A 57671-nucleotide genomic window follows, 5' to 3' on the forward strand; every position below is an offset into this window, starting at 1 on the left:
ACTTTGGCTTTGACTTCGACGCCTTCTTTGGCTCCGACTTTGACTGTCCCTTTATTAACGTCTTCGGATTTGAAGGTAACGTTAATGTAGTTGTCGGGGATGGTCTTTCCGTCGCTGCCTTTGGTCGGTTCGTCTTCTGTCGGCAGGTAGGGAACAACGTCGTCCGTCGTATACGCTTTTACATTGATAACTGCTGTTGCATTGTCTTTTGTACCATCACTATAAGTTACAACTACCGGTACATTTACCGGTTTTCCAGCATCTCCATCAACTGGTGTGTAAGTTACACTACCGTCAGCGTTTACTACTGCACCTGTTGGAGCTCCTTCACCCAAAGCAAATGTCATGCCTGTCGGTTGCGGATTTGCTTCCGGCTTCGGTTCTGTTGTGCTCTTTTGGTCTAGGAATTTTGGTGCTGCTACTGTTGCTTTTGTTCCAACTGTTCCATTGACTGCTGTATATTCCGGTTCGTATTTAGCGGAGTCTCCGTCATTAACTGATAGAGGAACTTTGTCGACGTGTCCTTTTTTAATTAGGATTTCTTCATCTTTATCGTTTTTACGATAAACGTCGTAAGTTACTTCTACGTTTGGTTCATCTTCGGTCGCATCAACTTTTGCTGTTGGCGTACCGGTAATTTGATCGCCTGTAATCGTTAAACCGTCGATGGATTTTCCATCGATAAATTTAGCTGTTACATTTTTAAATACATAGCCTTTTTGCGGTGTCGGTACAACTTTTTGATTGTATTCAGTACCTTTCGCTCCATCGGCTAATGGTGAGTCTGTAATGAGATACTTGTGGGTTCTGGAACCTTCAATCTTTCCTACAACTTGACCTTGGTCAGTGTCGTCCATTGACGCTGTTACTTTTACATCGTAGAGGCCTGCTGTTGTCGGTTTGCCGGAAATATTTCCATTTCCTGCGTCGATTGTTAAGCCTTCAGGTAGGTTAACTGCTGAATAAGCAGCACCTTTAATCGGATTATCGTTTTTGTGTTCAAAATCATCATAACGAGATCCGACATAGCTACTTAATTCGACAGTAAAGGAGTCGATAGCGATAGGATCTTGTAAATTGCCTTTTGAATCAACTCTGTGAAGTTTTGCTGTATATTCTGTCGTTTTTGTTACACCCGTTGTGTCAAATGGTGCTGAATCAATGGTGCCTGTACTTGATGGTTGTTGAGCTTGTCCTTCTTTACCATCAATTTTCTTTCCATCAGGACCATACCATACGATTTGGTATTTATTCGATGTGAAGGAATACGGAAGCCCTGTTGTAGATGTTTGTGCTACATCTCCAGGGATAGCTGTGTTTGCTTCATTGTCATAGTTGGTAATGTGGAAGTCAATTTCTCCGGGACCAAATACGAAGTCAGATCTTAAAATACATGTGGTTGATTTGGTTACTCCTACACCAAAGCCTGTTGAAGACCAGCCTGCGTTAATACCCCAATCAGAGTTCATGGATGCGTAATAGTTGTTGTTGTACGGAGTCATCACGCGAAGGTTTTCTGTTCCATCTGTAGAAACAAATAGCCAGTCGTAGTTAACGTGTTTTATTTCATTTTTCTTAGCAGTATCAAAAGCTCCGTTATCAGGCTTATCTGCCACGGTTCCAAGTCTATCGATTTGTTCTTGAGACCATTTGTTGCCTATAGCTATACCGCCTGCTGCATCTCCAACTTTATAGTTGTAAGATTTAAGACCGGCATCAGAGTTTTTATAAACTCCCCAAGTACCATTAAATTGGATAATGTAGTCACCTTCTGCATCGGTCTTTGCTGTTACGGTTTCTGCTATCCATTTTTCCGGTTCTTTTTTTACTTGTTCTTTGATCCAATCTTGCAGATCATCTTCGAGCTTTGAAGTCCATTTAGGGCCACGGATATCTTCCGGTTTTGAAATTCCACCGAGTGCCAATATCGCTTCATCGCTGTAGATTTTCTTCATAGCATAGTCAGATAGATAAGATGCTCTTACAGTTACGCCTTTTGCTCCTTCAGTGTGTTGAGTTATATCATACCAATGAATTCCACCAACACCTGATTTGTAATCCCAAGAAACTTTTCCAGTCATATAACCGCCGGATTTACTTTGTTTCGGTGTTTCTTTGGCATCAGTCCTGTGCATTTCAGCCTTAGGTTTTTGCATAAATAGAATCTTCCAATTGTCATGGGTATTCTTTGCTGTATTGGAACTTGAACCACCTTGAGTAATAGGTAGGCCAAAATCAGGAAATACTACCCCTTCTCCTGTTATATATTGAAGTTGATAACCTTTCGGAATAGTATCTTCTTCAACCCAGAACTTATACCTTCCATTACCGGCAGATACAGTTGTATCTGCATCAAATTTAATTAATTTTCCATCCGATGCTAAATAAGGGGTACAACCAATATTTAGTCTGCCGTTGGCATCGGATACTGCGGTGTAAATAGGCGATACATAGCCGCCGTCTTCAAACCATTGAAAGTAGCCTCTTACTCCCTCTAAGGGTTTAAATTGTTGACCTGTTGCATTATTTAAAGGAAGGTTTAAGTCTCCTCCGGTTTGTACACCTACAAATGCGTGAACGGCATTTCTCGCATCGTTGCCTACGCTAGATTCGATTGGCGGTGCAGCTCCTTTTACGCCTACCGGACCTTTGGCTGGTGCCATTTCAAATTTGCCTTCCCCGGCTTCCCCTCGTGCAAAAGCGCCATAGGGGATCATGGTAAATACCATGACAAAGGCCAGTACCCAAGCGATGGCTCGGGTTGCAAAGGTTTTCTTTGTGCTCTGCATAATTTCTCCTTTCTTATCTTTTCGCATATTTCTTTTATTCGTCGGCAAATTCATACAAGGCCATGCCTTGTGCCCTTTCTTTTTTGAAAGTGCATCACTCCTTTTTGTCGTGAACGCCATTTCTTCTTTTTTCTTTACATGCATACAGTCTTACAAGTTAATTCTAACACCCTTATCTTTGTTTATCTATGTGAAAGAACAGTTTTTGCCTATACCTTCCTTTTATTTCTTTCCTTTTAAAAGTAAAAAATAAAATTCTTTCGGGAGCACTTGTCTTTCACATAAAATCGGGCGGTTTTCTTCTCCCCATCCCTTAAATGGATACGACGTGGGCGGGGTTGCCGGCATCTTCGATAAGTTTAATTAAATTCTCGGCTTTGAGCCACACGGTGGCGGTGTTGTCGTTGGGATGGATGCCGATTATGCCGCCGTTTTTGGCAAATCGTTTGTCTCAATAGAAGTGCACGGCATGTTCGGCGTCGTTTAGGAGGCCGAAGGGGCTCTCGGCGCCGGCTTTCGGATCCAATTTTTCTTTCGGGGCGGCGAGCTTTGGGTATAATGAAACTGTATTTATGAGAGCAATAAAGGAGGATGTATGAATCATTTTGTTTTTTCGGTACCGACGACGATTTTTTTCGGGGAAGGTCAAGTGCGGGCTTTTGCCGAAGCGGTGAAATCTTACGGGGACAAGGCGCTGATTGTTTTCGGCGGCGGCTCCATTAAGAAGAACGGCATTTACGACGAAATCACCTCGGCTCTTCACGCCGCCGGTGTGAAGACGGTGGACCACGGCGGCATCGAGCCCAATCCCAGGATCGACAGTGTGCGGGCGGGGATCGCGCGGGTGAAGCAGGAAGGGGTGGATGTGATCGTGCCCATCGGCGGCGGCTCCTCCATCGACGCGGCGAAACTCATTGCCGCAGGCACGCTGACGCCGGGAGATCCCTGGGCCATTGTGAAGAAGGAGGTGGCGGTAAAGGATGCCCTGCCTCTGTGTGCGGTGCTGACCTTGGCGGCCACGGGCTCTGAAATGGACACGGCATCGGTGATTACCAATCCGGAAACGAAGGAAAAGCTGGGCTGGAAGAGCAGCAAGGTGCTCCCCAAGGCGAGCCTCATGAATCCGGCCTACACGGTGTCGGTGAATGGGTACCACACGGCGTCGGGCACGGCGGACATTATGAGCCACACCATGGAAAATTATTTTTCCGTAGACGACAGCGCCTTTATGCAGGATTCTATGTCGGAAGGCATTTTGCGCACCTGCCGCCACGCCGGTCCCGCGGCGGTGAAAGACGGCGGGGATTTGGAGGCGCGGGCCAATTTAATGTGGGCGTCCAGCTGGGCCATTAACGGCCTGCTTTCCACGGGCAAGGCGCAAGCCTGGAGCGTGCACCCCATGGAACACGAACTTTCGGCTTTCTACGACATTACCCACGGGGTGGGCCTCGCGATTTTAACGCCGCGCTGGCTCCGCCACGTGTTAAGTGCCAAGACGGCGCCGAAGATCGCCCGCTTCGGCCGCCGGGTTTTCGATATTCAAACGGACGACGATGTGGATGCGGCCAATGAAGCCATCGAAGCCCTGTATAATTTCTTTGTTTCCATGGGCATTCCCATGAATTTAAAGGCCGTGGGCATCGGCGAGGAACATTTGGCAGAAATGGCCAAGGCCTGTGCCGACCATGCCGGCGGTGTGATCCGCGGTTTTGTGGATCTGAAGGAAGAAGATATTTTGGCTATTTACAAGGCCTGTTTGTAGGCATAAAAAGAAAGCTGCTCGCGAGGGCAGCTTTTTTTGTAATGACAAAATCCGCCAGAGTGCGTGGCTCGGCGGATTTATATGCCTTTATTTTCTGTAGCTTTTTGCTTTTTCCAATCGTTTTAAGATTTCGTCTTTGCCTAAAAGGTAGATGATGTTGGAAAGTTCCGGGCCGTGGACGTTGCCGGTCATGGCGGCACGGGCGGGCATGTAGAGGTTTTTGCCTTTCACGCCGCTCGCCTTTTGCACTTGCTTCATGAGTTTGCCCGCATCTTCCAGGGAAATGGCGTCCATGTCCTTCAGGATTTCTTCCAGGGCGTCGATCACCGCCGGGGCGGATTCGGAGTTAATTTGTTCCAGGGCGTCTTCTTCGGTGACTTCGTAGTCGTCGTAGAGGAAGCCGCAGGCCTCAGGCACTTGTTCCAGGCGGTCCAGGCCGTCTTGAATGGTTTCCATTAAGACGCGGTAGTGCTCGGGATCTTTTTCCACGTCGGCTTTTGTAAAGAGGCCGGCTTTTTCGATGTAGGGCATGGCCATGTCCAGAAGCTCGTCGGCGGAAAGTTCTTTCATGTAGTGGCTGTTGATCCAGTCGAGCTTCTTCACGTCGAAGACGCCGCCGGTTCTCGCGATGCGCTTGGTGTCGAAGGCTTTGATGAGCTCGTCCATGGAGAAGATTTCCTGATTGTCTTCCGGAGACCAGCCAACGAGGGCCAGGTAGTTGATGAGGCCTTCGGGCAAGTAGCCGTGGCCTTTAAAGTCTTCCACGGATACGTCGCCTTGGCGTTTGGAGAGCTTTTTGTGGTCTTTGTTCAAGACGCCGGGGAGGTGAATGTAGGTGGGTACGTCCCAACCCAGGGCTTGATAGAGGTACACATGTTTCGGCGTGGAGGGCAGCCATTCTTCCCCGCGAATGATGTGGGTGATGCCCATAAGGTGGTCGTCCACCACCACGGCCATGTGGTAGGTGGGGAAGCCGTCGCTTTTCATAAGGACTTGATCGTCCATTTCGTTGGTGTTAATGGTGATTTTGCCCCGGGCTTCGTCTTCGAAGGTGATGTCTTCGTCGTGGGGAAGCTTTAGGCGCACCACGTATTCTTCGCCCTTGGCGATGCGCTCTTTGGCTTCATCCAGGGAGATGGAGCGGCAAAGGCCGTCGTAGCGGGGCACTTGGCCTTTGATTTTTTGGCCTTCGCGAAGGTTGTCCAGCCGCTCTTTGGTGCAGAAGCAGTAGTAGGCGTGGCCGGATTCCAGTAGCTGATCCACGTATTTTTTGTAGATGTCCAGCCGCTTGGATTGAATGTAGGGGCCGCAGTCCCCTTCTTCCACCACTTCTCCGTCTTTCATCATGACGCCTTCGTCGATGGCAATGCCCGCCCAGTTCAGGGAGCGGATCAGGTTTTCGATGGCGCCTTCCACGAAGCGGGTTCGGTCGGTGTCTTCGATGCGGAGCAGGAATTTTCCGCCTTTTTGTCGTGCGTAAAGGTAGTTATAAACGGCAGTTCTCAGGCCGCCGATGTGCAGGTAGCCCGTCGGTGATGGGGCAAAGCGCACCCGTACATTGTCCATGGTTCCTCCTTATTTGTCCATTAGCGTAAATGCGTTCAGTATGCGGTCGTTCTCCCAAGTGTTGACAATGAGCTCCTCGGGGTAGTCCAGTTCGTTAATCAGCACTTTGGCCAGTTCAAAATTACCTACGTCCACGTCCATGTGGGCATCGCTTCCCACAATGACTTTCATGTTTTTCTCTTTTCCCATTCCCAGAAGCACGCGCAGGTTTTCTTCCGCGCCGATGCGGGGGCCGTTTTTCTTCAGGGACGAATTATTTAATTCGCAAAAGAGATCCTCTTCCACGATAAAATCGCTTAACCGTTCGTAATCCAAGGGAAAACGGGCATCGTCGGGGTGGCCGATGATTTTTACCAAGGGATGTTTGCCGGCGTTGATGATCGCGTCGGTGTTGGTTTTGGCATCGGCGGGTTGAAAGCACTGCCTGTGCAAACTGACGATGGCGTAATCCAGTTTTTTATGGTCCAGATCGATGTCGATGGCGCCGTCTGCGGAGAGGATGTTGGCTTCCACGCCGCAAAGAATCACGACGCCGTCTAAGACGCGGGGCACGGCCTGGTAGTTATCGAAAACGGCGTTGTTTTCTACCCCTGCCATGGCCATGGCGTGATCGCTGGTTCCGAGGATTCGAATGCCGCGCGCCCGTGCTGCGGCGATATTTTCTCTGAGAGTCGAATAGGCGTGTCCGGAGGCGATGGTGTGGGTATGCAAATCGATTGATAGTTTCATAATGCCTCCCTCCTTAACATTTCTATTATAGCACAGGCTTTTCCGTGGAACAAAAAGCAAAAAAAGAAGCCCGCAGGCTTCTCTTTACTGAGGTTGGCCTGTGGCTTCTAAGATGTCGTAGTAGCTCCACGTGTTTTTGTTTACGTCTTTAAAGGGATTGTTGCCGTAGGTGTCCAAAAAGGCTTTGTCGGGCTTGCGTTGTAGGGCTTTGTTCAGGGCCGCGCAGACTTCCTGGCGGGTGATTTTTTCGCTCGGTGCAAATTTGCCCTTCCCCCGTCCGCTCATAAGGCCCGCCTGCTGAACGGCACCGATGTAGCCTTTGGCCCAGTGATTGGCTTTCACATCGCCGAAGTCGGTGGATTCCGCGGGGCTTAAGCCGGCGTAGGCGGCGAGAATGCGGGCAAATTCCGCCCGAGTAATGGATTGATGGGGCTTGAAGCTGCCGTCTTGATAGCCGGAGATGAACCCCCGCTTTTCCATAATGCCCACGGAGGCGGCAAACCACTGGCTGTCGTCTACATCTTTAAAGGAGGTGTAGGCGGCCACGGGCTTTGCGCCGTTTGCCATGCGGGCGATGACGGATGAAACTTCCGCCCGGGTCATGGCTTTTGTCGGCTTAAAGGTGCCGTCGGGGTAGCCGGTCACGTAGGCGGGCCGTGCCACTTTCATGGCTTCTGTGAGGCTGTTTTCCGCGCCGGCAATTTCAGGGGCCGTGGCGTTTTCTTTTGCGAGGATAAATTGCCCCGTGGCCACGGCGGCATTAACCTGCAGCTGCTCGACTTTGGCCCGTCCGCTCATATTGACCGATGAAAGGACGCGGAGGAAGTCGTCGATTTTTTTCCTGTCCCCTGCGTAGGGGGCGGGGGCGGCGTCGGTTCCTTTCGCGCCTTCGCCCACGGTGGCGATGATTTCTTCTTGACCGGCTTTCGTGGTGAAGACGAAGCGCAGGGCCGTGTCCTTTGGCTGGGGATTGATGACAACGTTGAAGCGGCCGTCGTTACCCGCGACGGTGCTGCCGATTAAGGTATTGCCCCGATAGACCCGCACGCCGGCGCGGGCCACGGCGGTGCCGGATAAGGTGTTGGCGCCGACGGCGATGGGATCCACGGCGGATTTTTTCGCCGCGACAGGAGTCGTCCCGGGCGTTTGTCCGGAGGGCACCGCCGGTATGGCCTGTCCCGTGTCGCTGGCGACGTCTTTTTGAATGCTGCGGTTTTTGCCGTTTTTATCCACGGTGGCCATGACGTAGGACATGGACACTTGGTTCACGTTTTTTACGCCTTTTTTAAATTTGCCGCTCATTTTCAAGGTGAAATCCCGTCGACTCAGGGCCTTGACGTCGGGGATTACCAAGGTGACGATTTCTTTTTTGCTGCTGTCTGTCTTCGTGGACATGAGGCGGTAGTCGTTGTCGGTGAGGCCGCCGACGAAGATGGCCTTGTCGATGTGAATGGTTTTATCGACCATAAACGACAGGGAAAATGTCTTTAAATTGCTTTGGTAGTCATTGGGCATGGTGATCTTTAGTTCCATGCCGTAGGGGTCCGATGCCTTTTGCTTATTGGTCATGGGAAGGTTCAGTTGGCTCTGAATATCTTCCGCGGCGAAAACCGCCGTCGACGCAAATAGGAGCAAAAGGGCCAAAAGGGTACACAAACTGCGTTTCATAAAATCCCTCCTTCCATCCATTATAATCCATGAATCGCACCGTCGCCGTTACGATTTCATAACAGTTTTTCTTTATTTCCCGAAGAAAAAGAAAAAACCCCGCGTCGCGAGGTTCGTTTCTAGTTATTTAATGCATCTGCTATGCGCAAAAGGGCCTCCTCGGCAGGCAGCTTTTCCACATCGCCGCCTCGGCGCTTTAATTCCACCACGCCCCCTTCGGCATCCTTGCCTACGGTCAGTTGCAGGGGGATTCCCAAAAGGTCGCGGTCTTTAAATTTCACGCCGGCCCGCTCGTTGCGGTCGTCGAGAAGCACGGCAATGCCTTTCTCGTCGAGGGCATCGTATACTTTTTCCGCCAATTGCATTTGCTCTTCTTTTTTCACATTGGCCACGGTGATGGCCACATTGTAAGGGCCCAGGTGGGGCGGGAAGTTCAGCCCGTCGTCGTCCCGATGGTTTTCCAACACAGCCGCCATCAATGCGCCCATGTGCCAGGTGGCGCCGCCTAAAATATAGGGAGCCTCTTTGCCTTCACTGTTTAAAAAGCCTGCGTTCATGGCTTCGGAGAAGTGTGTACTCGGCTTTCTGATCCGCACCACTTCAAAGGCTTCCCGGAAGGTGTAGGCCGCACCGGCCGGAGACAGGTCGCCTTCCGCCACATCCAGCAGGTCGTCGGCGATTTCGCCTTCGAAATCTCTGCCGTAGTTGACGTTTTTTATGTGGTAATTTTCTTTGTTTGCGCCCACCACCATGTTGTCGATTCCGGTGACGGCGCGGTCGACGATGATCCGCGCCTTCTCCCCCAGGCCTATGGGCCCGGTGAATCCGGGGAAGGTGCCCAGCTCGAGAATGGTTTCCTCATCCAACATGTCGATTTTATCGCCGCTCACGCCTAAGTAGTTTTCAAGTTTCTTTTGATTCAGCTCCCGATCCCCGGGCACGAAAACAAAGACAGGCGCACCGTCGACCCTTAGATCCACCGCCTTGGTGCAGCGGGCCGCTTCCACGCCGATCATGTCGCTCAACTCTTTAATGGTGCGGGCATCGGGGGTGTAAACCGCTTCCGCTTCTTTCGGTGCTTCGCCTTCAGGCAAGGGGTAGCGAATGGGGGCCTCATCCTTCATGTAGGCCGATTCGCCGTCAAGGGCCAGTTCTTCTTTGTAGCCCTCCGCCAAAGCGTAGTACACGAGGCTATCCGGTGTGTCCACGGCGCGGTAGTCGATTCCCAACGCATTTAAAAGGGCTTCGGCGCGCTTTTTCTCCTCGCCGAAAAATGCCTCGGCGTCTTCGGGATCGCCGTCGAAGCGCGCGCCGTCCATGACCGAATAGGCCCGGGCATCGGCAAGGCACGATGCGGGCTTCGCCACGTCTTTGTAGCGCAGGGCTTTTTCGTACAAAAAGAGGGGAAGCTGCTTGTAGCTTTTTAATTCGCCTTTGACGAGGCCTAAAAAAGCTTCCTCCGATGCCGGCGAAAGGGCGGCTTGTCGATTGGTGCGGTCCGCCACCTTAAACATTTGACTGCCGCATTTTTCCCAACGGCCGCTTTCTTCCCACAAAGCCCGCGGCTGAAGGGGGCTTAAGGAAACCGCCGTACCCTCTTGAAAAAAGTCCTTTTCAAGCCGCGCCTCGAGGGCTTCCATAAGCTCATGGCCGTAGGGCAAAAGGGTAAACAAGCCCACGCCTGCTTCTCTTGCCATGCCCGCCCGAAGCATCCACTTGTGGGCTTCGGTGCGCGCATCGGCCGGCGCTTCCCGCAAGGTGGGCAGGTAGTAGCGAGACAGTTTCATAGGGCCTCCTATTCCGCTTGACGAATGCAATTTCTCACGGCTTCCAAAAAGCCGTAGGAAGCCTCCGTGGCACCGGAGATCGTGTCTACATCCGCCGATTGTTTTCGAATCACTTTGCCTTCAAGGCGATCAAAGGCATCTTCCACGACGCCTACATTTTCACTATGTTCCACTACATGGACCCGGTCGATGAAGCCGTCGCGCACCCGCATTTCGACGGAAATATCCCCCACCATTCCGCGGCCTGCGGAAACATAACTGCCGTCTTTTAATAAATGTCTTCCCTCTTGCCTCAAATCCACCGCCTCCGATTTCTTTTCTTCGGCGACGGGCTCTTCGGCACTGTAGCTCAAGGAGGTGGCACAGCCGGTGAGCGCGAAGCAACAGGCCAAACTCACGACGAGTTTTTTCAATGGAAAAGCTCCTTATCTATATGAATACTCACTTTATCTTCTGTTTCCATTATAACCTATTTTCTACCATATGTGGTGGTTGGCGGAACATTAACCACTATTTTTTGTCATTTAAATCGACGACACTTTGCCGCTTAATGATTTCCACGGGAAGAAGAATCATCTCTTCGCCTTTGTCCGTATTCTTCTTGTCCAGCATCTTAAAGAGCTTGCGAATGGCTACGGCGCCGATGTCGTAATAGGGCTCTTTCACCGTGGTGAGTTTGGGACGGTAAATGTCCGACAAGGTGCTGCCGCCGAAGCCTGCAAAGGACATGTCCTCCGGAATGTTCATGCCGTGGTCCCGCATGACATTCATCAGGTGAATGGCCATTAAATCCTGGCTGCAGAAGAGCACGGAATACTTGCCGCTTCGAAGGGCGTCTTCGTGTTCTTCGAAAAGATCCTGAGCGTCGCCTTCCGTGAGGCCTTCGCAGTAGAGGACGGAGGGCTTCAGTCCCGCCGCACGCATGGCGTCGCGGTAGCCGCGAATCTTGTACTTTTCGTTGGTGCGATCCATGTCTTTTCGCATGGCCACATAACCGATGGCCGTGTGGCCCAGATTAATCAGGTAATCAGTCATATTGTAGGAAGCGGCCTTGTTGTTAATGGTAACGGTGGGCGCCTCGTCTACATTGTAAAAGCGATTGATGACCACGCAGGGAATGTTAAACTCGTCCAGCTTATAGAGAAGCTTTTGGTTTAAAATTTCCGAAATAATAATGATCCCTTCCACTTGCTTTTGGCTGAAGAGATTGGCGAATTTAATTTCCACTTCCGGATCGTCGTAGGACGAGGAGAGCAGAATGTCGTAATTGTGCATGCGGCCGATTTCTTCTACGCCCCGTAAGACTTGGGAAATGTATTGATTCCCTACGTCGGAGACGATGACGCCGATAATATTACTTTTTTTCGTTACCAGGCTTCTCGCCACTTCGTTGGGCTTGTAATCCAATACGCTGATGGCGTGAAGTACCCGTCGGCGGGCCTCGGGACTCACGGGTTTGGAGTCGTTAATGACGCGGGATACGGTTGAAATCGATACGTCCGCCATTTTTGCTACATCTTTGATGGTCGATGCCATACTTACCTCCTATTTGTAATCAATTGAATGCCCCCAGGCACCACTTCAATGGTTTGTGGCAGGCGAGGGCCTTTTTCTCCGTCAATATCCACGTGCATGGACTTGTCCGCACGAATGGTGATCTTTTTTCCGTGGCGATAAATGAAATGATCGTGATCGATGTGTCTGCCCAGGCCGATGGTTCGGAAAAGGTCCAGCAGTTTGGACATGGTCATCTCTTCGATGACCGCAAGCTCCAAGAGGCCGTCGGTGACGTCGGCTTCCGGGGAAATTCTCGAAAAACCGCCGACGCTATTGGAATTGGAGACCATGACCATCATGGCCTTGGTTTCGATGGACTCGCCGTCGCAGTCGATTTTGACGTCGAAGCCGCTTTTTAAAAAGTCCTTTTCACGAAACATGCGAAAGCCTTCGGCGTAGTAGGCCAATCGCCCCACAGCGGATTTGGCCTCGTCGGGCACTTTGTAGCCGATCTCCGAAAACACGCCGACGGCACAGACATTAATAAAGGCGCTGTCGCCGCAAAGGCCAATGTCGACGGCGATTGGTTTTCCCTCGGTGACCATGGTGTAAAAATCGTAGGGATCTTTCGGTATGCCCATGGACTCGGCGAAGTCGTTGACCGTGCCCGCCGGATAAATGGCCAAGGGCGTTCTTCGCCTCGCTTCATACATGCCGGAGACCACTTCGTTGACCGTGCCGTCTCCGCCGATGGAGATAATGCAATCTTCCCCGTCATCGGTGGCGGCAAAGGCGCGGGCATCGCCGCCTTTTTGCGTAAAATTAAGTAACACGGCTGTTCCCCTCGAGGCAAAGGGCGCGATTAGTTTTTTTATGATTTCAATAGCCCCTTCCCTTCCGCTGGAAGGGTTAGCGATAATTTTTACCTTTTTCATTTATACCTCCGCCTTTATTATACGCTATGGGGAACGATCTCACAAAGAGGAATTCAACTTTTTCCCCGAAATAAATCGGAAAATTTTCCCGAAAATCATGAAAAATGACCGGCTGTTACAAATCTGAACCCTTTTTATGGCGAATATGCCCTGTTTTTTCCCCCGACCTCTCCTTCTGCAGGAAAAGAATTTATTTTTTCCCGTGCCCATGGCGGCGTCTGCGGCAAGCGTTTTTTCTTTCTTAGTCGGCGCCCTTATTTTTTACATAACCATTATTTTCCCGTAATCTTTTTCCCGTATGCTACTTTAGAAAAGGCGGGCATTAAAAAAGAAGCGGCGGGGCCGCTTCTTCCTTTTGCTGTTACCGCGTGCGCAACACATCTCTTAAGGCTTCCAATACTTCTCGCATAATATAGAAGTAATCCACCACATTGTTGGCGTTGAAGGAGATGGTCTTTGCCGTGTCCGAAATGGAATCGGTGAGCACATCGGCGGTGTTTTTTATTTTTACAGACGTTTGATCCACGGTGCGGGCCACGTTGTCGACGGTGCCCGTCACATCGCCGACGGTGGCGGCGATCTTTTCCACTTCCGGCTTCACGACTTCAACCATTTCCGTGGCGTCGGTGGTGAGGCGAGAGGCGTTGGTGGAGATAATGGTGACATTATCTGTAATGGTCGGGAGCTTTTGCATGGTGTCGTCGATGACGGCTTCGTGGGCCTCCAATTTGGTTTTGACAACCTTTAAAATGCCGGCGACGTTTTTCAGGGTAATCATCAAAAAGACCAGAGCCCCGATACCTGCAAGATAGAGTAAAAAGCGCAAGAGGTCGTGCAAATTAATCATGGTGTCCATTGTGACCTCCGTGTTCTACTTATCTTCTTCTTCTTTTACGACCTTTTCGGATTTCTTTTCTGCGTCTTTTGCCGCTTTGGCAATTTTATCGGCGCTTTCTTTCACTTGGTCTTTGGCTTCTTTCGCTTGATCTTTGGCTTCTTCGCCGACTTCTTTCGCGGCATCGCCGACAGCTTTGGCGGATTCTTTTAATTCCACCTTCACATTGGCGCCTTCTTCGCGAACGATTCTGCCGATGGCTCTTGCTTTGGCTTTGGCGATTTCGGCATCGTCGCGTACTTCGTCGGCCTTAATGGCGGCGCGAAGTTTCAAATCGTCGTAGGTGTCTTGAACAGCTTGTTGTGCTTCATAAGCCCGTGCGGATAATTCATCGGCGGTGTCTAAAGCCATGTCCTTGGCGTTTTCTGCCAATTCTCTGGAGCGGTCGACGATGTCTTCGCGGGTCTTTTTACCGCTTTGGGGCGCGAATAAAAGGCCGGCTGCAGCGCCGACGACGGCACCTAATGCAAATTTCTTTGCTCGTTCTTCTCGTAAATAGCGTTCACGTTCTCTTCTCATAAAATCAAATATCATGGTCAACCTCCAGTTTTTAAGTTACTATTATTATAGTACCCAAGGGAGATTAAAAGTATGCATTTTTACGGAAAATTCTTACACGATCTCGGAAAGGAGACGCTTTTGCTCATCGATTCTCACAGTCACTCACGCTTTTCTTTCGACTCCGAGGCGGATTGCGAAGAAAACATTCTCGCCGCCATGGCCCTGGGCCTCGACGGCCTGGCCTTTACCGATCACATCGACCGGGTCGACGGGCCCTTGGATTATTGTTTCGATTTCGACGACTACACCCGCACCCTCATTCCCTTAAAGGCCCGCTACGAGGACCGAATTTTGGTGCTTATCGGCGCGGAAATGGGCTTGAATCTCGAGAAAAATCATTGGATCGAGGCAGCCATGAAGGATGATCGCTTCGATTACTTTATCGGCTCCCTCCACACCGTGGACAATCAGGACGTGGCCTCCACCCTCTATACGTACAAAGGGGATCTGAAACCTTTTTACAGAAACTATTACGACGCCATGGTCCATGCCGCCACGGGAACCACGGGCTATCACGTTCTGGGTCACATGGATTATTTGGACCGCTACGTGCGGGACAAGGCGGCCATTCCCCCCTTCGCCTTTTACAAGGAGCAGGTGGCGGCGGTGCTTGAGCATTTGATTCAAAAGGATTTGGTGTTGGAGTACAACACGGCGGGCAAGTACAAGGGTCTGAATTACGGCAATCCCAAGGAGGAAATCCTCGCCCTCTACCGAGATCTCGGCGGCAAGCGGATCTGTCTTTCCTCCGACGCCCACAAGTCGGAGCACATCGGCCGGGATTTTCATTCGGCGAAGGATTATCTCATCCGCTTGGGCTTCACCCACGCCACCTATTTCGAAAAGAAGTGCCCCGTGGAAGTTCCCCTGGCGGATTAAACTTGATCTCTTTTTTACAGAAAGAACAGGTTGCGGAAACATTTCGCTACTATACTTACCATAGAATTCGACGGAGCCATCGGTTCCGCATTGAGTTTTCATTTCTTACTCCCTTATTGAGGCGGCGTTTTGCGCCGTCTTTTTATTTGCTCTTTAAGGCAATAAAGTATACAATCTACTTTGAAAACGCTCTACCATTTTAAAATAGAAAAAGGTATACTGGTAATTGACGATCATATGAATCGAAAAACGGCATTGTCGTTTCCTAGACCGCAATCAAGGAGGTTGTATGACTAGTATCGCGTACCAATTATTGGAAAGCCACTTGCTGGAAGGAACCCTTTCTCCCGGCGAAGAGATTAAATTGAAAATCGATCAAACCCTGACCCAAGATTCTACGGGGACCATGGTTTATTTGCAATTAGAAGCGATGGGCATTGAAGACATTCAAACGGAGCTTTCCGTAGCCTACATCGACCACAACATGTTGCAAACGGGCTTTGAAAATCCCGACGATCACGAATTTATTCAATCGGCGGCGGCAAAATACGGCCTCGTCTTTTCAAAACCCGGCGGCGGCATTTGCCACCAAGTGCAACTTGAGCAGTTTGCCGCACCGGGCAAGACCTTGGTGGGAAGCGACTCCCACACGCCGACAGCAGGCGGCCTCGGCGCCCTCGCCATCGGTGCCGGCGGCTTGGATGTGGCCGTGGCCATGGCCAGCGGCTTTTATTTCCTGAAGGTGCCCAAGGTGTTAAACCTGCGCCTCAGCGGAAAATTAAAGCCCGGCACCAACGGCAAGGATGTCATTCTCGCCATCCTGGGCAAAAAAACCGTCAAGGGCGGCACGGGCTACATTGTGGAATATTCCGGCGACGGCGTGAAGAATCTTTCCGTCACCGATCGGGCCACCATTTGTAATATGGGGGCGGAACTGGGCGCCACCACCTCCGTCTTCCCCTCCGACGACGTGACCCGGGCCTTTTTGAAGCGCCATGGCCGGGTAGAGGCCTTCGTGCCCCTCGCCGCCACGGAGGATGCCGTCTACGACGACGTGCTGGACATTGATCTTTCCGCCATCGAGCCCGCCGTGGCCAAGCCCCACTTGCCCGATCAATACGAAAAGGTGAAGGATCTGGGCAAGGTGAAGGTGGATCAAGTGGCCATCGGCAGCTGCACTAATTCCTCTTACACGGACATGATGAAGGTGGCACAAATCTTAAAGGGCAAAAAAGTCCACGAAGATGTAAGCCTGGTCATCTCTCCGGGGAGCGCCACCATCTTAAATGCTTTGTCCAAAAACGGCGCACTGGCCATTATGATCGAAGCCGGCGCCCGCATTTTGGAAAGCGCCTGCGGTCCCTGCATCGGCATGGGCCAGGCACCGAAGTCCGGCGCCGTGAGCCTCAGGTCCTTTAACCGCAACTTCAAGGGCCGCAGCGGCACGAAAGATGCGAAGATCTATCTCGCCGGCCCGGAAACCTGCGCCGCCTCCGCCATTGCCGGCTACATTACCACGCCGGATGCGGTAGAACCTGTAGACGAGCCGGATCACTACGATCACGCCACCAATTACTTAATCTATCCCAAGGAAAAAGCTTTGCGGCCGAAGGAAGTGAAGATGGGTCCGAATATTAAGCCCTTCCCCTTGGCACATCCCTTGGAAGATGGTTTTGAAAAGACCATTCTCCTCAAGGCATCGGACAATGTCACCACCGACGACATTTGCCCCTCCACGGCAAAACTTCTCCCCTACCGGAGCAATATTCCCGAGCTTTCCAAACACGCCTTCTCCACTTTGGTGGACGACTTTAAAGCCCGGGCGGAAAAACACGGCGGCGGCATCGTCGTCGGCGGCGACAATTACGGCCAAGGCTCCAGCCGGGAACACGCGGCCCTCTTGCCCCTTTATTTAGGCGTGGAAGCCATCGTGGCGAAAAGCTTCGCCCGCATCCACCGCTCCAATTTAATCAATATGGGCATTCTTCCCTTGGTCTTTAAAGACCCCGCCGATTACGACAAATTAAACGAAGGCGACACCATCGCCATGAAAGACTTAAAGGCCTCCGTTGAAAAAGGCGAATTTATCTTAACATCAGGCGAAGGTGCCATCGAGCTTGTAGGCGACTTCAGCGAACGGGAAAAAGCCATGCTCTTAGAAGGCGGCTATTTAAACTACACGAAAAACAGGAGGGCATAATGAAGAAAGTGACCTTGATCCCCGGCGACGGCATCGGCCCGGAAATCGCCGCAGCGGTAAAAAAAGTGTTTGAGGCCATGAAGGTGCCCGTGGTTTTCGAAGAAGTGAACGCGGGCAAAGCGGTCTTTGAAAAAGAAGGCACCTACTTGCCCGATGCCCTCTTCCAATCCCTGGAGCGAAATAAAATCGCCTTAAAAGGCCCCATTACCACCCCCATCGGCCACGGTTTCAGAAGCCTCAATGTGGAGCTTCGGAAAAAATACGATCTCTACCAAAACATTCGGCCCATTAAGCCCGCCGCCGATCTTCCCATGAAGTTCGACGACGTGGACATGGTGCTCTTTCGGGAAAACACGGAAGATCTCTACACCGGCGTGGAGGAAGTGATCTCAGAAAATGAAGCCCACTCCATTAAAATCATTACACGGGACAAATCGGAGCGGATCATTCGCGCGGCTTTCGACTACGCCGCGGCCAACAAGCGCCGCTCCGTCGCCGTGGTCACCAAGGCCAACATTATGAAAGCCACCGACGGTTTGTTTTTAGACGTAGCGCGAGACGTGGCGAAGGACTACGATGTGCCCATGAAGGAAATCCTCGTGGACAACATGGCCATGCAAATGGTGATGAATCCCGGTCAGTTTGACGTTATCGTCACGGAAAACCTTTACGGCGATATTCTTTCCGACTTAGGCGCCGGACTCATCGGCGGTTTGGGCATGATTCCCGGCATGAACAAGGGCAAGGACATGGCCATTTACGAATCCGTTCACGGCTCGGCCCCGGACATTCAAGGCAAGGGCATCGCCAATCCCACGGCCATGCTTCTCACCGCCTGCTTAATGCTCGACGACATCGGCGAAGGACCGTCGGCTGAAAAAATTCGCCGGGCCATTCACGACGTCTTGTCCGATCCCGACACCCGCACGGTGGATCTCGGCGGCAGCTTAAGCACCGAGGCCTATGTAGACGCTTTAATAGAAAGAGTAGGTGTGTGATGCTCAATCAGAAAATGGACCCCCGCCTGGACGATCTGGCGGAAAAGATTACGAAGCGCGACACCATTAATCGCGAGCTCTATTCCAAGTACAATGTGAAACACGGCCTGCGCGATGCCGAAGGCACCGGCGTCCTCGTAGGCATTACCCGCATCGGTTACGTCACCGGCTACGAAAAAATCGACGGCAAAAAAGTCCCTATGGAAGGGGATCTGCTCTATCGGGGCTATTCCGTGAAGGACATGGTGCATGATTTTAAAGCGACCAATCGCTTCGGCTACGAAGAAGTAGCCTACACTTTGCTCTTCGGCAATTTGCCCACGAAAAAAGATTTGAATTTCTTCAAGGGCCTCTTGCGGGAAGAGCGGTCTCTGCCGAGAAATTACCTGGAAGATACGATCCTGAAAGTGCCGGGGCGCGACGTCATGAACAAAATGATGCGCTCCACTTTGTGTCTGTACTCCTACGATGCGGAGCCCGACGGCACCTCCACGGCCAATGTGCTTCGCCAAAGCGTAAGCCTTCTCGCCAAGACGCCCCTGATTATGGCGTATAATTACCAAGCCAAGAAACACTACATCGACGGAGACAGCCTGGTCATCCATTACCCGGACAGCGACATGTCCACGGCGGAAATGATTCTGTCCCTGATTCGGAAAAATTCCGACTACACCGATGCCGAGGCCAAGATTTTAGACCTGATGCTCGTGCTTCACGCCGAACACGGCGGCGGGAACAACTCCACCTTCGCCACCCACGTGGTCTCCTCTTCGGGCACGGACACTTACAGCGCCATCGTCACGGCACTGGGCTCTTTGAAAGGGCCGCGCCACGGGGGCGCCAACCTCATGTGCTCCGCCATGCTCGACGACATCGCCTCCAATGTGCGGGACGTCCACAACGAAAACGACATCGAAGATTACCTGCGCCGCATCTTAGGGGGCCAGGCCTTCGACGGCAAGGGCCTGATCTACGGCATCGGACACGCCGTCTACACCTTAAGCGACCCGCGGGCCGAACTCTTAAAGCAGCAGGCAAAGGTGTTGGCCGAAGAAAAAGGCTACAGCGATCAATACAATTTCATTCGCCTGGTGGAAGACATCGGCGGTCGCCTCTTGCAAGAGCGCAACAACACAAGCTATCCCCTTACCGCCAACATCGACTTGTACTCGGGCCTGGTGTATCAAATGCTTGGGATCCCTCGGGACCTTTACACCCCACTTTTCGCCACCGCCCGCATGGCCGGCTGGTGCGCCCACCGTTTGGAACAAGTCCAAGACAAGAAAATCATTCGCCCGGCCTACGTCCACTTAAACTCCAGGAAAAAATACCTGTCCATGGACGACCGGACAAATTAAAGGAATCCCCTCGTAATATCGAGGGGATTTTTTCTTTTCTCAAATAGTTAAATGAAGTTCGAAAAAAATACATGAGCAGCCGAGAATTTTATAGACAAAAAAAGTCACGAGGCATACAATTGTTTTGATAAAAAGTATCATTTAATTAAGGAGGTTCTTATGATTACCATTGACCATCTACATAAAAGTTACGGCACGAAAAATCAACGGCTTCACGTATTAAAAGACGTGTCTTTTACGCTGCCCGAAGGAAGCCTGGCCTGTCTCTTGGGCCCCTCCGGCTCGGGAAAATCCACCTTGCTGAATATTTTAGGAGGCATTGAAACCGTCGACGAAGGCGAAATTATCGTAAACGGCGCCCGATTGTCCCATATGAATAAAAAGGAACTGGAGCGCTATCGCAGAAAACAATTGGGCTTCGTCTTTCAATTTTATAATTTAGTGGAAAATTTAACCGTCCGAGAAAATATTCTGACCGGCGCCTACCTTTCCGACGATCCTCTGAACGTGGACGCCTTGGCCGAGGAGCTTGGCATTGCCGATCAATTGCACAAATTCCCCTCGGAAATATCCGGCGGCCAAGCCCAGCGGGTGTCCATCGCCCGGGCCATGGCGAAAAAGCCGTCCCTCTTTATTTGCGACGAGCCCACCGGTGCCTTAGACTACGAAAGCGCCAAGGCGGTTTTGCACTTAATCGAAGACTTGAACAAAAAACACAAGACTACCATTCTTATAGCCACACACAACGAAGCCCTCGCTTCCATGTGCCACGTAATTTTGCGCCTTCACGACGGCAGCTTAAAATCTTATGAAGAGAATAAACACATCCTCTCCGCCGAGGAGGTGCAATGGTAATGAAAAACCCCATTCACCGACGGATTCTGCGGCTGTTTTTTAAAAAGCCCGGCACCTACTTGCCCCTTTTCCTCATTTCCCTTTTAACCGTCACTTTCACTTCCTCTTTTTTTATCAGCCAAAATTCCATTAAGCCCCTTTACTACAAGGGACTGCGGGAAAACAAAGTGGAAGACGGCCAATTTCTCATGGCGGATCCTTTAACGAAAAAGGCGAAGGATGCCATTGAGAAAAGGGATTTGGATCTTGCGGAAAATTTTTATAAAGACGTTCCCTTCCGCATTCCCGGCGACGAAGATAAGCGGCAAAAAACACTTCGCACCTTTATCAACCGGGAAAAAATCGACACCGCCGCCATTCACGCCGGCCGATTGCCTGTGAAAAAAGGAGAGATTGCCATTGCCGCCAACTTGGCCAAGGCGAGCGATCTTCGCCTCGGCGATACCCTTCGCCTCCATGGCACAGATTACAAGATTACGGCCTTGGTGGCCACGCCGGATTACTCCACGATTTTAAAGACCCAAGGGGATTTGGCCATGGACACCACGCATTTTTCCGTGGCCTTTGTCACGAAGGATGCCTTCGATTCCATGAAGGAAAAAACCAATTACCTCTACGTCTACAGAAACCACGCCCGCCTGTCTGAAAATGCAGCGCGAGATAAATTCGAAGACATTCTCGCCGATGCGGAAACGTCGGGCCCCGTCATCGGCGCCACCACCTTCTACGACAACCGCTGCATCCAATACTTTATCGACGACATGGGCGGCGATGTGCCCATGATGATGATTACCATGGTGCTTCTGTTTATATCCCTGGGCTTTATCAGCGCCCTGCAAACCCGAGGCCTGTTGCGGGAAGAAGCGCCGGTGATCGGCACCCTCCTCGCCATGGGCTACGAGACGAAAGATTTGATACGCCACTACAGCCTCATCCCTACCTGCCTCACGATTTTCGCGGGGGTGGCGGGCAATATTATCGCCTATGTGAAGGGCTACAAGCTCTACGCCGACCTTTACTACACATCTTATAATCTGCCGCCCTTTGTGCCCGTTCTTTCGCTGAAGGCCTTTGCCTTAACCACCTTGATTCCCCTGGGCATCATTTGGCTGGTCAATCGCCTGCTTCTCATGCGCTACTTTCGCCTGTCGCCCCTACGCTTTCTGCGGCGGGAATTTTACCGCAAAAAAAGAAAAAAAGCCCCCTCTCTGGAAAACTTTTCCTTTATGCACGCCGCCCGCCTTCGCATCTTGTCGGAAAACCGCCTGAATATCCTCGCCCTGTTCTTCGGCATGTTCATAGGCAATGTGCTTCTTCTCTTTTCCATGGCCATGGGCCCTATGTTTGACGACTACATGGATTCCATAAAAAAAGACATGAAGTACAATTACACCTACTTGGTAAAGGCGCCGGATCCCGCCATTGACGCCGACAAAGGCTTAAGCCTTACGGTGGATTACAAAAAGGGCGACGACAAAAGTGATCTGAATCTGCTCGGTCCGGACAAAGACACGGCCTACAAAAAAGATCTGCCTTCAACCATGGGAGCAAACGACGTGGTGATCTCCACAGGCCTCGCCCAACGGGACAAATTAAAACCGGGGGATGAAATCACCGTCAAGCTTCCCCGATGGAAAAACTACAAACGATTAAAAATCGTCGCCATTGCCCACGACATTCACTCCGTTCAGGCATTGATGCCCATGGATGCGCTAAACAAATTTATCGACAAAGATGCAAAGAATTTCAATCTCTACTGGTCGCAAAAGCCCCTGCACGTAGACGACGACCGACTCATTACCACCATCGATCGGGAAAAAATCGGCTCATACTTGGACGCCTTTTTAGAGAATTTCGGCGGCGCCCTACTTACCACCCGCATTCTGGCCATGGTATTCTACTTTACTCTAGTCTACACCGTGAGCAAGTTGATCTTGGAAAAATCCCAAAAAGATATTTGCTACCTGAAAATTTTCGGCTACGGAGACAGGGAAGTGGCATCCGTTTATCTCTTGGGCATGGGAATCGCCGTGGCGCTCTTTTATCCCCTGAGCCTGCCTCTCTTCGATCCTCTGGTGCGCTACCTCTTCGCCCTGTCCATTTCGAAGCTTTCCGTCTACATGGAGCCACACTTCGCAGCCAAAAGTTATCTCGCCATTTATGCCTCGGACCTCGCTGTCTTTGCTGCCGCCCAGGCCCTGAGCCGCAGAAAGATTAAGGGCTTGAATATGGTGGAAGAATTAAAAAAAGTCAGTGGCTGAAAAGTGGCCCGTGTTTGACTTTTCCTTTTTAACTGATTATACTTATCATTAGCAAGATACAGTATGATTTTTAGAAGATATAAGGAGAAAATTATGGCTTTAATAGGAAAAACATTACCCGAGTTTAAACTCGACGCCTATAATCCGGCAAAGGATGAATTTGTAACAGTGTCTAACGACGATATGAAGGGTTCTTACACTGTACTCATCTTCTACCCTGCCGACTTTACTTTTGTTTGCCCCACGGAGCTTGAAGATATGCAAGAATCCTATGACGAATTAAAATCCCTGGGCGCCGAAGTCTATTCGGTTTCCGTGGATACCCACTTCGTTCACAAAGCTTGGCACGACAATTCGGAAGCCATCAGCAAGATCCAATACACCATGATCGGCGATTCCAACAAAGAGCTCACGAGAGAGCTCGGTCTTCTCGACGACTCGGGCAAGGCCCACCGCGCCACCTTGGTCATCGATCCGGACAATGTGATTCAAACCGTTGAAATCAATGCCGACGGCATCGGCAGAAAAGCCAATGTCAACATTAACAAGGTGAAAGCGGCCAAATACGTCGCCGAACACCCCGGTGAAGCTTGCCCCGCCAAATGGGAAAGCGAAGCAGACGCTACCCTGACGCCGGGACTGGACCTGGTAGGTAAAATCTAATATGTTAGATACAAATCTAAAGAACCAGTTGGCCCAATATTTTGACCTCTTGAAAACAGAGGTCACTATTGGGCTTTCTGCGAATAATGACGACGAAAATTGCAAGAAGGTTCGGGAATTTGTCGAAGAAGTGGCGGCCTTGTCGGACAAAATCACCTTGGTGGAGAAAGAGCTGACCTACACGCCTTCCTTCGAAATCAAGGGGAGCTTCGAGCACGGCAGAATCGTCTTCGCCGGCCTTCCCTTGGGCCACGAATTCGCCTCCTTCGCCCTGGCCATGCTCCAGGCAGGTGGAGTCGCGCCGAAAATCGACGCTTCCGATAAGAAGCGCATCGAAGGTCTGGCGCCGGCGGATTTCGAAACCGTCGTGTCCCTTTCCTGCCACAACTGCCCCGACGTGGTACAGTCCTTAAACATTATGGCCATCGTCAATCCGAAGATCAACCACACCATGATCGACGGCGGCAGCTTCCAAGACCTGGCGGAATCCAGAGATGTCCTCGCCGTGCCCGCCATTTTTAAAGACGGCGACTTTTTCGAAGGGGGCAAACAGTCCCTTTCAAGCCTTTTGGAAAAGCTGGGCAGCAAAGTGGACAAAGAGGAATTTAAGGACAAGCCCCTTTTCGATACCCTGATTATCGGCGGCGGCCCTGCAGCAGCGACAGCCGCCATTTACGCCGCGAGAAAGGGCATTAAAACCGGCCTCCTCGCCAGCGAATTCGGCGGTCAGGTGAAAGAGACCCTGTCCATCGAAAACATTCCCGGCTTTAAATACACGGAAGGCCCCGACTTCATGGATCAAATGCAGGCCCAGGTCACGGCGCTGGATGTAGACATTATGACCGGCGTCCTCGCCGACGGCATCAAATCCCTCGACGACAAGGTGGAGGTGAGCCTGGATAACGGCGCCAAGCTTTTTGCCAAAACGGTGATTATTGCCACCGGCGCCCGTTGGCGGCTCATCGGCATTCCCGGCGAAACGGAATTCAGAAACAAAGGCGTCGCCTATTGTACCCACTGCGACGGCCCCCTCTTTAAGGGGAAAAATGTTGCCGTCATCGGCGGCGGCAACTCCGGCATCGAGGCGGCCATCGATTTGGCGGGCCTCGCCAAAGACGTTACCGTGCTGGAATTTTTGCCGGATCTAAAGGCCGACGATGCCCTCTTGAAGAAACTAAAGACCCTCTCCAATGTGACGGTCATCACCAATGCCCAAACCACGGGCCTTTACGGCGACGGCAAAGTGGAAAAACTCGCCTACACGGATCGGATCAGCGGCAAGGCCGAGGAGATCCCCATTTCCGGCTGCTTTATTCAAGTGGGTCTGGTGCCCAATACGGAATGGCTAAAAGATTCCGGCCTAAATCTTTCCGACAGAGGCGAAATCCTCATCGGCAAAGACGGATCGACCAATGTGAAACGCGTGTTTGCCGCCGGCGACGTTTCAGACACCCTCTATAAGCAAATCGTCATCGCCGCCGGAAGCGGTGCCACCGCCGCCCTCGGCGCCTACAACTACCTTATGGTCAATGAATAAAATAAAAAAGGTTCTCTATTAACCCTTGAAGAGCTCGGTGAAAACCGGGCTCCTTTTTCGTGCGCTTTAACATGAAACAATCCATTGAGGACTTAATCCCCATGGAAAGTTTAAAGCCATTTTGTATTTATCCCACCAAAAAAGCCCCTGTAGGGGCTTCCTTCGTTTATATATTGTTCGAAAAACTATTCGTCGTAGTCGATGACCTCATAGCCCTCGAGATCCGGCGCCTCTTCCATGGTCATGCCGTAGACATCGTCCCCGTCATAATCATAGAAATCATCGGCGACCTCCGCTTCCTCTTCCCGCCACGCTTCGTAGGCCTTGATCTCGCCGTCGAGCTTTTTAAAGACATACATCAATACGCCCATATCGTCGGCAAAGCCGATGGCGAAGAGAAAGTCCGGCAAGATGTCCATGGGATTCACCAGATAAATGAGCCCTGCCACGATGAAAAGGAGGTTTCGCTTCTTCAGGCCCCGATAGCGCCCGGTGATCGCATCTTTCGCGAGCCTCGCCAGAAGCAGGCCTTCTTTTTTTACGCGGCCCAATTTGCCCTCGCCCTTTAACAGGGAGAAACTCTCTTTGGCGAGCTTTTCCATGCGCTCGGGGTCGGAGACGATTTTCTTCGCCCGAGGCAGGTATTTAAACAGGACCTTGGCCCAGTTCATTACTTATACCAACTTTCGTCGTAGGGATCTTTGCGCCACAGGTTCAGGCGGTCTTTTTCCTCTTCGCTTAAATCGCCGCGGGCCACGGCCACTTCCGCCAGTTCCGGGAAGGTGGCGAGGGATGCGTGTTTAAAGCCGGAGGCCGCGAAGTTTTCTTCCGCCGCCTTTAATTCGTAGCTGAAAATGGACACGATGCCCACGACCTTAAGGCCTTCCGCTTCGCAGGCCTTGGCGGCATCGATGGAGCTTCCGCCAGTGGAGAAGAGATCTTCCACCACTACCACTTTTTCTCCCTCTTTAAAGGCCCCTTCGATGCGCTTGTTTTTGCCGTGGTCCTTGGCCTTGGAGCGAATAAAACCCGAGGGCATATCCAAAATCCAGGAGATATAAGAGGCGTGGGGAATGCCCGCCGTGGCCGTGCCGAGAACGGCTTCGGCTTCGGGAAATTCCCGCTTCACCAACGCCGCCAAGGCTTCTTCGATGACCTTTCTCGCTTCGGGATAGGAAAGAATCAGGCGATTGTCGCAGTAAATGGGGCTCTTGATCCCCGAGGCCCAGGTAAAGGGCGCTTTCGGCGACAAGCTGACGGCGCCGATATCTAATAAGTGTTCGCATACGGCTTTCATTGGCTACCTCCTAAAAATTCTTCCTTAATGGCATGGTAGGCCGCCACGGGATCTTTCGCCTGTGTAATGGGCCGGCCTACGACGATATAATCCACGCCCATATCCCGGGCATCGGCGGGGGTAACCACCCGCTTTTGATCCCCGGCATTTGCTCCCGCCGGGCGAATCCCCGGGCAGACCAGGGGGAAGGCTTGGCGAATGTGTTCCCTTAAATACTTCCCTTCCATGGCCGAGGACACGATGCCGTCGGCACCGCCTTGTAGGGCCAGATAGGCCAGGTGATACACCGCATCTTCCGCCGAGCGATTTTCACCTAAAAGGGCTTCTTTTCTGCCGACGTCGGAAAAAGACGTAAGCACCGTCACCGCCAGGAGAATGGGCGGGCGATCCATATCCTTCACCGCTTCTCTCGCCCGCATAAACATATCCCTGCCACCGGAGGCGTGGAGGGTGAGCATATCGGCTCCAAGGCCCTTTAAGGAGCGCACGGCCCCCGCCACGGTGTTGGGAATGTCGTGGAGCTTTAAGTCCAAAAAGACCTTGTAGCCTTTCGACTTTAATTCCACCACGAACTCCGGCCCGGCGGCGTAGAATAATTCCATGCCCACTTTCACAAAAGGCTTTTGCCCTTCGCCGTCGAAACGGGATAAAAATTCCCGCGCCACATTGGCCGAGGGAAAATCCAAGGCGACGATGACGTCTTTTTCCATAGTCAACTCCTTTGTCGTCAATTCAATCAATATATTATCCAACATAGTATATACCGAAAAGAGGGAAAAATAAAACGGATTCTCCTACCTCATTCTCCCATAAAAAAGACGCCCGCAGGCGCCTTTTCTTATTTGAACTTTTCGATTTTATCGACGATGGCACTTAACGTATCCACCCGGTAATCTTCGATGCGGCCTTTGTCGGCGCATTCCGCCAGTTTCGGATCGATGGGCAAGGCGCCCAAATAGGGAATGCCCTTTTCCTCGGCAATGGCGGCGGTTTTGCTTACGCCGAAAATATCGTAGCGCACGCCGGTGTCCGGAGCGATAAAGTATTGCATGTTTTCCACAATGCCGATGACGGGCAGGGCCATCATCTTCGCCATTTTAATGGCCTTTTCCACGATCATGGACACCAAGTCCTGAGGCGAGGTCACGATGACGATGCCGTCGACGGACATGGTTTGAAAAACGGTGAGGGCCACGTCGCCGGTGCCCGGAGGCATGTCGATAAAGAGGTAGTCTTTCTTTCCCCAGTTTACATCGCTCCAGAAGGTGGTGAGCATATTGCCTACCACCGGCGCCCGCCACAAGACAGGATCTGTCGGGCTTTCCAAAATGGAGTTCACGCTCATAAGATCGATGCCCGTGGAGGTCCGCAAGGGGCGAATGCCCTTTTCCGTTTGAAAGACCGTGCCGTCGGTGCCGAAAATTTTCGGAATGGAGGGGCCTAAAATGTCCGCGTCCAAGACGCCCACTTCTTTGTTTCGCCGCTTCATTTCCGATGCCAAGAGGCCGGTGACCATGGATTTGCCCACGCCGCCTTTGCCGCTTAATACGGCGACGGTTTTTTTAATGGACGAATTGGCGTTCAGGGGTTTTTTTAATGATTGTTTCTTATCCATGGGCTACACTAATTTCGACATCACGGAGTTGACTTTTTGATCCAAGCTGGCCTTTTTGTCCCTGCGGTCGTCGATTTTGACCACGGAGTAAACCCGCTCAGCGCCGGCGGCGAAGACGGCTTCCTGCATTTTCCGCACGCAGGCGAAGAGTTCGTCGATGTCGCCTTCAAGGACGGTGCCCATGGGATTTAAGCGGATTTCCACTTTGTCGTTGTCTTTTACCGCATCGTAGGCTGCCGCAACAAAGGGGCTGCACGATGTCTTTTGGGTTCCGATGGGAACGAGGGTTAATTCTACTACTGCCATAATGACCTCCTGAAATAATTTTCGGCAATGGCGCAAAAGGTGCTTACGCCGTAAACCATGCTGTCTTCGTTAAATACTGCGTATTGATTGTGCAAGGGGTAAACTTCCCCGGCATCGGGCTTTACGCCCAACATCATCATCGCCGTGGGAATCTCTCTCGCAATGTAGGAGAAGTCTTCCGACGCCTGCACGGCCTCGCCTTCTTTTACGGGAATCCCCGCCGCCTCCGCCGCCTTTCCAACGAAGGCTACGAGCTCGGGATCGTTGTTTACGATGTAGGCTTCCGAGAGAAATTCCACGTCCGCCGCGCCGCGATAGGTTTCGGCCACGCCCTTCGCCACTTCCACCAACCGCTTTTTCACATAACCGTGGGTGTCTTCGTTGAAGCTGCGCAAGGTGCCTTCGATGATGGCCACATCGGGAATGCTGTTGGGGGCATCGCCGGCTTCGAAGTGACCCGTGGTAATGACGGCGGAGCGATCAAAGGCCACTTCTCTCGCCACGATCTCCGGCAGGGCCATGACGATGGCGGCGCCGATGTAGGTGGCGTCCACGCCGAGCTGGGGCATGGCACCGTGGGCGCTTTTTCCCTTGACGGTAATGCGGAAATTGTTGTTGGTCGTGGTCATAATGCCCGGCTTAATGTAAAGGGCCGGCGCATCCATGGTGTTGACGTGAATCATAAAGGCCGCTTCCGGCGCAGGATTTTCCAAAAGGCCGGCGTCGATTAAGGATTTCGCCCCGGCGAGAAGTTCCTCCGCCGGTTGAAAGACCAGTTTCACCGTGCCCTTCAGTTCGCTTTCGTGGGCCTTTAACAGCTTCGTCGCCCCGAGGAGCATGGCCGTGTGCATATCGTGGCCGCACATATGCATGTTTTCTTCCGATTGAAAAGAAACGCCGCTTGCTTCCTTTCCCGGAATGGCATCCATGTCCGCCCGAAAAAGAATCACAGGCTCGCCTTCTCCCACGGTGGCGACGACGCCCACCTCCGCCAAGCGTTGGGGCGTGTAGCCGAAATCTTTCAGCTTCTCTTCCACAAAGGCCGCCGTGTTTTTGACACAAAAACCCACTTCCGCATGGGCGTGAATGTGTCTGCGCCAGGCGACGATGTCTTTTTCAATGGCTTTTGCTTCTTCTAGCCAATTCAATTCATGAATCGCTTCCTTCCCTATTTTTTCAAGAATTTAATGATGTCCCCGATGACGAACTCACTGGCACTTTCGTGTAGCAAATCGTGTTTCATCAGGGGATAAATTTTATTTTCGTAATCTTCATACCCCAATTTATAGAAAGTTTTCGCCGTATCCGCCAATCCTTTTGCGCCGCCGGTTAAGGGATCTTCCGTGCCGTTTAAGGCGAGCACCTTGAGATCGGGATTTTTCACGCCGTAGCGGCCGTAGTCTTTTAAGCGGGATGCGCTGTCCCAAATGGCCATGGCGCCGCCGTTAAGGTAATGGTTCACCAATTTGTCGTCGCCTTTAAAGGCCCGCAGGAAGGCGGGGTTGTTGCTGATGGTATCCAGAGCCGCCTTGGTCTTCGAATCCATGATGCGGATCAGGGCGCCGCGGCGCTTGGGGCTGGTGTAGAAGCTTTCCAAATTGCCGAAAAACAAGCCGACGTCGGCTTGAGGCGGGTAGCACACCAGGCCCGTTAAGATCAATTTGTCGATGGCATCGTCGTGATCCATAATGTAGTTTCGCGCAATAAGGGAGCCGAAAGAGTGACCGAACATGGCCAGGGGCAGGCCGGGGTAGCGGCTCTTAAAAAACCGCGTAAGGGCATATTGATCCGCCACAATGTCGTCGATGGATGAAATATAGGCCCGGGGATGGTCCGCCGAGACGGAATCGCCGTGGCCCCGGTTGTCGGAAAGGAGCACGGTAAAGCCCGCCCGCGCCAGGCGGTGGGCGAAGGTTTTGTAATAGCCGGAATGTTCCTGCGCACCGTGGACGATTTGCACCAAACCCTGAGGATTCTCGGCCTCGATGATGGTAAAGGCCAGGGGCAGACCGTCCATAGGCGATTTATACACGCCGGTAATTGCGCCGCCCGCCTCGTCGTAAAGGGCCAGGCGATGCAGAGCCCCCGATGCTTCCCATCGTGCCAACTTGCGGGCGGATTGCTTCTTTCGAGCATTGGCCGAAAGCTGCGGCACGATGGAAGCGCCGAGAAGAAGGCCCGCGGCGAGGGGCCATGAACTGCGTTTTTTCATAGGAACCTCCTTTTACTTCACACTAAAAATTGTCTGCGGTGAAAAAGGTGCGTACTGCGTCGTAGAAATTCAACACGTCGTCGACGTGAACCACTTCAAAAACCCCGTGCATGGCCCATGTGGCGATGCCGATGTCCATGGCTTCCATGTCCACGTGGCGCAAGCTCAAGGGCCCGATGGTGGATCCGCCTCGTTGGCCGTGGGGATTGGCGAAAGTTTGCACCTCGAGCCCCGCTGCCTTCATCATGCGCTTAAATCTGGCGCTGCTGTGGCCTTGGGTGGCGTAGCTGCGGCTGGCGGAAAGCTTCACCGTTACGCCGCCGCCTAAAACAGGTGATGCGGAGGGATTGGCCTTGTCCCGATAGTTCGGGTGATCGCCGTGGGCCATGTCGCAGGAGAGGAGGAAGCTTCGTGCCAAGGCACGGAAATAGGCTTCGTCGCCTAAATCGCCGACGATGCGGCGGAGCACATTGGGAAGGAAACTGCTGTCGCCACCGCTTTGGGTGAGGCTGCCGATTTCTTCCTGATCGGCGAGGTAAACCACTTGGGTGAGATTTTCGTTGATCTCGCCGGATAGAGCCATAAATGCCGGATAGGCCGTGGCCAGATTGTCCAATCGCGGCGAGGAGAGCCACTTTTTGTCGGCACCGATGAGGGTGCTGTCGCCCCAGGGATAAAAATACAAGTCGTAGTCCAAGATTTTTTCTTCATCCACATCGGCGAGGGTGGCCAAATCCTTTAAGAAGCCGCCATCGTCCCAGGATTTTGCGGCGAGGGGCACCAAATCTTTTCCCGCTTTAAAGACGTAGCCGTTGTTCACGTCCTTGTGCAGGTGGGGCGCCAGATGGGGAATGGTGGCCACGGGCTCCCTGAAATCCACGGGAATGCTCTTCACGCCATCTTCCCCCTCCACGATGACACGTCCCGCCAAAGACAGGGGCCGGTCGAACCAGTCGGCGTTAATGATGGCGCCGTAAGGTTCCACATCCATTCTGACGCAGTCTTTTTCGCCGTGCACGCCGCCGGGCAAGAGGCGCAGAGCCGGGCTGTCCGTGTGGCTGATCACCGTGCGAAAAGCCATGGTCTCGGGGTCTCTTTTTCCCATGGAGAAAAGGAGAATCGCCCCGTCTTCATTGACCACATAATACTTGCCGCCTTCTTCAAGCTCCCAGGCATCTTCCTTGGCGAGACGCACAAAGCCCGCCGCCGCCATTTGAATATGCTCCACCACTTGGTAAGACGTCGGGCTCAAGTCCACAAAAGACTGTAAATCTTCGATATTCATAATTGCTCCTTTCAGGTTCTTTCACTCTTATTAGTATAACAGAATTCAATTCATCTCTTGTATCATTCTTACCCGTCGGGGGTATATACTAGTTAGAAAAGGAGGCATGTATTTTATGGATTCCGTTGGGCAGATCTTGCCCGAATTACTTCTCATTATCCTACTCACGGCGGCCAACGCCTTTTTCACCGCCACGGAAATCGCCCTGGTCTCCGCCAATCGGGAGCGCATCAGCAATCTGGCGGAAGAAGGCGACAAGCGGGCGCAAAAAGTCTTGGCCCTGACGAAAAATCAGTCCCGCTTTCTCTCCACCATTCAGGCGGGGACGACTTTGGCAGGCTTTTTTGCCGCGGCACTGGCCGCCCGGGCCTTCGTTCCCCTCATTCGCCCATCCTTCTCGCCTTTGGGCGAAGGGCCCTCCGGCACAGTGGCTTTTGTACTGGTGATTCTTCTTCTTTCTTACATTAACCTGGTCTTCGGCGTTTTGGTGCCCAAGCGCATCGCCCTGCAAAAGGCCGAGCAAACGGCGCTGAAAAACGCCGGCGCCGCGGCGGCCTTCTACAAGCTCATGACGCCCTTTATCAAGCTGCTCGCATTTACCACCACCTTGATCCTAAAAGCCACGGGCAATTACTCCAAGGACGTGGAAAAAAACATCAGCGAAGAAGAAATTAAATCCTACCTTCGTGTGGGCCAACAACACGGGGTCATTAACGAGTCCGGCGAAGTGATGATGGTAAACATCATGGACTTCGACGACAAGCTGGCCTACGAAATCATGACGCCGCGCACCGCCCTTTACATGCTGGATTACGACGAATTCGGCACGGGAAAGATCCGGGAGATGCTGGAGTCCGGCTACAGCCGCGTGCCCGTCTACCGAGACAGCCCCGACCACATTGTGGGCACCATCTACATTAAAGACCTCTTCGTGGAATACGCCAAGCGCAGCTACCGCTCCATCGACATCGAGTCGGTGATGAAAAAGCCCTATTTCGTTCCCGAAACGAAAAACATCGACCGCCTCTTGCAGGAACTGCAGTCCACGAAAAATTACCTGGCCATTTTAATCGACGAGTACGGCGGCTTGTCGGGCATGGTCACCATCGAAGACATTGTGGAAGAAATCGTCGGCGAAATCGAAGACGAATACGACCACGACCTGAAGCAGATTTTAAAAATTAACGACTACACCTATGTAGCCGACGGCATGGCCGAATTGGATACGATCAACGAACAGCTGGATCTGGATCTTCACAGTGAAAACCACGAAACCATCTCCGGCCTCACCATCGAGCTCTTGGGCTTTATCCCCGAAGCCGGAGACACGAAAAAACACAAAGTCCTCTACGGCAATTCCGTGAAGCTCACCACCTTGGGCGTAACGGACAAGCGCATTGGCCGCGTAGAAATTCAACTCTTGGATCGAAAGGCGGAAAAAGCCGAGGAAAAATAAAGGAGGTCGCCGTGAAGAAAAAAGCATTGGTTGCGCTGATTTTATCGGCCCTTCTCTTGCCCCGGGCGGCATTTGCCGAAGGGGCACAGAAAAAAGACGTGGCACCGGCGGAAAAAATCCGAACACTCTGCGAGGCGGGCCTTATCGTCGGCGACGAAAAAGGCGATCTCGCCTTGACCCGCCCCATGACCCGCGCCGAATTTACCAAGGTCATCACCTGCGCGTTGAATCTTCAGGAAGATGCGGCGGCACTTGAAAAAGAAGCCTCGCCCTTTAAAGACGTGGCAGAGACCCACTGGGCCAAAGGCTATATCCACGCACTTACCCTTGCCCAAAAGACGCAGCCTCTGCCCCTGATTCAAGGCGACGGCGACGGCAACTTCCGACCGGAGATGCCCGTAAGCGGCGCCGAAGCATCGAAAATCGCCGTGATCCTCGCCGACAAATCCCTTACCGCCGAAGAGGCCGCCACCTTCAGCTGGCCCGACAGCTGGATCTACCGCGCCATGGCCTTTTCCCTTCCCGTCGCCGAGGGGCCCTATAAAGCGCCCGCCACCCGGGAGGCCGTCTTTCTCACCCTCTACGACATTCTCTATACCCATCCCGATTACGACGAGGCCATCGCCCGCTTCCTCTACTTAACCGACGGGCTCAATCGCCGCATCACCTTCGATCATGAGGCCTTTCAAAAAGCGTTTTTGAATCGGCTCAACGACGCCCGCAGAAAAAATCATGTGCGTCCTTTGGTTCTCGACAAAAACCTGGAGGCCGGCGCCTACGCCCGGGCCAAGGAGCTCGCCCTTTACGGCAATATGCGCATCGACGGCGCGCGCCACGTGCGGCCGGACAAGCGGCCCTACTACACGGCCTACGACTACTTAAAGCACAAAAACCCCGCCTATTTCATCGGCGAAAACCTCATTCAATTTCCCTTGAAAAAGAGAGGCTACGACGGAAGCACCGCCCTCACCATCGACCCGGACATCCTGGCAGAGGAATGCTTTAAAGCCTGGGAAATGAGCCCGAGCCATCGAGACAACATGCTCTCCCCCATGTACAGAAAAATGAACATTCAGGTCTACGCCGGCCCCAACTTGCGGGAGGAAGGGGCTGCCGACGAAGGCATCCTCGTCGGCGCCTTGGGACTGAGTCGAAACTATTAAGGAGGCTGTTATGAAACTATTCGCTCTCTTCGTGGGCTTTATCGCCTTCGCCCTCGTCCTATTACTCGTGATCCTTCTCATTCGCCGCCTCTTGGCCGACGAACGGGACAGAAAAGAACGCATCGACAGAGAACAGAAAGAAGACAAGTAAATTTGCGAACAAACGCCTTTCGGGGCGTTTTTTCTTGCAAAAATTTCCACAAAAAAATCGAGCAAGCTCAAGCTTACCCGATTTTCAAATAGCGATAATGCCTTAGTGGCCTTCGTTAAAATAGTCGTTGCGCTTCATGTCTTGGAACACCACGTGGATGTGTTCCCGAGGCGTGTCCGCCAATTTATGAACCGTATCCGTAATTTCCTTGGCGATCTTTGCCTTTACTTCGTCGGAACGACCTTCGATTAATTCTACATGGATAAAGGGCATGGTAAACCTCCTTCTTGCCTCTGAAAACCTGTCTCTCATTATTATAAAACGGCACGAGGCGCCCTTCAAGTCGGGCAAATAAAAAAGTGCACCGTGTGGTGCACCGATTAGTCTTTTTCCACAATGGGTTTGATTTCAGTTTCGTTGACCTTTTTCATAAAGGTGATGGCGATGAGCATGGCCATGAGTTCCGCAATGGGGTAGGCAAGCCACACATAGGCCAAGACGCCGGTCTTTGAAAAGAGATAGGCCAGGGGCACGATAAAGATCAGCTGGCGAACCAGGTTCACGATCATGCTCAAGAGGCCGTTGCCGAGGGATTGGAAGATCCCGGAGCTGATAATGCTCACGGCGGCGAAGATGAAGCTCACGGAAATAATCCTCAACGCCACGACGCCGATGGAGAGAAGCTCCGGCGAGGGATCGAAAAAGCCCATGAGCTGCGCCGGGAAAATTTGGAAGATGATGAAGCCCGCGCTCATGACGATGAGGGCCACTTTGTAGGCCAGCTTGATGACTTCGTAGATTCGCTCCCGATGCCCGGCGCCGTAGTTGTAGGCGATAATGGGCACGAGGCCGTTGTTCATGCCGAAGATGGGCATAAAGACGAAGCTTTGCACCTTGAAGTAAATCCCGAGGGCCACCACGGCGGCGGCGCCGAAGACGGCGAGAATGGCATTGATCAAAAAAACGGACAGGGAGTTTACAGAGATCATAATGGCCGAAGGAATGCCCACGGCTAAAATGCCCTTAATTATGGCGCCGTTAATGTGGAAGTGGTCTTGAAGGAGGTTCAATTCCTTGTTCCGCTTGAAATTCAAATAGAGGCCGAAGAGAAAGGCGATGATTTGGCTACTTACCGTGGCCACCGCCGCCCCGACGACGCCCAGTTTCGGGAAGAAGGCCCAGCCGAAAATAAAGAAGGGATCCAGAATAATGTTCAGCACCGCGCCGAAAAGCTGGGTGAACATGCTGTAGAGGGCGAGGCCCGTGGACTGCAACAGCCGCTCCATGCAGATCTGGCCGCAAAGACCCACGCTGAACATAAAGCAAATGTCTAAATAGCGCACCCCTTCTTTTAAAATTTCAGGATCGGCGGTTTGCATGCCGATTAACTGCGTCGAGGCCATGGTCCCGAAAACGGCGAAGAGCACGGCGACGACCATATTTAACAAAAGGCCGTGTTGGGCGCAGAGATTGGCTTCCCGCTGATTTTTCGCTCCTAAGTGGCGGCTCAGAAGGGCGTTCATGCCCACGCCGACGCCGATGGAAAAAGCGTTAATGAGCATTTGCATGGGAAAGGCCATGCTTACCGCCGCCAGGGCCTTTTCCCCTAAGCGGGAGACCCAGATGCTGTCCACGATATTGTACAAAGCCTGCACGAGCATGGACAAGGCGATGGGCAGAGAAATGCTCATCAAAAGCTTCGGTATCGGCTCATAGCCCATTCTGTTTTCTTCCATCTTCCACCTCCTATTGTTTCTGCATAAATGAAAAAGGGCACCTCGGCCCTTTTTCCATTCCACTACACTATCACTACGCGCAGTAGGAGTCAAGTTATTCCACGCCTTTTAAGGCTTCCACCATGTCGATGGTCTTCAGTTTTCTGTGGAAGTAGCCCATAAGGAGCACGGAAATCACCACGGTGATCACGGCGGGCAAGAGGTAATTTAAAAGGCCCAGTGTGGGATCCAACATGGCGAAGTCCGGCACGACGACGCGAATGACCAAGAGGTGCAGCCCCTTGCCCACGACAAAGCCCAGGAGAATCCCCACCGCCGTTAATGTGCCCGTCTCTCTGTAAATGTAGCGGGTGACTTCTTTCGGGTAGAAGCCCAAAACGCGAATGGTGGAAATTTCCCGGCGCCGCTCTTCGATATTAATATTGGTCAAGGTGGAGAGGACCACCACGGCCAAAGTGGAAGAGGCCGCCAAGATAACGAAGACGATGAAATTAATATTCCCCGCGATTTCGTCCACCATGTGGCGCAAATCGCCGATGCCGGTGAGGGCCACGACGGAATCGTAATCTTTGTAGTAAGATACGTCCGCCCCGGAGGCGTTTACGAGATCCGCATTGGTCTTGTAGCTCTTTTTAAAGACCGCTTCATAGGTATCCGGATCCATATACAAATAGTGGCCGGCGTAGCCTTCGGCAATGGCGGCGACGGGCACGTCGTAGAGAACGTCGTCGTCGTTTTTCACTTCGATGACGCCCCCTGCCTCCACGCCTTTAATGGCGGCGAGTTTTTCCGTAATCACGGCGCCTTTTAAGGGAATGTTTTCGCCGGTTTTTCTGTTTCTCAAGGTAATGACCCGCTTCAGATCCTTTTCGTTTTCGGGAACGATCATGGTCACGGGCTGGTCGATGTAGCCTGCATCGGCCACGGCCAGGGTTTCCACATAAGCGCTGCATTTGGCGCGAATGTTTTTGTCTTTCGCGATTTTTTCTTTGTAGGCTTTGTGGGCGTCTTTGTCCAAAAGGGGCTCGTAGAAAATCATGTGGTCGTACCGATTCAGCACGTCAAATTGCTTTTCCACCAAGCCGTCCACGGATGTGCGAATGCCGAAGCCCAGTACCAAGAGGGCAACGCAGCCCATGACGCCGACGATGGTCATGGCCATGCGCTTTTTGTCGCGGAAGAGATTGCGCGCCGTCACTTTTTGGAAGAAGGACAGGCGGCTCCACAGCCACTTGATCCGTTCCATGAAGATTCGCGTGCCCTTGGCCGGGGGCTTGGGCATGAGGAGGGCGGCGGTCTTGAGCTTCAGGCTGCGGCGCACGCTGACATAGGCCACAAGGCCCGTGGCCACCATGCCGGTGAGGATGGCGAGAAGGATGCGCCCGGGGTAGAGGCCCATGGCGAGGTGGTCGAAAATGCCGCTGGCCAAATAAGCATCGGCGATGACCTTACTCAGCAGGAAATTGCCCAAGAAGGCGCCGGGGATGCCGCCGAGGAGGGCGGCGAGGGTGCCGAAGCGCACGTATTTGTCGGCGATGGCACCGTTGTTGTAGCCCAGGGCCTTGTAGGTGCCGATGACCATGCGGTCGTCGTCCACCATGCGGTTCATGACCGTGGAGGCGAGAAGCATGGCGATGGCAAAGAGGAAGACGGGGAACACGGCAGAAAGCTTGTCCACCCGATGGGCGTAGTCTAAGAAGACGAAGGTGCGCATCTCTTCGTTGACGGGCGTGATTTTATAATCGGGCTTTTTCAAAATGGTGAGCAGTTCCTTGGCTCGGTCCACGTCTTCCTGCCCTTTTACCAAATCTTTTAAACCGTCGGCCCGCTTCTTTTCGTAGGTGGCGCGAGCCGAAGCCAGATCCTTTCTGCCCTTTAAAAGTTCTTTTTCCGCACTGTCCAGCTTTTTCTGCCCATCCGCCTTTTCACGGGCGAAATCCGACGTGCCCTTCTTGTATTGATCTTCTCCTTCGCTAAGCTGGTCTTTCGCGGCGAGAATGGCGGCTTTGCCTTCCAGGAGGGATTTTTCCTTCTCCTTTAATTCACCTTCTTTTTGGCGCAGCTCCGCCTTGCCCGCTTCAATGGCCTTTAGCCCTTCGTCGGCCTTGGCACGACCCGCCGCCGTTTCCCGCTTCTTTTGCAGAAGGAAGGCTTCTTTTTCGGCGAGATCCCGCTTGGCGGCCTCAAGCTCTTCTTTTTTCTTGCGCAGAAGTTCCTGTTGGGCGCGGATTTTCTCCGCCGTGACTTCCCGAGCAACCTGTGCCTCCTGTTGCCTCCGGATCATTGACCTGCCTTCGGCAATGGTGCCGTCGGTTTTGGCGAGGGCGGCCTTCGCCTTCGCTAATTCATCCGAGGCGCTATTCAGGGTCTGCTTCGCCCCGTCCGCTTTTTCCTTTGCCGCAAGGTAGTCCGAATTTTTCAGTTGTTGTTCCAATTCGGCCTTTTTATTCTTGGCATCGGCGATTTTTGCATCCAAATCAGTCTTATCGGCATCGGGATTCGACTTCTCTTTTTCCCATCCGGCGATGGACTGTTCCAGTGCGGCGATCTTCCCCTGCACACCGTCCATAGCGAATGCCTTTACGGCAGCCAGTGCGGTTTCGTAAGCCTGTTTGGCATCTTGCACCGCGGCAGCCTTTTCATTTACCGCAGCCTGTTTTTCGGGGCGGGCGGCCTCGGCGGCGGCCACATTCCCTTGGGCCTTGGCGATTTGAGCGGCAGAAAATGGCAGCTCCGGCAAATCGGGAAACTGCACATCGGGAATCTTCCCCGCCTCGAGCTTCTGTTTCGCTTCGTTTAGGGCCGCTTCTTCCTTTAATATCTGATCCATGGCCGTTTCCGCCCGGGCAATGCCTCCCCTGGCTTCATTTTCCTTGCTCTGAATGTCTGCCATGGCGGCGGCGACGGCATTTTTCCCGTCGAGAAGGGCCTTTTCGCCGCTACTCAACTGATCTTCCTGAAAGAGAATGCTCTTTCGCGCCTGATTCAGTTTGGCCCGAGAGTCGGCCAATTTCTTTTCGCCCTGGGAGAGGCCCCGGGCAAATTTCGCCCGATTGTCTCGAAGAGCGCGGGCGCCGCGATTCAGCTTCCGCTCCCCTTCATCGATTTTTTCCAGGCCCCGATCCAATTCGTCGTAGCCTTCTTTAATGTCCGCTTCCCCTTCGTCGATGTCCTTTCGCTTGTCCGCCAACAGGGCGTCCAGCCGCGCATCGCCCCGGTTCTTGAACCGGTAGCGAAATTCCTTTCGGTGGGCGGTGTTCAGCGCTTTATATTCCTCGCTGTAGACGGGGAGATTTTTTAAATCGTCGAAGAGAAAATGCACTTCCGTAATGGTGGGGTCCTGAAAAGCCAAGGGTGTGACGTAGCCGAAGCCGTCGATCTTGTCGCCCTTGGGTGTGGTGCCCTTGTCTGCTTTGTCCAAAAACATGGGGCTCGTGGCAAAGCCCACCACCTTAAAGGTATAGCCCGCCATCATGGGCGGCGCGTCCTTGTCCAGAAGATCCTCTTCCTTTTCAAAGACCAGGGTATCCCCGATCTTGTAGGTGTTCTTCAAGGTGGGGTCCAGGAGGATCTCGTCCTTCTCGCGGGGCAGTCGGCCTTCCTTTAACAGAGGGCGGCTGATCCGCTTCGGAAGGGAGGAGAGGTAGAGGGTTTTTAATTCCTTCGTGGTCAAATAGCCCGTGTGGAAATATTCCTTTTCCCGCACCCCTTCCATGTCGTCGATAAGGCGCAAGTCTTCCTCTTCCAAGCCGTCGGAGGCGGCGAGGCGCAAATCGTAGGCATTGGATTTCTTCAGGGTGTCGGCTACGGTGCGGCGCATAATGGGCCCGGTGACCGTGAGGCCCACGAGAACGAAGACCCCTAATAGCACCAGGGCCAAGAGGGAGATAAAGCGCATCTTGTGTCCGGTAATCTCCCGTATAAAATCTTTTTGTCTCGCATCCATACTACCACTCGATTTCTTCAATGGGCACGGGGTGCTCGTTTAAGTACATGGCCCGCACCTTGGCGTCGGCGATTTCAATCACCCGGTCCGCCGCATCGGCGATGGCCCGATTGTGGGTAATGACGATGAGGGTGTGGTCGTGTTTGCGGCAGCTTTCCTCCAAGAGAAGGAGCACCTTCTTCCCGGTCTTGTAATCCAAAGCCCCGGTGGGCTCGTCGCAGAGAAGCAGCTTGGGATTTTTCCCCAGGGCGCGGGCAATGGCCACCCGCTGCTGTTCCCCGCCGGAAAGTTGGCTCGGGAAATTATTCATTCGCTCGCCCAGGCCCACCCGCTTCAAAATCATTTCCGCGTCCAGGGCGTCTTCCACAATGGCATTGGCCAGCTCCACATTTTCCAGGGCCGTGAGATTGGGGATCAAATTATAAAATTGAAAGACAAAGCCCACGTCCTTTCGCCGATACGTCGTGAGCTCCCGGTCGGAAAAGGCCGCAATGTCCTTGCCGTCCACCAACACCTGACCGGAATCGTTGGTGTCCATGCCGCCTAAAATATTTAAAATCGTAGACTTCCCCGCCCCCGACGGGCCGACGATGACGACAAACTCCCCTTTTTCCACGGAAAAAGAAATCTTGTCGTTGGCCACGGTCTTCGCCGATCCCGCACCGTAGGTTTTTGTCGATTCAATAAATTCTACATAGGCCATAAAAATCCCCTCCTTTGCTTAAGACTATCTTACCACGTTTAAAGCCGCGAAACACCTTGCAAGGCTCCATTTCCTTCAGTACAATAAATTTATAAACCAACGACTGAAAGGAGGCTTCATGGACGAAGTATTTACCCTTACCGAAGACGACTACTTTGCCTACCAATGGCACTTATTTAAACACAATCCCACGGCAAAACGCAGCATGACCATTCAAATGCTCACGCCCATCGCCGTCTTTGTCGCCATTACCATCTTTTACATCGCCACGAAAAAGCCCGTCGATGGCCTTTATCCCCTGGGCGCCGCCATTACCCTTTGGCCCCTTCTCTACCGCTTCTTTTTTAACCGCAGTATGCAGAAAAAGCTCAGAAAACTGATTCGCAAAATGGAAAAAGACCTGCCCATCGGCGAACACCATGTGGCCATTACCGAGGAAGGCATCACAGACGGCGACGTGAAGTTTAGCTACGACGATATCCGCGACCTCATCGCAAACGAAAACTACCTCTACCTCTTTTACAAGGACGCCACCCAGGCCTATTTGCTTCCGAAAAATCTGGCCAACGACAAAATAAACAGCTACATCGGTAGTAAAAACAAGAAAGGATGATTCCCGTGAAAAAACGCCTGACCCTACTCTTCACCCTGGCCCTCCTTTTCTTTGCGGCGCCCGCCGCATACGCCGCCGACTTCACCCTGTGGATCAACGGCTCCAATCCGGCCGGCGGCGAAGACATGCCCTACATTAAACAAGGCCGCGTCATGGTGCCCTTGCGACTGATCTCCGAAAGCTTCGGCTTCGACGTCACCTGGAACGGTGCTGAGCGCAAGGTAACCATGGCCCCGGCCAACGATCGCGTGAAAAACATGCCCACCTTCAGCGTAAAAATCGGCAGCCGCGACATTTATGCCAACGGCAATCCGCTTTCCACCACCGATGTTGCGGCGGAAATTCGAAACGACTACACCTACGTGCCCCTGCGCGCCATCGCCGAACTCTTCGGCTACCCTGTGCGCTGGGACGATGGCGATCGGGCCGCCATTATCGGAAACGAAGACCCCGTGCCCTATGTCAATCGCTTCGGCGCGAAAGACATGGCCCTCTCCCTCGACGGACAATCAAAAGGCAAGATCAACGCCTTCGCCGAAAAGGGACAGCTCTACGTTCGGGCCGATGCCTTTGCCAAAGCCATGGCCATGAGCTACAAACAAGAAGGCATGACTTTTAGCGACGATCCCCTGGACCTTACGATCAATATGAAAGCCAAAGACGGCTTCGGCATCACCTACGACTGCCGCTACGTCACATCCACCGACGGACTGAACTTCGGCATGTACGCCATGGACAATTATATAATCCGCGGGAACAAAGCCTACATTGCCATCAACTGCTTCGTCGATGCGAAACACATGAAGCTCAATGTCGAAGGCGATTCCATCCGCCTCACGACGGATCCCACGCCGGAGACCTACCCCATCACCATTCTGAAATACGAAGACGAGGGCCGCAGAGTCCGCTATCTGCCCTCGAAATCCGGCATGACCGTGGTGTGGAGCGGCAAAAACTATCGATTAAAAAACAGCGCAGGAAAAGAAGAAAACCTGGGCAAATACATGGAACGGATCTTTGGCGACGACAGCCTCCATCAATCGCCCCCATCCGACAAAACCTTCCACCGCGCCCTTGGCATGAACAACCACTTCTACCTCATGCGCCAAGGCAAAATGGTCATCGGCGGCATCTCCGACTGATCGAAACAGAAACGACGCCCGAAAAGGCGCCGTTTTTTTGTGCAACAAAGCCCGCCGGACATCCGACGGGCCGTAAACCACGTTTTATAAAATTATGCCGCACCCTTTTCGCCCATGGCGCAATTCAAAACAGGGTAGAGAATGTCCGCCAACAAGGCACCGCCGATCCCCTGAATCAAATTGGGCACGAAACTGGCGATGGCCGTGGGGAAATTATAAAGAATCAGCCCTTCCGCGAGCAAATAGCCCACAGCCATAACTACGCCGCCGGCCAAACCGCAGAGGATAAAGCTCAGCCGCGTCTTTTCGTGCAAGAGCCCTGCCACAAAGCCTTCCAGCCCCTTCACCACCAAGGTAATGGGGGCGTAATAGCCGTAGCCCGACAAAAGATCCGCCAGGGCCGAGCCGATGCCGCCGATCAGCCCGCCGGCCATCTTGCCCATTAACAGCGCCGATGCGATCACCACCGTGTCCCCCACATTTAAATACCCCTTCGTGGCGGGAATGGGAATTTGAATCATCATCGTCGCCACCGTAGTCAGCGCCATAAACATGGCCATCATCGTCAACTTCTTCGTCGAAATACTCTTCATGTCTTCACCTCTTTCGACCCATTATAGATCAAAAGAAAGACGACCATAAGCAGCAGTCTGCAGTTTTTATAGGGTACCACAGGGGGCTTCCCTTGCATCTTCAACCACTTTTATTGGACGCGCTCGGCCAGGGTTTTCAATTCCTTCACCGCCGCAAGAAAGGCCTTCGGCAAATCGTCGTGGATGTCGTGATCGGAAGCGAAACCGGATTTTAAGACACTCCCCCGAATTAATCGGTTTACTTTCCGCGCATCGTCTTCATCCATGGCGGACAACAGCACGCCATTATCGTCGTAATAACTCGGGGCCGTGGACTTCGGGGGCGCCACGTGAAGAATCAAGGTGGGGCAGGTAATGGATTTAAGCGTGGCTTCCTGATCGAATCCTGCGAACCATGAAAAATCATAGAAAGCTTCGCCGAATCGCAAATCGTAAGCACCGGTTTTATCCTGTAGATTCCGCGTCATCAAGACCAGCTGATTTAATTTCATCTTCGGCGGGTAATACCACACCACGGGCATTTGTCCGCCGCGCTCTTTCATGCGCTTTAGAAACGGCTTCTTGACTAAGATAGACCAGTGGTCTTTCCCGTCTTTGTTAAACTGCTCCCTCATCGCCGAATGATCGAAATAATACACCGTATAGTTTCTCACCGCATCCTGTGCGAGAAAATCCGCCATCACTTGAAATTCGCTATAGGCGAAGGTCTTCTCCGCTCGCCCCGGCTCCGTTGAGAAAAAGGGGCCGTCTTCCGGCAGAAACCCAACCACCTGGTCCTTGTTTATTGCGGCGATCCGCGCCCCGATCAAGGCGCCGGAGGAATGGCCGCTTACATAGGCTTTTTCTACCATGACATTTTTCATAAATTCCGTCAAATCGTCGGAAATCGCGCGTATCGAATACTTGTCCGGATCCTTCGACGAATTGCCGTGGCCGTAGCAGTCCACGGCGAACACGTGAAAGTCGCGAGACAAGGCCGGCAGTACCTTGGCGTAATCTTCCTTCGACACCATTTGCCCGTGGATCAACAACAGATCCGGCCCGTTCCCGGGCCCTTCTAAATAGGCAATGGTGCTACCGTCGGCGGTTTTGTAGGTTCTTTCTTTAAAGCCGCTACTCTTTCCCTTCGTCGTTAAGAACCGGTCATTGCTGTAATCGTGATGAAGGTTTCTATAGGCGAAGATCGCGAGCAATAGCACCGCCGAAGCGAGCAATTTAAGTATCATCCTTCCCCACTTTCCATCACCCGTTCCTCGTTGTTGTAAAGCGCCACCCTACCGGGATTCTCCGAAAATTACTTCTCTACGGTTTCCAAGTACTCTATCACCATACGATTGATCTCGAGCAGGGTTTGTGGTGCCTTTCGCTTATCCAAGCCGCCGTCGATTTGATCCGTTAAGATCGGTGAGATCCTCGACAAATCCGTAAGGCCCACATGCCCCACGCCTTTCACGTGGCGGTTCTCAAATTTCGGATCCTTCGCCTGAATCAGTTCCTCGTTTCGTGCGTACGTGGGGATCGCCCCCGTCTTTCCCCACAGGGCGTCGGAATAAATATGCAGAATCGGCCGCGGATAAGGCGTCGGCGTAAATTTGTAGCCATCGCCCTCGACGCCTTCGATGTCTTTCACAAAAGGCGCCTCCAAAACCACCAGGTCCTTCACATCCTCGGGCCGCGCGCGACCCACGGCCAAAACCGCCCCGCCGCCTAAGGAGTGGCCCGAAAGGATCACTTGTCTTCTGTCGATCATCCCTTCGTACGCATTGTCGGCTTTGTCGTCAAAAATCTTATCCATAACGAAATCAATGTCTTCGATCCTCGGATCTATCCAGCGGTTCAGATCGGCCAAGGCGGTCTCTAAATCCTCAGATCCTTGGGACCGAATGACCTCGTTAAGAAACGTCCTATCCGCAAACACCGTCTTTCCGGTCGACAGTTTGCTGAAAAATGCGTGATGGGGATGGTCCAAAGACATGACCACATACCCACGGGACGCCAGTTCGCGAAATAAAGTTTCGTTGGACGTGCCCACGCCGAAAGCGCCGTGAGAAAAGAGAAAGAGGGGATGGGCGCCCTGCCTCATCTTCTCCGGATGGTACACGTGGACGGGGATTTCCCTTTCCTTTCCCTCCGTGGCCATGTCCGGGTAGGCGGTTTCGTGTTTGTAATACACTGTGTCTACGCGAACCGCCTCGGATCCCGTCGGTGCCGGCGCGGGAAGCACGGGAAAGACCACCCTGAAAGTCATGCACAAGACGAGGCCGATTTCCAAGACAATCGCCACGGGCTTGGCCCGCCTTTTCGGAAATTTCCGCCTTACAGTAAACAGAAGCAATAAAATTGAGGCGATCAGAGCCAAGGTCCAAACTGTCATAAGACGCTCCTTCATGTAAAAATCGCGATAAAATGGCGGCAAAATCGTCAAACGTTCCGCCTCCGAAAAAGAGAATATTAAGAAAGAAAACAAGGGCTAAGGGCGCAACCGCTCCTTATCCCATGGTTCGCGGGGCTTTATTTGCTCAAATAGCTGCAGTACACGAGGGCCACGGCGATGGTCACCAAAGGATAGATCCACGTGGCCAACAGGCTCGGCGCCGCTTGCTCCCGAGAGAAGACGGAGAATGCGTCCACCAGCCCGTGGGCGACGATGGCGGGCCAAAGACTTTTCGAACGATAGACGACCATGGTCAAGATAAATCCCCAGGCGACGGCAAAGATCACTTGAATAAAGGTCTCCGGAGCCAATTGCCCGGTAAGTAAATTTACAATGTGGCCAATGCCGAAGGTAATTGACGAAATAATGATGGCCTTTCGATCGTCGTATCGCGAGAGCATGGCCGAAAACAGCAGACCGCGAAAAATAAATTCTTCCACGTAGCCGATAAGGAGCATGGTCGAAACGGCCACAAGCTGATTCCACCCGGAGTAGACCGGTTCCACGCCCCCCCACAGATTGCCGGTGGCCAAAAACCACATGGGAATAAAATACAAATACCGCTTGCCATCCTTCGGAAACGGCCGCAACCCGATTTTCTCTGCCAGGTGATTTCTTTTGACAAAAAGCGTAAGGATCAGGGCGACGATCAAAAGCTCGCCCACCAACCATAGGCTGTCGTCTCCGAAAGCTTCCCTGAGCGGCGCGGTGACGGCGCAGTAAATGACGATCCACAACAGAGCGAAATACAAGTCATTTTTCGCGTAAAGCTTGTTCATTGGCCTTCCTTTCCCGAGTATTTTTTATTGACAAAACCATCCACTCACCGCGTATAAACATAGCGGCCTTCCTCATCAAGTGGAAGCAGGTGAAAGCCGTCGCAGCGAAAGGCGGCGAAGGTTTTTTCTTCGAAGGATTCCATGGCGAGAAGGTGCGCCGCCAGTTGGCCGCGGAGTTTTTTGCAGGTGGCGGAGGGGGCGCGCTTTTTCATACTCGGATCCATGTAAAATTCCACGTCGATCCACCGGGCCACTTGCTTTTTGTCGATACGCTCGGAAAATTCTTTGGAGGCCAAATTGTAGATACAGCAATCGGCCAGTTTGTCGGTGAAGTTTTTCTTCTGCAAGCTTTTCAATGACGCGCCATCCACATTCAGGCTTTTGGTGAAATCCAGCCGATAGGGATTGATGGGCGCATCGGGGGCGATGGGCCGTAAAGGGCGGAAAGAATCCGCACCCTGTCCCGTGCAAATGGCGAGAGGAGGATCTCCCGATCCATTTGGCGAAAGGCGAGGCCCCGATAGGTGTCCGCCGCCGCTTTCGCCGTGGGAAGCGCCGCCTTTTGGGTGGCGTCGTAGATGATTCGCGCCTGCTCCCCGCTCAGTTGCAGTTGCGCCGCCAGCGCTTCCAGGCTCATGCGTTGCAAGGCGCCCAGAATTTTTTTCGCCGCCTCGTCCAAAGCGGGCAGTTGATCGCCGAGGGCAAAGTCCATTTCTTTGCTCGGCGAAAGAATGATGATGCTTTTCATCGGACACCTTTCCTTTACAAGTCTTCCACGTCCACGGTTCTTATGCCTGCTTCCTCGACCATGGCGGCAAAGACGCCTTTTCCCTTCACCAGCCGCCCGGTGAAGGTGCCGTCGTAGATTTCTTTCACGCCGCAGGAGGGGCTGCGGGACTGAAGGATCGCGAGTTCCGCCCCGGCATCTTTTATTTTTTTCAGCGCCGCCCGGGCGCCTGTGCGAAATTCCGCATCCACGGAGCGGCCGCTTTTTTGCCGCACCACGCCGCCTACGATTTCCGCGGGATCCCTCGGCGTGGGCATGCCGCCCATGACTTCGGGGCAGACGGCGACCACAGTGTGGCCCTTTACATAGTCACGCAGCTTGTTTGATTCGTTGTTTCCGCCGTTGTATTTGCAGTTTTCGCCAAGCAAACAGGCGCTCACGCCAATAATCATCTTCGCTCCCTTTCTGCGTATTTTTTCTTCATTCGTTCTTTATCTATTCATATCCTATTGGCCCGGCCCTTACGCCCTTTTTTTTCGAATCCGACAGGGCGAGGGAAATTTACTTTTTCGGAAATGAATGAAATTTACAGACACGCTTCGCCTAATGTATTGCAATCAGTAAGACATCGAATTACAATATAGGCAATGGGAGGTGTCATCATATGAAAGATTCCACAGTAAGCGCACGCGTTGAAAATAATATAAAAAATGAGGCGGAGGATATTCTGAAGCAGCTCGGAGTTCCCGTCTCTGTCGTCATTAATTCCTTGTACCGCCAGATCATTTATCGTCACGGCATCCCATTCCCCTTAACTGTTCCGTCAGAACCGAAAACAATGGATACCATGTCGGATGCGGCGCTCGACGAAATGCTTGAACGCAGCTATGCACAATCGGTCCGCGGCGAAGGCAGACCCATCGGGGATGTGTTCGATGAACTTGAAAAGGGCCTGCAAAAGTGAACAACTATGAAATCATCCTTACGCCGGACGTGGAAGCGGACCTTCGCGGGATCAAAGATTATATAGCCGAGACTCTGCAGGTGCCCGAGGTCGCCTTAAATTACATCCGATCTCTGCGCAAAGAAATGGAAAGACTTTCCTACATGGCAGACAGCATGGCACCAGTGGAACGTGAACCGTGGCACGCGAGGGGTGTACGTAAGATCACTTTCAAAAATTTCTATATCTACTACCGACCGGACGCCGCCTCCGGAAAGGTTTATGTTTTGAATCTAATCTATGCAAGACGCGATCAACTCAAGGCTCTGAAAAATATGGACCTCTATGAAAGATAAAAAGCAGTTCTCTACCGGGGAGCTGCTTTTTTCGATTGCCGGCGTGTTATATTACGCTGACATCAATCTTCCAAAATCGGAATGTTCCGCTTTTTCAAATCGGCCAGGTTTTTCTCGTGGTCTTTTTCGTCCACGTAGGCGACGCCGGGAAGGTAAAGGGCGGCGTTCAGGCCCTCTTCCCGAAGGCCCAAAAGGGTTTCGCGAACGCAGTATTCGCTGGCGAAGCCGGCTACAAGGATGTCGCCTGTGACGAAATCTTTCAGCACGTCGCCGGCAGCGTTGGTCCCCAAACAACCGGAGTATTCTTCCACGTCGTCGCAACGGCCTTTTTTAAAGATGTTTTTGTCATTGGGCCGGGCGTCTTCTCGCGACAGGGTGTAAAAGCCTTGGTAGAGACCGGCGCCTTCGGTATTTTCTACGCAGTGCACGGGCCAAATGCCGCCGTTTTTTTCGAAACTACCGTTGGTGGGGCTGTGCCAATCCGCCGTGTAGACCACGGCCATGTCCGGGTTGCTCTCGATCAATTCCACGAGATGCTTCAATGCCTCATCGCTCCCCTTGCAGGCCAAAGAGCCCGAAATAAAATCCACCTGTGCATCCACAATAATCAATGTTTTCATGCTTCGCCCCTTCTACATATTGTCCTTTACGGCCACGGCCACCATGTGGGCCTCGGCCCGCACGTCCCCCGCCGCTTCCATGACCATGTCCACCACCACTTTCCGCTCGCCGATTTCCTTCGCCGTGGCGGTAATGGTGACGGGGCTTTCCATGGGCACGGGCTTTTTAAAGTCGATGGCAAGATGGGCCGTAATGAAGCGGCCGATGACCGTGTCCTTTATAAGCTCGAGGCCCTTGTCCCGATGCTTGAAATAGGCCGCGGAGGCCGTGCCGTGGCAGTCGAAGAGCATGGCGATCATGCCGCCGAAGAGATTTTTCGGCACGCCACCGGTGTATGCCTTCCCCGGCGTAAAGGTGCAGATGCACTTCTCCCCGTCGGGATAGGATTTTAAGTGCAAGCCCTCGTCGTTTTTCGGGCCGCATCCCCAACAATGTTGAAATCGCTCGCCGTAGGTTTCCTGAATCGCCAATTTATCCATAATACGCTCCTTATCTTTGCAAGTTTATTTGCTTTATCAACTTATTTTTACCCCTTCGCCGAAGATTCCATCGCCTTTGCCGCCAAATAAAAGAGGGGCGCCGCGGCCAATTGGGCGGCCACGGAAACGGCGATCATCAACCCCAAATTCACGTCGTAGAGGCTGCCTAAAAGCCAGCTGCCCATAAACCAAAAGACGCCGAAGGCGCATTCGAAAATGCCGTAGCCCGTGGCGCGGGCGGATTTGTCCACCATGGTGGCCACGGCAGCTTTCAAGACGGATTCCTGGGCGCCCATGCCCACGCCCCAAAGGGCGACGCCGAGAAGCAAAAGGGGCAGGGACTCAGCGTAAAAGACGAGAATGGCGAAGGGCGATGCCGCCACCGTGGCCGCGACCAATGCCCCGACGCCTTTTTTGTCGAAGAGATGGCCGAAAATGACGGCCGCTGCCGCATCCACCAACATGGCTCCCGCGTAAATCAGGGGCAGGGTGCCGGTGGTGACGAGACCGCCGTAATGGCCCATGTGCTTGGTGATGTGCATTAAAATCAGGGCGTAGTCCATAAAGCCGAAGGCGAAGAGGCTGATCCCCGCCATATAAATCTTAAAGGCCCGCTTCAGCTTCAGGGGCTCGTAGACTGTCTTTCCCCCTTCGAATTCTTCCGGATTCGGAAATTTTCTTTTCGTCACGAGGAGCAAAACCAAGGTCATGGCCCCGGGCACGGCCAAGACGGCGAAGGCCGCGGAATAAAGCTCGGCCTTGGGCAGTCCCGACTTTGCGCTCATGACGGCAAAGAGGAGCACCGGCCCCAGAAAGGCCCCGATTTGATCCAGCACCTCCTGAATGGCGAAGCTCCTTCCGGCCCCTTCCCGACTGGCGGCAAAAGACATAATCGTATCCTTCGCCGGCTTCTTAATGGCCTTGCCCATGCGCTGAATAATCAAAAGCGCCGAGGCGGCCACCCAGCCGTGCTCGCCCACGAGCGCCAGAGCCGGCACCGCGAGAATGTCCAGCGCATAGCCCCCGATGACCATGGGCCAATACTTTCCCGTCCTGTCCGTGATGGCGCCGAAGACGTAGCGCATGGCGTAGCCCACCAGTTCCCCGAGGCCCGAGACGAAGCCGATGGTGGCGGCGGAGGCCCCGAGGAAGGAGAGATAGGCCCCCCGCATGCTGGCGGCCCCTTCGTGGGTCATGTCCGAAAATAAACTGACCATGCCGAACATGAGGATAAAGGTCATGGCCGGCGAGAGCGTGCGACTTTTTTTCACGATCATCTTCCTTTCTCATTTCATCATAGACCAAGGATCGGCACCAAACAAGGCGACGGGAAAAAAGTGCGGCAATTCAGCGGATTTTACATTTTATGATGAATCTTCTATAATCAAATGGGGGTACTTATGACACATTTTTTACTCGGCATCAACATTATTTTTCCCATCTTCTTCGTTCTTTTCGTGGGCTACGGCGCCAAAGAAAAGGGCTTTTTAGACGAGGCCTTCGTAAAGAAAGCCACCTGGATCGTCTTCTACCTGGCCCTGCCCTTGAAGCTTTTCGATAATATGCGCACCGCCACCATTCGCACCCTCGACGTGCCCTATGTGGTCTATATTCTTTTAGGCATCTCCATTATCTTCTTCGGCACATGGTTTTTCGCCCGCCTTTTTATTAAAGACCCGAAAAAACTCTCTTCCTTCGTTCACTGCGCCTTTCGCTCCAATTTCGTTTACGTGGGCTTTCCCATTTTAGACGCCCTCTTTACCACGCCCTCGGCGGAACACGTGATGATCATCATCGCCTTCGGCCTCACCCTCTACAATATTTACGCCATTTTTCTACTCACCTACTACAGCGAAGATCCCGATGCGAAAGTGCGCCCCGCCGCCATCGCCTTGAAGGTGTTGAAAAACCCCATGATCATCGGCATCTTAACGGGCCTTCTCTTCAACTTTCTACATATTCCCGTCTACAAAGGCCTCACCGACGGCATGAACCTCCTCGCCCGCCTGTCCACGCCCCTGTCTCTGCTGCTTATCGGCGCAAGCCTGGACTTCTCGTCCCTGAAAGACGACCTGGGCCTCATCTTTGCAGCCGCATCCATTCGCACCGTCCTCGCACCCCTTGCCCTCGTGCCCCTGGGGATCTTGATGGGCATGGGCAAAGTGGAACTGGGCGTCGCCTACGTCTTTTGGTCCACCCCCTGCGCCATTAACTGCTTTATCTTCGCCCGGGAAATGGGCTCCGACTACCAACTGGCCTCGAAAATCATTACGGCGAGCTTCCTCCTCGCCATCGTCACCTACCCCATCGGCATCGGCGCACTTCAGCTCATCGGCATCTTATAAATACGCCACACAAAAGGCCCCTTGATTTTTCAAGGCGCCTTCTTTTTTTTCCGTTTCACGGCTCTTTTCAAATTTACATTTGCCGCACAAAAAAACGAGCCCGAAGGCTCGTATCGTGGAAGGAATCGGTGGGGCGGCGGCGGAATTTAAAGACTTTCCCAAAAGCCCCACCACTCGGCCCAATTATTTTTGGCCATAGTACCGGGACAAATCTTGCGAGAGGCGTCGAAGTGGCGCACCACGTGATCTTTCGGGATGCGATAAAAAGCCATAAGCTCCTTTACCAAGCTGCGGGCATAGGCCAAGGCAGCCTTGCGGTCGATGCCTTGATTGATGCAAATCTCCACGCCGATGGAATTGCGATTGGTGATGCCGTGCTTTCCGTGGCCGTCGCCGCAATGCCAGGCGGCGTACGCGTCTTCGATGATTTGCACCACGCCCGCATCGTCGACGAAATAATGGGCGCTGGCCTTGCGATTGCCGCCGGAGAAATAGCGAAAATGGGCCATGGCATCGGCACCGGCGGCGGGATTGCCCGTGTCGTGGACCACAATGTAGGCGATGCGCGCGCCGTTTCTCGACGAAAAATTATAGTGAATCAACTGTTTGTTTAGAATCATAGATCCTCCTTAAATGCTTCATGGCACGAGACTTTGTGTTGGCCACCGTTTGATAGGAAATCCCCAGGCGGGCGGAGATTTCCGAAAGAGACAAATGGCAGAAGAAATATAAACTCACCACCGCCCGCTCTCGATGGGGCAGATCATTGACGATTTGATGCAACGCCTCCGCCCGCTCCAGGAGAATAAAATCCTCCTCCGTGTCCGCCACGTCGGCGACAAGGCCTTCCATTTCCGTGGTAAGGGGAACGGTGGCCTCCTTTACACTGCGCTTTAAATCGTCCATAAGGAAATAAGAGAGACGCTTCCTGTAAAAAAGATGAAAAGGCACGCCCCGATCGGGATCGAAATCCTCCAGGGCATCTAATAAAATCAGATTCGCCTCTCCGTATAAATTATCCGGATCTGTCGCATAAGGCTGAATGCGACGGATCGTGGCCCGAGTGATGGGCGCGAGATCCACGAGCAATTGGGCCAAAGCCTCGGGATCCCGAGATTTGGCACGAGCGATCATTTGGCTTTCCATAGAGACTCCTTTCACGATGAAGTTGAACAAATGTTTCGTTTTTCTTTTTATTTTACCACAGGATAAACATATGTTCAATGTGGGGAGGTTATAAGGGCGAGATGTTATCTCGCCCTTATAACCGGGAAGAATGAGGATATTATTTTCCTTTTTGTGTCTTGCGTTTTATTTTTTCTTTCGTGATTCTTGAATGCAAAGCAAACGTAAAGAATTCAAGTTACTTCTTTCGCTTAAAAAATATTCTTACGTGGCTTTGAGACCCGGGGAAGGGCCTAGGGCGTTGCGATTTCATGACCTATCCCGACAAGCGCAGCGTGTCGTAGGAAGGTCAGATGCAGTCTTACACCGTTTCGGGGAGGCGAAGCCTTCACGAAGCGGATGTATAGTTGTACGCCCTCTGGCCCTTCCCCGGGGCCCCATCCCCCTCCACCCTAACGCTTTTTAGATGTGCGAAGCCCTACGGGCTTCGATTTGTATTGGGCTGTGTCACCTACGAAAGAAAGTGAGTTGGGATATTTTAGGTTAGTGGTTAGTAATTCAATTGAAGTTTTTGATAGGCATCTATTAGCTTGACTTTGCAATGCATAGGCCATATAATTTCTTAAAAGGAGGCTCATCATGTCAAAGACAACTACTTTCAGCGTTCGCATGGATAAACAAGTGAAACAAGACAGCGAGCAGATTTTTCAAGAGCTTGGAATGAATTTAACAACAGCCATTAATGTTTTTTTGCGTCAAGCAGTCCGCACAGGGGGCTTTCCATTTGAAGTAAAATTGGAACAACCCAATAAAACAACTATGCAGGCAATACAAGAAGCAAATTTAATGGCAGCTGATCCCGATACCGTTTACTATTCCGACGTAGAAGAAGCCCTAGCAGAGTTAAATAAATGAAGCGAGAAATCAGCTGGACCAGGCAATTTAAAAAAGACTATAAGCTCGCCAAGAAGCGTGGACTACCCATTGATGAACTGAATCAAGTCATCAGATTGTTAGCGGAAGGTCATCCACTACCTGAAAAGCACCGTGATCACGCTCTTTCTAATAATTGGGCGGGGCACCGTGAGTGTCACGTACGGCCAAACTGGCTACTCATTTACATGGACGATAGCAAACACTTAATCCTAACCTTGACTCGAACCGGATCACATTCCGATCTATTCGAGAAATAAATCAAAACTTTAAATCATCTGCACATCTACTTTTGTTGCTTTCCTTCTATACGATCTGTCACGCCCCAACTCACAACGTCCGTATCGCGACGCAGCCCAATACAAATCAAATGCCGTCAGGCATTTGCACTGCTAAAAGGCGTTTGTGGGTGGATGGGGATGGGGCCCCGGGGAAGGGGCAGAGGGCGAATCGCAACGCCCTAGCCCCTTCCCCGGGTCTCAGAGCCGTAAAAGAATCAATTTCTAAGCAAGAAAGTAACTTGAATCCATTACGTCAACTACGCAATTTAAATCGGGTCACGGCGGGATTTTCCCTGCCCCCGGGTCTAAAAGCCATGAAAGAATGGAATTGTGAATTAAGGAAAGAGGGATCACGGATCACAAGGGATGTGCCATTGGAAGGCAATAGCAAACGGTATGCGAGAGAATATCTAAGTGCAATCAACAAAACAAAATCGACTTTTCGCAAAACTGTGTTTTTTTGCAATGAAATGAGGGACCAAAGCGGTCCCTCTTTCATTGCATTTTGCTTTCGATTGTGTGGCTCAAGGCGGCGATGGTCTCGGTGAGCTGATCGAGTTTTTCTTCCATGCGGAGGATGAAGTAGCTGGCCACGACAATGGGAAAGCCGGTATTTGCGATGAGGGAGAGGATTTCATCGAGGGTCATGGGCGGCCTCTTTAGGCTTGAAAGAGGGTGGACGTGGTGACGGTGGTGAGTTCGCCTTTTTCCACGGCGGTGAATTTGCCCTTGGCGCGGAAGACGCCGGAATCGATGATGGCTTGGGCACCGACTTTGGCGGCGTTGGAATCCAGGCCTTCTTTCGGGTCGGTGATGCGCAGGGTGGCGGATTTTTGGCCTTCGTCAACGAAGGTGAATGTCAGGTATTTCTTTTCCATGGTTTACCTCCTTAGTTGATACGCTCATTGGTGATGACTTCGGCGTAGGTCATTTTTTGATTGGTGAGGCCGTCGATGGCTTGAGCGGCTTTTTTCATCGCTTCGTTATCGGCATCGGGGACCAGGCCGGAGTAGGTGTTGGCACGGCGGCGGGTTTTGCCTGCGCTGTCGGTATCCAGGTAGACGACGCGCAGGGATTTGTTTTTGTCGGACATTTGTACCTCCTTGAGATAGTGTAGGGATTGCGGACGGAAGGGACAGCGCCCGGGGCGGGGCTTTACTCCCTTCACCTATTAGATAGAAATTCGCGGGGAATTTTACCTACGGTTTCGGAAGGAAAGGGAGAATTTTTTCTCGGGCACTTGCCCCTTCACCTATTACATAGAAATCGGCGGGGAATTTTACCTACGGTTTCGGAAGGAAAGGGAGAATTTTTTCTCGGGCACTTGCCCCTTCACCTATTACATAGAAATCGGCGGGGAATTTTACCTACGGCGAAGGGATTTTATTTTTTTATTCTTACCTTTTTTCTTTCCCTTATTCTTTTTCTTCGCCTTCCGCTTTTTCTTTATCATCTTCTGCTTCCTTTTCTCTTTCTCCGGTGACCTTGTAATTTTTTCTTTTGCGCGATTTAAGAGGTGAAGGATGGCTCTGCCTAGCTTTATTTCGAATTTATTCAGGCAAGTTTCCACGCTTAATTCCACGCTCGCTAAAGACCACCCTTTCCGCTGAATGATGTAGAGCACCAGAAGGCACAAGAGCACCACCGCCGCCATGACACACGCAGGAACCATTAATTGCTTTAATTTTTTCTTTGACATATTTTTCCTCCTATTATTACTATTTACTAATCGAGCCCGGTGATTTTATATTCCGTCACCGCTTCCGGGGATTCTGTGTTTAGATCCACTTTTTAATCCCTGAAGGTATAGACGCTTTTTGTGGCGAAAAAATCTTTTTTTCGATTTTTTAATAGTGTTTAGAAGTTTCGTGCCACCGAATTTTCAGGCTCATAGTCTATATGTCAGAATCAGAAGTTTTTTTATTTTCCCCACACAGGTATTTAAAACAAAAAAAAGAGCCCACGCGGGGCTCTTTGGTATTCGTATTCTGTGGTTTTGTTATGGTGTTATGTAGCATCTTAGAAAATTTGGGCACAAAAAAAGAACCCCGAAGGGTCCTTTTTTTAGTTAACCGAATAACTTATTGAACTGGATCAATTTTTTCTTCGGTCTTAACCTTACCGTCTGTCTTTGCTTGAGCAGCTGCTTCATTGAAAGCCTTGATAGCTTTGTTGAGAGCATCTTTAGCCTTTTGAACGTCTTCTGCTTTAAGTTGATCAGTCTTGAGTTCTGTAAACTCTTTCTTCAGATCTTCTACTTTTTTCTTTTCAGCAGCAACGTTAGCATCGGTAAGAGCTAAAGCATCTTTGTAATCTTCTTTAGCTGCCGGTACTTTTGCAACTTCTTTGTTGAAATCATCTAAAGCTTTTTGTTGTGCTTTTTTCATGTCTTCAACTACAGTTTTTACCGGTTCCCAAGCAGTTCCGGTATTTACTTCGATGTCATAGATTTCAATGTCTTCTTTTGCAGTGAAAGGTTTGACTTTGAAACGAACTTCATCTTTACCGGCCTTTGCTGCAGGCAGTTTTTCTAACCAAACTTTAAGAGCATTTGCTTCGTCATTGTTCAGTTTAACTAAGTCATAGAAACGACCGGAGCCAAGATGGAAGAATTTGTTTAATGTGTCAATCTTAACAAGAGTTCTGCCATGGTCTACTTCGTTCAGAATGTCTACAAGTGCAATGTTACCAACTTTTTGGTTCTTTTGGTTGCCGTAAACAACTTCTTTTACATTGCCTTTCAGGCCGCCCTTGTATTCTTTAGGCATTACAGATACGATTTCTAATCTGTCAGTGTCAGTAGCGTTACCGTTCTTGGTGTTGTTAGTTACGGTACGGAATTGGATTAAAGCGCCTTCCTTAAGTTGACCCTTGATGAACAGGTCATATTCGGATCCTAATTGAAGTCCGGCTCTATTACCATATTCGTCTACAACGAATACATTTCTACCGTCGATTTCTTCAACCTTAACGATAGGATATTTGTCGGTATCGCTGTGTTTAATCTTAAGTTCAACGTTGATACCGCGTGCTGCGTTTACAGTGTACTCAACAACGTTAAGTTTTGCATCCTTGTAGTTGAAGGGATAAGCTTCGCGGTAGCTTGCAACGTTCTTCATAACTTCGGCACCATCGGTGTTTTCGAAGGTGATGTCATATTTAGAAGTTGCTTCGTTTCTTACACGCAAAAGTTCAGCGTGGTTGTTGTCTTTTTGAACTGCGTTGAATACAACTACAGTCGCTTCGTTGTAACCTTCAATTGCATGAGGTTGAGAAGTTTCATGAGCAGGTCTGCCGTCAATTTTGTTATAACCGGCATAGACATTGAAGAACCAGTTGGAAGCACTTACGTTTCCAAGGATACGGATTGCTTCGTCTACGTCTTTAACTTCCGTCAGTTGGTTGGAGCGAACGTCAGCTACGAAGTAGCGGGTGTCCTTCGTCAGGCGAAGATCAACTCTTTCACCTAAAGTTGTTCCGTTTACAGGAA

Annotated in this window: 57 protein-coding genes and 1 pseudogene (1 of these 58 only partly in view); 19 read left to right on the plus strand and 39 right to left on the minus strand. The window is 52.0% G+C overall.

The window, feature by feature from the left end:
* A partial coding sequence (locus tag KO087_RS06190) for a Rib/alpha-like domain-containing protein (RefSeq protein ID WP_215508433.1) occupies positions 1–2933 on the minus strand: 2933 nt, incomplete at its 3' end.
* A 307-nt stretch (positions 2934–3240) separates the two neighbouring features.
* Complete coding sequence (locus KO087_RS06195; protein WP_215508434.1) at positions 3241–3393, minus strand: hypothetical protein; 153 nt, start codon at positions 3391–3393, stop codon at positions 3241–3243.
* Here KO087_RS06195 and KO087_RS06200 point away from each other — a divergent pair.
* On the plus strand, positions 3385–4551 hold the full coding sequence (locus tag KO087_RS06200) for an iron-containing alcohol dehydrogenase (RefSeq protein ID WP_215508435.1): 1167 nt from the start codon (positions 3385–3387) through the stop codon (positions 4549–4551). The genes KO087_RS06195 and KO087_RS06200 overlap by 9 nt on opposite strands.
* Before the next feature lie 87 nt (positions 4552–4638).
* Here KO087_RS06200 and gltX read toward each other — a convergent pair whose 3' ends face one another.
* From gltX to KO087_RS06245, 9 genes are all read right to left on the minus strand, one after another.
* Positions 4639–6117 carry a glutamate--tRNA ligase gene (gene gltX / locus KO087_RS06205; RefSeq protein WP_215508436.1) on the minus strand — a complete coding sequence of 493 codons (1479 nt, stop codon included), beginning with the start codon at positions 6115–6117 and terminating at the stop codon, positions 4639–4641.
* 9 nt (positions 6118–6126) lie between these two features.
* On the minus strand, positions 6127–6846 hold the full coding sequence (locus tag KO087_RS06210) for a PHP domain-containing protein (protein ID WP_215508437.1): 720 nt from the start codon (positions 6844–6846) through the stop codon (positions 6127–6129).
* Positions 6847–6930: 84 nt separating this feature from the next.
* Positions 6931–8514: an S-layer homology domain-containing protein gene (locus tag KO087_RS06215; protein WP_215508438.1), complete on the minus strand. Its 1584-nt coding sequence runs from the start codon at positions 8512–8514 to the stop codon at positions 6931–6933.
* Positions 8515–8633: 119 nt separating this feature from the next.
* Positions 8634–10301: a proline--tRNA ligase gene (gene proS, locus KO087_RS06220; RefSeq protein ID WP_215508439.1), complete on the minus strand. Its 1668-nt coding sequence runs from the start codon at positions 10299–10301 to the stop codon at positions 8634–8636.
* Positions 10302–10309: 8 nt separating this feature from the next.
* The gene (locus KO087_RS06225; RefSeq protein ID WP_215508440.1) at positions 10310–10714 is read right to left on the minus strand and encodes an FMN-binding protein; all 405 of its coding nucleotides are present in this window, start codon (positions 10712–10714) and stop codon (positions 10310–10312) included.
* Between the two features lie 97 nt (positions 10715–10811).
* Complete coding sequence (locus KO087_RS06230; protein ID WP_215508441.1) at positions 10812–11837, minus strand: LacI family DNA-binding transcriptional regulator; 1026 nt, start codon at positions 11835–11837, stop codon at positions 10812–10814.
* A gap of 2 nt (positions 11838–11839) precedes the next feature.
* Positions 11840–12733: a diacylglycerol/lipid kinase family protein gene (locus KO087_RS06235; protein ID WP_215508442.1), complete on the minus strand. Its 894-nt coding sequence runs from the start codon at positions 12731–12733 to the stop codon at positions 11840–11842.
* Positions 12734–13094: 361 nt separating this feature from the next.
* The gene (locus KO087_RS06240; protein ID WP_215508443.1) at positions 13095–13589 is read right to left on the minus strand and encodes a hypothetical protein; all 495 of its coding nucleotides are present in this window, start codon (positions 13587–13589) and stop codon (positions 13095–13097) included.
* A 15-nt stretch (positions 13590–13604) separates the two neighbouring features.
* Positions 13605–14162: a YtxH domain-containing protein gene (locus tag KO087_RS06245; protein WP_215508444.1), complete on the minus strand. Its 558-nt coding sequence runs from the start codon at positions 14160–14162 to the stop codon at positions 13605–13607.
* Between the two features lie 57 nt (positions 14163–14219).
* On the opposite strand from KO087_RS06245, the gene KO087_RS06250 reads away from it, so the two are divergent.
* The 8 genes from KO087_RS06250 (at position 14220) to ahpF (ending at position 24940) form a co-directional block, all read left to right on the plus strand.
* Complete coding sequence (locus tag KO087_RS06250) at positions 14220–15068, plus strand: histidinol-phosphatase HisJ family protein (protein ID WP_215508445.1); 849 nt, start codon at positions 14220–14222, stop codon at positions 15066–15068.
* A gap of 289 nt (positions 15069–15357) precedes the next feature.
* Positions 15358–17268, plus strand: coding sequence for an aconitate hydratase (locus KO087_RS06255; protein ID WP_215508446.1), 1911 nt, complete (start codon positions 15358–15360; stop codon positions 17266–17268).
* Positions 17268–18266: an isocitrate/isopropylmalate dehydrogenase family protein gene (locus tag KO087_RS06260; protein WP_215508447.1), complete on the plus strand. Its 999-nt coding sequence runs from the start codon at positions 17268–17270 to the stop codon at positions 18264–18266. Before KO087_RS06255 ends, KO087_RS06260 begins: the two co-directional genes overlap by 1 nt.
* Positions 18266–19624: a citrate synthase gene (locus KO087_RS06265; protein ID WP_215508448.1), complete on the plus strand. Its 1359-nt coding sequence runs from the start codon at positions 18266–18268 to the stop codon at positions 19622–19624. The genes KO087_RS06260 and KO087_RS06265 overlap by 1 nt, the downstream gene beginning before the upstream one ends.
* A 159-nt stretch (positions 19625–19783) precedes the next feature.
* Positions 19784–20479, plus strand: a complete 696-nt coding sequence (locus KO087_RS06270; protein ID WP_215508449.1) for an ABC transporter ATP-binding protein — start codon at positions 19784–19786, stop codon at positions 20477–20479.
* Entirely contained in the window at positions 20473–22740 is a 2268-nt protein-coding gene (locus KO087_RS06275) for an FtsX-like permease family protein (RefSeq protein ID WP_215508450.1), read from the plus strand. Before KO087_RS06270 ends, KO087_RS06275 begins: the two co-directional genes overlap by 7 nt.
* A gap of 93 nt (positions 22741–22833) precedes the next feature.
* A complete protein-coding gene (gene ahpC / locus KO087_RS06280; RefSeq protein ID WP_215508451.1) occupies positions 22834–23403 on the plus strand; it encodes an alkyl hydroperoxide reductase subunit C in 570 nt (189 codons plus the stop codon).
* Between the two features lies 1 nt (position 23404).
* Positions 23405–24940, plus strand: a complete 1536-nt coding sequence (gene ahpF / locus KO087_RS06285) for an alkyl hydroperoxide reductase subunit F (protein WP_215508452.1) — start codon at positions 23405–23407, stop codon at positions 24938–24940.
* 185 nt (positions 24941–25125) lie between these two features.
* Here the strand turns inward: ahpF and KO087_RS06290 are convergent, their stop codons facing one another.
* From KO087_RS06290 to KO087_RS06325, 8 genes are all read right to left on the minus strand, one after another.
* Complete coding sequence (locus KO087_RS06290) at positions 25126–25611, minus strand: YkvA family protein (RefSeq protein ID WP_251374941.1); 486 nt, start codon at positions 25609–25611, stop codon at positions 25126–25128.
* Positions 25611–26237, minus strand: a complete 627-nt coding sequence (pyrE, locus tag KO087_RS06295) for an orotate phosphoribosyltransferase (protein WP_215508453.1) — start codon at positions 26235–26237, stop codon at positions 25611–25613. Before pyrE ends, KO087_RS06290 begins: the two co-directional genes overlap by 1 nt.
* Entirely contained in the window at positions 26234–26947 is a 714-nt protein-coding gene (gene pyrF, locus KO087_RS06300; protein ID WP_215508454.1) for an orotidine-5'-phosphate decarboxylase, read from the minus strand. The genes pyrE and pyrF overlap by 4 nt, the downstream gene beginning before the upstream one ends.
* Before the next feature lie 128 nt (positions 26948–27075).
* A complete protein-coding gene (locus KO087_RS06305) occupies positions 27076–27852 on the minus strand; it encodes an Mrp/NBP35 family ATP-binding protein (protein ID WP_215508455.1) in 777 nt (258 codons plus the stop codon).
* Between the two features lie 3 nt (positions 27853–27855).
* Complete coding sequence (locus KO087_RS06310) at positions 27856–28158, minus strand: MTH1187 family thiamine-binding protein (protein WP_215508456.1); 303 nt, start codon at positions 28156–28158, stop codon at positions 27856–27858.
* On the minus strand, positions 28149–29306 hold the full coding sequence (locus KO087_RS06315) for a M20 metallopeptidase family protein (protein WP_215508457.1): 1158 nt from the start codon (positions 29304–29306) through the stop codon (positions 28149–28151). Before KO087_RS06315 ends, KO087_RS06310 begins: the two co-directional genes overlap by 10 nt.
* A 20-nt stretch (positions 29307–29326) precedes the next feature.
* Positions 29327–30370 carry an alpha/beta fold hydrolase gene (locus KO087_RS06320; protein WP_215508458.1) on the minus strand — a complete coding sequence of 348 codons (1044 nt, stop codon included), beginning with the start codon at positions 30368–30370 and terminating at the stop codon, positions 29327–29329.
* Positions 30371–30392: 22 nt separating this feature from the next.
* Complete coding sequence (locus KO087_RS06325) at positions 30393–31655, minus strand: M18 family aminopeptidase (protein ID WP_215508459.1); 1263 nt, start codon at positions 31653–31655, stop codon at positions 30393–30395.
* 115 nt (positions 31656–31770) lie between these two features.
* Between KO087_RS06325 and KO087_RS06330 the strand changes: the two genes are divergently transcribed.
* From KO087_RS06330 to KO087_RS06340, 3 genes are read left to right on the plus strand one after another with little or no spacing between them, the layout of a single operon-like run.
* The gene (locus KO087_RS06330) at positions 31771–33111 is read left to right on the plus strand and encodes a hemolysin family protein (RefSeq protein WP_215508460.1); all 1341 of its coding nucleotides are present in this window, start codon (positions 31771–31773) and stop codon (positions 33109–33111) included.
* 11 nt (positions 33112–33122) lie between these two features.
* Entirely contained in the window at positions 33123–34274 is a 1152-nt protein-coding gene (locus tag KO087_RS06335) for a CAP and S-layer homology domain-containing protein (protein ID WP_215508461.1), read from the plus strand.
* 10 nt (positions 34275–34284) lie between these two features.
* Positions 34285–34425 carry a hypothetical protein gene (locus KO087_RS06340; protein WP_215508462.1) on the plus strand — a complete coding sequence of 47 codons (141 nt, stop codon included), beginning with the start codon at positions 34285–34287 and terminating at the stop codon, positions 34423–34425.
* Positions 34426–34527: 102 nt separating this feature from the next.
* Here KO087_RS06340 and thmT read toward each other — a convergent pair whose 3' ends face one another.
* The 4 genes from thmT to KO087_RS06360 all read right to left on the minus strand — a co-directional run bounded on the left by thmT (position 34528) and on the right by KO087_RS06360 (position 40810).
* A complete protein-coding gene (gene thmT / locus KO087_RS06345; RefSeq protein WP_215508463.1) occupies positions 34528–34737 on the minus strand; it encodes a 2-hydroxymuconate tautomerase in 210 nt (69 codons plus the stop codon).
* 68 nt (positions 34738–34805) lie between these two features.
* The gene (locus tag KO087_RS06350) at positions 34806–36161 is read right to left on the minus strand and encodes an MATE family efflux transporter (protein WP_215508464.1); all 1356 of its coding nucleotides are present in this window, start codon (positions 36159–36161) and stop codon (positions 34806–34808) included.
* Between the two features lie 94 nt (positions 36162–36255).
* On the minus strand, positions 36256–40107 hold the full coding sequence (locus KO087_RS06355; RefSeq protein ID WP_215508465.1) for an FtsX-like permease family protein: 3852 nt from the start codon (positions 40105–40107) through the stop codon (positions 36256–36258).
* Position 40108: 1 nt separating this feature from the next.
* Entirely contained in the window at positions 40109–40810 is a 702-nt protein-coding gene (locus tag KO087_RS06360) for an ABC transporter ATP-binding protein (protein ID WP_215508466.1), read from the minus strand.
* A gap of 118 nt (positions 40811–40928) precedes the next feature.
* Between KO087_RS06360 and KO087_RS06365 the strand changes: the two genes are divergently transcribed.
* The gene (locus tag KO087_RS06365; protein ID WP_215508467.1) at positions 40929–41423 is read left to right on the plus strand and encodes a YcxB family protein; all 495 of its coding nucleotides are present in this window, start codon (positions 40929–40931) and stop codon (positions 41421–41423) included.
* Positions 41424–41428: 5 nt separating this feature from the next.
* Positions 41429–42565 (plus strand): stalk domain-containing protein, encoded by a 1137-nt coding sequence (locus KO087_RS06370; RefSeq protein ID WP_215508468.1) that lies wholly within the window; start codon positions 41429–41431, stop codon positions 42563–42565.
* A 92-nt stretch (positions 42566–42657) separates the two neighbouring features.
* On the opposite strand, the gene KO087_RS06375 is transcribed toward KO087_RS06370, so the two are convergent.
* The 6 genes and pseudogenes from KO087_RS06375 to KO087_RS06405 form a co-directional block, all read right to left on the minus strand.
* The gene (locus KO087_RS06375) at positions 42658–43158 is read right to left on the minus strand and encodes an ECF transporter S component (RefSeq protein WP_215508469.1); all 501 of its coding nucleotides are present in this window, start codon (positions 43156–43158) and stop codon (positions 42658–42660) included.
* Between the two features lie 110 nt (positions 43159–43268).
* Positions 43269–44384, minus strand: a complete 1116-nt coding sequence (locus KO087_RS06380; protein WP_215508470.1) for an alpha/beta hydrolase — start codon at positions 44382–44384, stop codon at positions 43269–43271.
* Positions 44385–44452: 68 nt separating this feature from the next.
* Positions 44453–45532, minus strand: coding sequence for an alpha/beta hydrolase family protein (locus KO087_RS06385; protein ID WP_215508471.1), 1080 nt, complete (start codon positions 45530–45532; stop codon positions 44453–44455).
* A 137-nt stretch (positions 45533–45669) separates the two neighbouring features.
* Positions 45670–46371, minus strand: a complete 702-nt coding sequence (locus tag KO087_RS06390; RefSeq protein WP_215508472.1) for a CPBP family intramembrane glutamic endopeptidase — start codon at positions 46369–46371, stop codon at positions 45670–45672.
* 44 nt (positions 46372–46415) lie between these two features.
* Positions 46416–47119: pseudogene (yaaA, locus tag KO087_RS09645) on the minus strand (peroxide stress protein YaaA).
* A 14-nt stretch (positions 47120–47133) separates the two neighbouring features.
* A complete protein-coding gene (locus KO087_RS06405) occupies positions 47134–47550 on the minus strand; it encodes a 2-thiouracil desulfurase family protein (RefSeq protein ID WP_215508474.1) in 417 nt (138 codons plus the stop codon).
* A gap of 212 nt (positions 47551–47762) precedes the next feature.
* On the opposite strand from KO087_RS06405, the gene KO087_RS06410 reads away from it, so the two are divergent.
* Positions 47763–48062 (plus strand): type II toxin-antitoxin system RelB/DinJ family antitoxin, encoded by a 300-nt coding sequence (locus KO087_RS06410; protein WP_215508475.1) that lies wholly within the window; start codon positions 47763–47765, stop codon positions 48060–48062.
* Positions 48059–48397, plus strand: a complete 339-nt coding sequence (locus KO087_RS06415) for a type II toxin-antitoxin system RelE/ParE family toxin (protein ID WP_215508476.1) — start codon at positions 48059–48061, stop codon at positions 48395–48397. The genes KO087_RS06410 and KO087_RS06415 overlap by 4 nt, the downstream gene beginning before the upstream one ends.
* Positions 48398–48459: 62 nt before the next feature.
* On the opposite strand, the gene KO087_RS06420 is transcribed toward KO087_RS06415, so the two are convergent.
* From KO087_RS06420 to KO087_RS06430, 3 genes are read right to left on the minus strand one after another with little or no spacing between them, the layout of a single operon-like run.
* On the minus strand, positions 48460–49017 hold the full coding sequence (locus tag KO087_RS06420; protein ID WP_215508477.1) for an isochorismatase family protein: 558 nt from the start codon (positions 49015–49017) through the stop codon (positions 48460–48462).
* A gap of 12 nt (positions 49018–49029) precedes the next feature.
* The gene (locus KO087_RS06425) at positions 49030–49497 is read right to left on the minus strand and encodes a PaaI family thioesterase (RefSeq protein WP_215508478.1); all 468 of its coding nucleotides are present in this window, start codon (positions 49495–49497) and stop codon (positions 49030–49032) included.
* Between the two features lie 47 nt (positions 49498–49544).
* Positions 49545–50768 (minus strand): MFS transporter, encoded by a 1224-nt coding sequence (locus KO087_RS06430; protein ID WP_251374948.1) that lies wholly within the window; start codon positions 50766–50768, stop codon positions 49545–49547.
* Between the two features lie 129 nt (positions 50769–50897).
* Between KO087_RS06430 and KO087_RS06435 the strand changes: the two genes are divergently transcribed.
* Complete coding sequence (locus KO087_RS06435; protein ID WP_215508480.1) at positions 50898–51842, plus strand: AEC family transporter; 945 nt, start codon at positions 50898–50900, stop codon at positions 51840–51842.
* A 146-nt stretch (positions 51843–51988) separates the two neighbouring features.
* Here the strand turns inward: KO087_RS06435 and KO087_RS06440 are convergent, their stop codons facing one another.
* Positions 51989–52462: a peptidoglycan recognition protein family protein gene (locus KO087_RS06440; RefSeq protein ID WP_215508481.1), complete on the minus strand. Its 474-nt coding sequence runs from the start codon at positions 52460–52462 to the stop codon at positions 51989–51991.
* Positions 52431–52988: an RNA polymerase sigma factor gene (locus KO087_RS06445; RefSeq protein ID WP_215508482.1), complete on the minus strand. Its 558-nt coding sequence runs from the start codon at positions 52986–52988 to the stop codon at positions 52431–52433. The genes KO087_RS06440 and KO087_RS06445 overlap by 32 nt, the downstream gene beginning before the upstream one ends.
* Before the next feature lie 618 nt (positions 52989–53606).
* Here KO087_RS06445 and KO087_RS06450 point away from each other — a divergent pair.
* On the plus strand, positions 53607–53882 hold the full coding sequence (locus KO087_RS06450) for a type II toxin-antitoxin system RelB/DinJ family antitoxin (RefSeq protein ID WP_251374950.1): 276 nt from the start codon (positions 53607–53609) through the stop codon (positions 53880–53882).
* On the plus strand, positions 53879–54160 hold the full coding sequence (locus tag KO087_RS06455; protein ID WP_215508483.1) for a type II toxin-antitoxin system YafQ family toxin: 282 nt from the start codon (positions 53879–53881) through the stop codon (positions 54158–54160). The genes KO087_RS06450 and KO087_RS06455 overlap by 4 nt, the downstream gene beginning before the upstream one ends.
* 516 nt (positions 54161–54676) lie before the next feature.
* On the opposite strand, the gene KO087_RS06460 is transcribed toward KO087_RS06455, so the two are convergent.
* The 5 genes from KO087_RS06460 to KO087_RS06480 form a co-directional block, all read right to left on the minus strand.
* On the minus strand, positions 54677–54829 hold the full coding sequence (locus KO087_RS06460) for a YvrJ family protein (RefSeq protein WP_215508484.1): 153 nt from the start codon (positions 54827–54829) through the stop codon (positions 54677–54679).
* Positions 54830–54840: 11 nt separating this feature from the next.
* On the minus strand, positions 54841–55059 hold the full coding sequence (locus KO087_RS06465) for a DUF2922 domain-containing protein (RefSeq protein WP_215508485.1): 219 nt from the start codon (positions 55057–55059) through the stop codon (positions 54841–54843).
* An 11-nt stretch (positions 55060–55070) separates the two neighbouring features.
* The gene (locus KO087_RS06470) at positions 55071–55274 is read right to left on the minus strand and encodes a DUF1659 domain-containing protein (RefSeq protein ID WP_215508486.1); all 204 of its coding nucleotides are present in this window, start codon (positions 55272–55274) and stop codon (positions 55071–55073) included.
* Between the two features lie 270 nt (positions 55275–55544).
* Complete coding sequence (locus KO087_RS06475; protein ID WP_215508487.1) at positions 55545–55880, minus strand: hypothetical protein; 336 nt, start codon at positions 55878–55880, stop codon at positions 55545–55547.
* A 382-nt stretch (positions 55881–56262) separates the two neighbouring features.
* Positions 56263–57671: the 3' portion of an S-layer homology domain-containing protein gene (locus KO087_RS06480; protein WP_215508488.1), read on the minus strand. The gene runs 1225 nt beyond the window's last position; only the last 1409 of its 2634 coding nucleotides appear in the window; its start codon lies beyond the right edge, outside the window; it ends in the stop codon at positions 56263–56265.

This window comes from Peptoniphilus rachelemmaiella, from assembly GCF_943169845.1.
Taxonomy (GTDB): domain Bacteria; phylum Bacillota; class Clostridia; order Tissierellales; family Peptoniphilaceae; genus Aedoeadaptatus; species Aedoeadaptatus rachelemmaiella.

Coding starts and splice junctions, on each gene's coding strand:
- KO087_RS06200 (WP_215508435.1), top strand. CDS start 3,385: ATGAATCATTTTGTTTTTTCGGTACCGACGACGATTTTTTTCGGGGAA.
- KO087_RS06195 (WP_215508434.1), bottom strand. CDS start 3,393: ATGATTCATACATCCTCCTTTATTGCTCTCATAAATACAGTTTCATTA.
- gltX (WP_215508436.1), bottom strand. CDS start 6,117: ATGGACAATGTACGGGTGCGCTTTGCCCCATCACCGACGGGCTACCTG.
- KO087_RS06210 (WP_215508437.1), bottom strand. CDS start 6,846: ATGAAACTATCAATCGATTTGCATACCCACACCATCGCCTCCGGACAC.
- KO087_RS06215 (WP_215508438.1), bottom strand. CDS start 8,514: ATGAAACGCAGTTTGTGTACCCTTTTGGCCCTTTTGCTCCTATTTGCG.
- proS (WP_215508439.1), bottom strand. CDS start 10,301: ATGAAACTGTCTCGCTACTACCTGCCCACCTTGCGGGAAGCGCCGGCC.
- KO087_RS06230 (WP_215508441.1), bottom strand. CDS start 11,837: ATGGCATCGACCATCAAAGATGTAGCAAAAATGGCGGACGTATCGATT.
- KO087_RS06235 (WP_215508442.1), bottom strand. CDS start 12,733: ATGAAAAAGGTAAAAATTATCGCTAACCCTTCCAGCGGAAGGGAAGGG.
- KO087_RS06240 (WP_215508443.1), bottom strand. CDS start 13,589: ATGGACACCATGATTAATTTGCACGACCTCTTGCGCTTTTTACTCTAT.
- KO087_RS06245 (WP_215508444.1), bottom strand. CDS start 14,162: ATGATATTTGATTTTATGAGAAGAGAACGTGAACGCTATTTACGAGAA.
- KO087_RS06250 (WP_215508445.1), top strand. CDS start 14,220: ATGCATTTTTACGGAAAATTCTTACACGATCTCGGAAAGGAGACGCTT.
- KO087_RS06255 (WP_215508446.1), top strand. CDS start 15,358: ATGACTAGTATCGCGTACCAATTATTGGAAAGCCACTTGCTGGAAGGA.
- KO087_RS06260 (WP_215508447.1), top strand. CDS start 17,268: ATGAAGAAAGTGACCTTGATCCCCGGCGACGGCATCGGCCCGGAAATC.
- KO087_RS06265 (WP_215508448.1), top strand. CDS start 18,266: ATGCTCAATCAGAAAATGGACCCCCGCCTGGACGATCTGGCGGAAAAG.
- KO087_RS06270 (WP_215508449.1), top strand. CDS start 19,784: ATGATTACCATTGACCATCTACATAAAAGTTACGGCACGAAAAATCAA.
- KO087_RS06275 (WP_215508450.1), top strand. CDS start 20,473: ATGGTAATGAAAAACCCCATTCACCGACGGATTCTGCGGCTGTTTTTT.
- ahpC (WP_215508451.1), top strand. CDS start 22,834: ATGGCTTTAATAGGAAAAACATTACCCGAGTTTAAACTCGACGCCTAT.
- ahpF (WP_215508452.1), top strand. CDS start 23,405: ATGTTAGATACAAATCTAAAGAACCAGTTGGCCCAATATTTTGACCTC.
- KO087_RS06290 (WP_251374941.1), bottom strand. CDS start 25,611: ATGAACTGGGCCAAGGTCCTGTTTAAATACCTGCCTCGGGCGAAGAAA.
- pyrE (WP_215508453.1), bottom strand. CDS start 26,237: ATGAAAGCCGTATGCGAACACTTATTAGATATCGGCGCCGTCAGCTTG.
- pyrF (WP_215508454.1), bottom strand. CDS start 26,947: ATGGAAAAAGACGTCATCGTCGCCTTGGATTTTCCCTCGGCCAATGTG.
- KO087_RS06305 (WP_215508455.1), bottom strand. CDS start 27,852: ATGGATAAGAAACAATCATTAAAAAAACCCCTGAACGCCAATTCGTCC.
- KO087_RS06310 (WP_215508456.1), bottom strand. CDS start 28,158: ATGGCAGTAGTAGAATTAACCCTCGTTCCCATCGGAACCCAAAAGACA.
- KO087_RS06320 (WP_215508458.1), bottom strand. CDS start 30,370: ATGAAAAAACGCAGTTCATGGCCCCTCGCCGCGGGCCTTCTTCTCGGC.
- KO087_RS06325 (WP_215508459.1), bottom strand. CDS start 31,655: ATGAATATCGAAGATTTACAGTCTTTTGTGGACTTGAGCCCGACGTCT.
- KO087_RS06330 (WP_215508460.1), top strand. CDS start 31,771: ATGGATTCCGTTGGGCAGATCTTGCCCGAATTACTTCTCATTATCCTA.
- KO087_RS06340 (WP_215508462.1), top strand. CDS start 34,285: ATGAAACTATTCGCTCTCTTCGTGGGCTTTATCGCCTTCGCCCTCGTC.
- thmT (WP_215508463.1), bottom strand. CDS start 34,737: ATGAGAGACAGGTTTTCAGAGGCAAGAAGGAGGTTTACCATGCCCTTT.
- KO087_RS06350 (WP_215508464.1), bottom strand. CDS start 36,161: ATGGAAGAAAACAGAATGGGCTATGAGCCGATACCGAAGCTTTTGATG.
- KO087_RS06355 (WP_215508465.1), bottom strand. CDS start 40,107: ATGGATGCGAGACAAAAAGATTTTATACGGGAGATTACCGGACACAAG.
- KO087_RS06360 (WP_215508466.1), bottom strand. CDS start 40,810: ATGGCCTATGTAGAATTTATTGAATCGACAAAAACCTACGGTGCGGGA.
- KO087_RS06365 (WP_215508467.1), top strand. CDS start 40,929: ATGGACGAAGTATTTACCCTTACCGAAGACGACTACTTTGCCTACCAA.
- KO087_RS06375 (WP_215508469.1), bottom strand. CDS start 43,158: ATGAAGAGTATTTCGACGAAGAAGTTGACGATGATGGCCATGTTTATG.
- KO087_RS06380 (WP_215508470.1), bottom strand. CDS start 44,384: ATGATACTTAAATTGCTCGCTTCGGCGGTGCTATTGCTCGCGATCTTC.
- KO087_RS06385 (WP_215508471.1), bottom strand. CDS start 45,532: ATGACAGTTTGGACCTTGGCTCTGATCGCCTCAATTTTATTGCTTCTG.
- KO087_RS06390 (WP_215508472.1), bottom strand. CDS start 46,371: ATGAACAAGCTTTACGCGAAAAATGACTTGTATTTCGCTCTGTTGTGG.
- KO087_RS06405 (WP_215508474.1), bottom strand. CDS start 47,550: ATGATTATTGGCGTGAGCGCCTGTTTGCTTGGCGAAAACTGCAAATAC.
- KO087_RS06410 (WP_215508475.1), top strand. CDS start 47,763: ATGAAAGATTCCACAGTAAGCGCACGCGTTGAAAATAATATAAAAAAT.
- KO087_RS06420 (WP_215508477.1), bottom strand. CDS start 49,017: ATGAAAACATTGATTATTGTGGATGCACAGGTGGATTTTATTTCGGGC.
- KO087_RS06425 (WP_215508478.1), bottom strand. CDS start 49,497: ATGGATAAATTGGCGATTCAGGAAACCTACGGCGAGCGATTTCAACAT.
- KO087_RS06435 (WP_215508480.1), top strand. CDS start 50,898: ATGACACATTTTTTACTCGGCATCAACATTATTTTTCCCATCTTCTTC.
- KO087_RS06440 (WP_215508481.1), bottom strand. CDS start 52,462: ATGATTCTAAACAAACAGTTGATTCACTATAATTTTTCGTCGAGAAAC.
- KO087_RS06445 (WP_215508482.1), bottom strand. CDS start 52,988: ATGGAAAGCCAAATGATCGCTCGTGCCAAATCTCGGGATCCCGAGGCT.
- KO087_RS06450 (WP_251374950.1), top strand. CDS start 53,607: ATGTCAAAGACAACTACTTTCAGCGTTCGCATGGATAAACAAGTGAAA.
- KO087_RS06455 (WP_215508483.1), top strand. CDS start 53,879: ATGAAGCGAGAAATCAGCTGGACCAGGCAATTTAAAAAAGACTATAAG.
- KO087_RS06460 (WP_215508484.1), bottom strand. CDS start 54,829: ATGACCCTCGATGAAATCCTCTCCCTCATCGCAAATACCGGCTTTCCC.
- KO087_RS06465 (WP_215508485.1), bottom strand. CDS start 55,059: ATGGAAAAGAAATACCTGACATTCACCTTCGTTGACGAAGGCCAAAAA.
- KO087_RS06470 (WP_215508486.1), bottom strand. CDS start 55,274: ATGTCCGACAAAAACAAATCCCTGCGCGTCGTCTACCTGGATACCGAC.
- KO087_RS06475 (WP_215508487.1), bottom strand. CDS start 55,880: ATGTCAAAGAAAAAATTAAAGCAATTAATGGTTCCTGCGTGTGTCATG.